General features: G+C 64.3%; 49 protein-coding genes (2 of these 49 only partly in view). 30 read left to right on the forward strand and 19 right to left on the reverse strand.

All coding sequences use genetic code 11. From position 1 onward, the window contains the following. The 10 genes from ACP2YO_RS04665 to phoB form a co-directional block, all read left to right on the forward strand. Window positions 1-146 carry the final stretch of an OmpA family protein gene (locus ACP2YO_RS04665; protein WP_426439493.1) on the forward strand. It extends 1,249 nt beyond the left edge of the window, so the window shows 146 of its 1,395 coding nt (coding positions 1,250-1,395); its start codon lies off the left edge, out of view; the stop codon is at window positions 144-146. A gap of 2 nt (window positions 147-148) precedes the next feature. Further along, window positions 149-448: a hypothetical protein gene (locus ACP2YO_RS04670; protein WP_426439495.1), complete on the forward strand. Its 300-nt coding sequence runs from the start codon at window positions 149-151 to the stop codon at window positions 446-448. Window positions 449-747: 299 nt separating this feature from the next. Continuing rightward, entirely contained in the window at window positions 748-1,803 is a 1,056-nt protein-coding gene (locus ACP2YO_RS04675; RefSeq protein ID WP_426439497.1) for a UPF0104 family protein, read from the forward strand. Between the two features lie 82 nt (window positions 1,804-1,885). Beyond that, window positions 1,886-3,190 carry an ATP-binding protein gene (locus tag ACP2YO_RS04680; RefSeq protein WP_426439499.1) on the forward strand — a complete coding sequence of 435 codons (1,305 nt, stop codon included), beginning with the start codon at window positions 1,886-1,888 and terminating at the stop codon, window positions 3,188-3,190. Window positions 3,191-3,324: 134 nt separating this feature from the next. After that, window positions 3,325-4,335 carry a phosphate ABC transporter substrate-binding protein PstS gene (pstS, locus tag ACP2YO_RS04685; RefSeq protein ID WP_426439501.1) on the forward strand — a complete coding sequence of 337 codons (1,011 nt, stop codon included), beginning with the start codon at window positions 3,325-3,327 and terminating at the stop codon, window positions 4,333-4,335. Between the two features lie 216 nt (window positions 4,336-4,551). Continuing rightward, window positions 4,552-5,541, forward strand: a complete 990-nt coding sequence (gene pstC / locus ACP2YO_RS04690) for a phosphate ABC transporter permease subunit PstC (protein WP_426439503.1) — start codon at window positions 4,552-4,554, stop codon at window positions 5,539-5,541. 4 nt (window positions 5,542-5,545) lie between these two features. Continuing rightward, window positions 5,546-6,391 (forward strand): phosphate ABC transporter permease PstA, encoded by an 846-nt coding sequence (pstA, locus tag ACP2YO_RS04695; protein ID WP_426439505.1) that lies wholly within the window; start codon window positions 5,546-5,548, stop codon window positions 6,389-6,391. Then, a complete protein-coding gene (pstB, locus tag ACP2YO_RS04700; RefSeq protein ID WP_426439507.1) occupies window positions 6,388-7,209 on the forward strand; it encodes a phosphate ABC transporter ATP-binding protein PstB in 822 nt (273 codons plus the stop codon). Before pstA ends, pstB begins: the two co-directional genes overlap by 4 nt. 11 nt (window positions 7,210-7,220) lie before the next feature. After that, window positions 7,221-7,937: a phosphate signaling complex protein PhoU gene (gene phoU / locus ACP2YO_RS04705; RefSeq protein WP_426439509.1), complete on the forward strand. Its 717-nt coding sequence runs from the start codon at window positions 7,221-7,223 to the stop codon at window positions 7,935-7,937. A 112-nt stretch (window positions 7,938-8,049) separates the two neighbouring features. Then, window positions 8,050-8,760 (forward strand): phosphate regulon transcriptional regulator PhoB, encoded by a 711-nt coding sequence (phoB, locus tag ACP2YO_RS04710; protein WP_029079895.1) that lies wholly within the window; start codon window positions 8,050-8,052, stop codon window positions 8,758-8,760. Window positions 8,761-9,090: 330 nt separating this feature from the next. Here phoB and ACP2YO_RS04715 read toward each other — a convergent pair whose 3' ends face one another. Beyond that, window positions 9,091-9,600, reverse strand: coding sequence for a GcrA family cell cycle regulator (locus tag ACP2YO_RS04715; RefSeq protein WP_426439512.1), 510 nt, complete (start codon window positions 9,598-9,600; stop codon window positions 9,091-9,093). A gap of 482 nt (window positions 9,601-10,082) precedes the next feature. On the opposite strand from ACP2YO_RS04715, the gene ACP2YO_RS04720 reads away from it, so the two are divergent. The 3 genes from ACP2YO_RS04720 (at window position 10,083) to ACP2YO_RS04730 (ending at window position 13,451) form a co-directional block, all read left to right on the forward strand. After that, window positions 10,083-11,291: an aspartate aminotransferase family protein gene (locus ACP2YO_RS04720; RefSeq protein WP_426439514.1), complete on the forward strand. Its 1,209-nt coding sequence runs from the start codon at window positions 10,083-10,085 to the stop codon at window positions 11,289-11,291. Then, window positions 11,291-12,217, forward strand: a complete 927-nt coding sequence (gene argF, locus ACP2YO_RS04725; RefSeq protein WP_426439516.1) for an ornithine carbamoyltransferase — start codon at window positions 11,291-11,293, stop codon at window positions 12,215-12,217. Before ACP2YO_RS04720 ends, argF begins: the two co-directional genes overlap by 1 nt. A 232-nt stretch (window positions 12,218-12,449) precedes the next feature. After that, window positions 12,450-13,451 carry an Hsp33 family molecular chaperone gene (locus tag ACP2YO_RS04730; protein WP_426439518.1) on the forward strand — a complete coding sequence of 334 codons (1,002 nt, stop codon included), beginning with the start codon at window positions 12,450-12,452 and terminating at the stop codon, window positions 13,449-13,451. Window positions 13,452-13,507: 56 nt separating this feature from the next. Here ACP2YO_RS04730 and apaG read toward each other — a convergent pair whose 3' ends face one another. Continuing rightward, a complete protein-coding gene (gene apaG, locus ACP2YO_RS04735) occupies window positions 13,508-13,906 on the reverse strand; it encodes a Co2+/Mg2+ efflux protein ApaG (RefSeq protein WP_426443064.1) in 399 nt (132 codons plus the stop codon). Between the two features lie 228 nt (window positions 13,907-14,134). Between apaG and ACP2YO_RS04740 the strand changes: the two genes are divergently transcribed. From ACP2YO_RS04740 to ACP2YO_RS04760, 5 genes are all read left to right on the forward strand, one after another. Beyond that, window positions 14,135-15,394 (forward strand): OpgC domain-containing protein, encoded by a 1,260-nt coding sequence (locus tag ACP2YO_RS04740; protein WP_426439520.1) that lies wholly within the window; start codon window positions 14,135-14,137, stop codon window positions 15,392-15,394. Window positions 15,395-15,408: 14 nt separating this feature from the next. Further along, entirely contained in the window at window positions 15,409-16,179 is a 771-nt protein-coding gene (locus ACP2YO_RS04745) for an SGNH/GDSL hydrolase family protein (RefSeq protein WP_426443065.1), read from the forward strand. A 14-nt stretch (window positions 16,180-16,193) separates the two neighbouring features. Beyond that, on the forward strand, window positions 16,194-17,225 hold the full coding sequence (locus ACP2YO_RS04750) for an SGNH/GDSL hydrolase family protein (protein WP_426439522.1): 1,032 nt from the start codon (window positions 16,194-16,196) through the stop codon (window positions 17,223-17,225). A gap of 247 nt (window positions 17,226-17,472) precedes the next feature. Continuing rightward, entirely contained in the window at window positions 17,473-18,975 is a 1,503-nt protein-coding gene (glpK, locus tag ACP2YO_RS04755) for a glycerol kinase GlpK (protein ID WP_426439524.1), read from the forward strand. A gap of 225 nt (window positions 18,976-19,200) precedes the next feature. Then, window positions 19,201-21,648, forward strand: coding sequence for a penicillin acylase family protein (locus ACP2YO_RS04760; protein ID WP_426439526.1), 2,448 nt, complete (start codon window positions 19,201-19,203; stop codon window positions 21,646-21,648). A gap of 182 nt (window positions 21,649-21,830) precedes the next feature. Here the strand turns inward: ACP2YO_RS04760 and ACP2YO_RS04765 are convergent, their stop codons facing one another. Beyond that, complete coding sequence (locus ACP2YO_RS04765) at window positions 21,831-22,268, reverse strand: hypothetical protein (protein ID WP_426439528.1); 438 nt, start codon at window positions 22,266-22,268, stop codon at window positions 21,831-21,833. A gap of 44 nt (window positions 22,269-22,312) precedes the next feature. Here ACP2YO_RS04765 and ACP2YO_RS04770 point away from each other — a divergent pair, with 44 nt between their 5' ends. Next, window positions 22,313-22,939: a glutathione S-transferase family protein gene (locus ACP2YO_RS04770; RefSeq protein ID WP_426439531.1), complete on the forward strand. Its 627-nt coding sequence runs from the start codon at window positions 22,313-22,315 to the stop codon at window positions 22,937-22,939. Window positions 22,940-23,650: 711 nt separating this feature from the next. On the opposite strand, the gene maiA is transcribed toward ACP2YO_RS04770, so the two are convergent. The 3 genes from maiA to metF form a co-directional block, all read right to left on the reverse strand. Further along, on the reverse strand, window positions 23,651-24,310 hold the full coding sequence (gene maiA / locus ACP2YO_RS04775) for a maleylacetoacetate isomerase (RefSeq protein ID WP_426439533.1): 660 nt from the start codon (window positions 24,308-24,310) through the stop codon (window positions 23,651-23,653). 213 nt (window positions 24,311-24,523) lie between these two features. Further along, complete coding sequence (gene metH, locus ACP2YO_RS04780) at window positions 24,524-28,390, reverse strand: methionine synthase (protein WP_426439537.1); 3,867 nt, start codon at window positions 28,388-28,390, stop codon at window positions 24,524-24,526. Window positions 28,391-28,393: 3 nt separating this feature from the next. Next, entirely contained in the window at window positions 28,394-29,308 is a 915-nt protein-coding gene (gene metF / locus ACP2YO_RS04785; RefSeq protein WP_426439539.1) for a methylenetetrahydrofolate reductase [NAD(P)H], read from the reverse strand. Window positions 29,309-29,708: 400 nt separating this feature from the next. Between metF and ACP2YO_RS04790 the strand changes: the two genes are divergently transcribed. Next, on the forward strand, window positions 29,709-30,728 hold the full coding sequence (locus ACP2YO_RS04790) for an LLM class flavin-dependent oxidoreductase (protein WP_426439541.1): 1,020 nt from the start codon (window positions 29,709-29,711) through the stop codon (window positions 30,726-30,728). A 6-nt stretch (window positions 30,729-30,734) separates the two neighbouring features. On the opposite strand, the gene ACP2YO_RS04795 is transcribed toward ACP2YO_RS04790, so the two are convergent. Both ACP2YO_RS04795 and ACP2YO_RS04800 read right to left on the reverse strand, forming a co-directional pair. After that, the gene (locus tag ACP2YO_RS04795) at window positions 30,735-31,595 is read right to left on the reverse strand and encodes a prephenate dehydratase (protein WP_426439543.1); all 861 of its coding nucleotides are present in this window, start codon (window positions 31,593-31,595) and stop codon (window positions 30,735-30,737) included. A gap of 81 nt (window positions 31,596-31,676) precedes the next feature. Then, window positions 31,677-32,417 carry a 3-deoxy-manno-octulosonate cytidylyltransferase gene (locus ACP2YO_RS04800; protein WP_426439545.1) on the reverse strand — a complete coding sequence of 247 codons (741 nt, stop codon included), beginning with the start codon at window positions 32,415-32,417 and terminating at the stop codon, window positions 31,677-31,679. A gap of 197 nt (window positions 32,418-32,614) precedes the next feature. Here ACP2YO_RS04800 and ACP2YO_RS04805 point away from each other — a divergent pair, with 197 nt between their 5' ends. From ACP2YO_RS04805 to ACP2YO_RS04830, 6 genes are all read left to right on the forward strand, one after another. Then, window positions 32,615-33,163 carry a c-type cytochrome gene (locus ACP2YO_RS04805; protein ID WP_426439547.1) on the forward strand — a complete coding sequence of 183 codons (549 nt, stop codon included), beginning with the start codon at window positions 32,615-32,617 and terminating at the stop codon, window positions 33,161-33,163. A gap of 209 nt (window positions 33,164-33,372) precedes the next feature. Beyond that, complete coding sequence (locus ACP2YO_RS04810; RefSeq protein ID WP_426439549.1) at window positions 33,373-35,271, forward strand: extracellular solute-binding protein; 1,899 nt, start codon at window positions 33,373-33,375, stop codon at window positions 35,269-35,271. A gap of 15 nt (window positions 35,272-35,286) precedes the next feature. Then, window positions 35,287-37,164, forward strand: coding sequence for an extracellular solute-binding protein (locus tag ACP2YO_RS04815; RefSeq protein ID WP_426439551.1), 1,878 nt, complete (start codon window positions 35,287-35,289; stop codon window positions 37,162-37,164). Continuing rightward, window positions 37,161-38,270 carry a microcin C ABC transporter permease YejB gene (locus tag ACP2YO_RS04820; RefSeq protein ID WP_426439553.1) on the forward strand — a complete coding sequence of 370 codons (1,110 nt, stop codon included), beginning with the start codon at window positions 37,161-37,163 and terminating at the stop codon, window positions 38,268-38,270. Before ACP2YO_RS04815 ends, ACP2YO_RS04820 begins: the two co-directional genes overlap by 4 nt. Further along, window positions 38,270-39,448, forward strand: a complete 1,179-nt coding sequence (locus ACP2YO_RS04825) for an ABC transporter permease (RefSeq protein WP_426439555.1) — start codon at window positions 38,270-38,272, stop codon at window positions 39,446-39,448. Before ACP2YO_RS04820 ends, ACP2YO_RS04825 begins: the two co-directional genes overlap by 1 nt. 9 nt (window positions 39,449-39,457) lie before the next feature. Next, window positions 39,458-41,077, forward strand: coding sequence for an ABC transporter ATP-binding protein (locus ACP2YO_RS04830; protein WP_426439557.1), 1,620 nt, complete (start codon window positions 39,458-39,460; stop codon window positions 41,075-41,077). A 295-nt stretch (window positions 41,078-41,372) separates the two neighbouring features. On the opposite strand, the gene ACP2YO_RS04835 is transcribed toward ACP2YO_RS04830, so the two are convergent. Both ACP2YO_RS04835 and ACP2YO_RS04840 read right to left on the reverse strand, forming a co-directional pair. Beyond that, window positions 41,373-42,215 (reverse strand): NlpC/P60 family protein, encoded by an 843-nt coding sequence (locus tag ACP2YO_RS04835; RefSeq protein ID WP_426439559.1) that lies wholly within the window; start codon window positions 42,213-42,215, stop codon window positions 41,373-41,375. Continuing rightward, window positions 42,208-43,581 carry a leucyl aminopeptidase family protein gene (locus tag ACP2YO_RS04840; RefSeq protein ID WP_426439561.1) on the reverse strand — a complete coding sequence of 458 codons (1,374 nt, stop codon included), beginning with the start codon at window positions 43,579-43,581 and terminating at the stop codon, window positions 42,208-42,210. Before ACP2YO_RS04840 ends, ACP2YO_RS04835 begins: the two co-directional genes overlap by 8 nt. A 204-nt stretch (window positions 43,582-43,785) precedes the next feature. On the opposite strand from ACP2YO_RS04840, the gene ACP2YO_RS04845 reads away from it, so the two are divergent. After that, window positions 43,786-44,595 (forward strand): tetratricopeptide repeat protein, encoded by an 810-nt coding sequence (locus ACP2YO_RS04845; RefSeq protein WP_426439563.1) that lies wholly within the window; start codon window positions 43,786-43,788, stop codon window positions 44,593-44,595. An 88-nt stretch (window positions 44,596-44,683) separates the two neighbouring features. Here ACP2YO_RS04845 and ACP2YO_RS04850 read toward each other — a convergent pair whose 3' ends face one another. The 9 genes from ACP2YO_RS04850 to ACP2YO_RS04890 all read right to left on the reverse strand — a co-directional run bounded on the left by ACP2YO_RS04850 (window position 44,684) and on the right by ACP2YO_RS04890 (window position 53,445). Beyond that, complete coding sequence (locus ACP2YO_RS04850) at window positions 44,684-45,658, reverse strand: type II secretion system F family protein (protein WP_426439565.1); 975 nt, start codon at window positions 45,656-45,658, stop codon at window positions 44,684-44,686. 9 nt (window positions 45,659-45,667) lie between these two features. After that, on the reverse strand, window positions 45,668-46,645 hold the full coding sequence (locus ACP2YO_RS04855; protein WP_426439567.1) for a type II secretion system F family protein: 978 nt from the start codon (window positions 46,643-46,645) through the stop codon (window positions 45,668-45,670). Window positions 46,646-46,657: 12 nt separating this feature from the next. Continuing rightward, the gene (locus ACP2YO_RS04860; RefSeq protein WP_426439569.1) at window positions 46,658-48,121 is read right to left on the reverse strand and encodes a CpaF family protein; all 1,464 of its coding nucleotides are present in this window, start codon (window positions 48,119-48,121) and stop codon (window positions 46,658-46,660) included. 24 nt (window positions 48,122-48,145) lie between these two features. Continuing rightward, entirely contained in the window at window positions 48,146-49,414 is a 1,269-nt protein-coding gene (locus ACP2YO_RS04865; RefSeq protein WP_426439572.1) for an AAA family ATPase, read from the reverse strand. Continuing rightward, window positions 49,411-50,166 carry a CpaD family pilus assembly protein gene (locus ACP2YO_RS04870; protein WP_426439574.1) on the reverse strand — a complete coding sequence of 252 codons (756 nt, stop codon included), beginning with the start codon at window positions 50,164-50,166 and terminating at the stop codon, window positions 49,411-49,413. The genes ACP2YO_RS04865 and ACP2YO_RS04870 overlap by 4 nt, the downstream gene beginning before the upstream one ends. Before the next feature lie 9 nt (window positions 50,167-50,175). After that, entirely contained in the window at window positions 50,176-51,645 is a 1,470-nt protein-coding gene (locus tag ACP2YO_RS04875; RefSeq protein ID WP_426443066.1) for a type II and III secretion system protein family protein, read from the reverse strand. Window positions 51,646-51,662: 17 nt separating this feature from the next. Beyond that, window positions 51,663-52,457: a Flp pilus assembly protein CpaB gene (cpaB, locus tag ACP2YO_RS04880; RefSeq protein WP_426439576.1), complete on the reverse strand. Its 795-nt coding sequence runs from the start codon at window positions 52,455-52,457 to the stop codon at window positions 51,663-51,665. Between the two features lie 127 nt (window positions 52,458-52,584). Beyond that, window positions 52,585-53,109: an A24 family peptidase gene (locus ACP2YO_RS04885; protein ID WP_426439578.1), complete on the reverse strand. Its 525-nt coding sequence runs from the start codon at window positions 53,107-53,109 to the stop codon at window positions 52,585-52,587. A gap of 171 nt (window positions 53,110-53,280) precedes the next feature. After that, window positions 53,281-53,445, reverse strand: coding sequence for a Flp family type IVb pilin (locus ACP2YO_RS04890; RefSeq protein ID WP_044587508.1), 165 nt, complete (start codon window positions 53,443-53,445; stop codon window positions 53,281-53,283). A 295-nt stretch (window positions 53,446-53,740) separates the two neighbouring features. Here ACP2YO_RS04890 and ACP2YO_RS04895 point away from each other — a divergent pair, with 295 nt between their 5' ends. The 3 genes in view from ACP2YO_RS04895 to ACP2YO_RS04905 are tightly spaced (at most 24 nt apart) and all read left to right on the forward strand, a layout consistent with a single transcriptional unit that may run on beyond the window. Then, window positions 53,741-54,568, forward strand: a complete 828-nt coding sequence (locus tag ACP2YO_RS04895; RefSeq protein ID WP_426439581.1) for a sterol desaturase family protein — start codon at window positions 53,741-53,743, stop codon at window positions 54,566-54,568. A gap of 24 nt (window positions 54,569-54,592) precedes the next feature. Then, the gene (locus tag ACP2YO_RS04900; RefSeq protein WP_426439583.1) at window positions 54,593-56,035 is read left to right on the forward strand and encodes a hypothetical protein; all 1,443 of its coding nucleotides are present in this window, start codon (window positions 54,593-54,595) and stop codon (window positions 56,033-56,035) included. 21 nt (window positions 56,036-56,056) lie between these two features. Further along, on the forward strand, window positions 56,057-56,909 hold the 5' portion of the coding sequence (locus tag ACP2YO_RS04905; protein WP_426439585.1) for an acyltransferase family protein. It continues 197 nt past the right edge of the window; 853 of the gene's 1,050 nt are visible here — the first part of the coding sequence; the start codon lies at window positions 56,057-56,059; the stop codon falls past the right edge of the window.

The raw sequence follows: 56,909 nt of genomic DNA on the forward strand, positions 1-56,909 counted from the left end.
AGGCGGTGATGGATTATCTGGCCCGCGCCGGCCTGCCGGCCGAGCGCTTCGTGCCGATAGGTTATGGCAGCACGCAGCCGGTTGCCGGCAACGACAGCGAAGACGGCAAGGCGCAGAACCGCCGCATCGAATTCGTGGTGAAATAGCGATGACCGTGCTCGCGACATTCTTCTGGGGCTGGCTCCTGGCGGCGGCGCTGCTCGGCTTCTGCATGGGCTGGATCGCCGTGGTGCACCGGGCGCAGGGCGTCTCGAAGCTCTGGATCCGGTTGCTGGCGCTGCTCGCTCTCGCGCTGGTCGCCGCGTCGTTCACGCGGATCGTCCCCGGCCGCTTCGGCTATTGGCTCGATCTCTTGCTGGTGATGTTCGCACTCTATCTCTGCGGCTGCGCGATAGGCTCCTGGCTGCGCGACTGGGTGGTCTCGCGCAGCAGCAGACCGACTGGGTGACGTTTCGTCGCCGCGATGCGGTCCGCGTCGCTATCCGTATTTTCCCGGTGTGACGTGTGAAGGGCTTGGCGGGCTATCTGCCGCACCAGCACCACAAAGCCTCGTCCGCGTGCCGCGAAATGCTCAAATTTGTGCATCCGCTGTCATGAATCGTCCCTAATATCTTGAACAAGCGTGTTTTATTCTCGCTTCACGAATTCCACTCCAGCCCAAAACGCGCTAATGGGGGCAGGGAACAGCGAAGCGTCGGCGGGGTTCGCCCGAGAGCCGTCGGCGCAGGATCGCAATTCGAGGTCTAGATGCAGGAAGCAATACGCAGGGCGATCGCGTTTCTGCGCCAGAAGCAAGTCCTGCACAGGCTTGGCGTTGTCGTCAGCATCGCCGTCATCGGCATCGCCTGCTACGTCCTCTATCACATGCTGCGCGGCATCGACACCAACGAGGTGATCGAGGCGATCAAGAGCACCGAGCCGCGCCAGATCGCGCTGGCCGCGCTGTTCGTCACGGCAGGCTACTTCACGCTGACCTTCTATGACCTGTTTGCCGTGCGCGCGATCGGTCACGCCCATGTGCCCTATCGCGTCAACGCGCTCGCTGCCTTCACGTCGTACTCGATCGGCCACAATGTCGGCGCCAGCGTTTTCACCGGTGGCGCGGTGCGCTATCGGATCTATTCGGCCTGGGGCCTGAACGCGATCGATGTCGCCAAGATCTGCTTCCTCGCCGGACTGACCTTCTGGCTCGGCAATGCCGCGGTGCTCGGCCTCGGCATCGCCTACCATCCGGAGGCGGCCGCGAACATCGACCAACTACCGCCCTGGCTCAATCGCGCCCTCGCGTTCGCGATCATCACCGCGCTCGTCGCCTATGTGGTCTGGGTCTGGACCCAGCCGCGGGTGGTCGGCCGCGGCCCCTGGACGGTGACCCTGCCGGGCGGCCCGCTGACGCTGTTGCAGATCGTGATCGGCATCGTCGACCTCGGCTTCTGTGCGCTGGCGATGTATGTGCTGGTGCCGGATGAACCTAACCTCGGCTTCGTCGTGGTCGCCGTGATCTTCGTGTCGGCCACCTTGCTCGGGTTCGCCAGCCATTCCCCCGGCGGCCTCGGCGTGTTCGACGCCGCCATGCTGGTCGGCCTCTGGCAGATGGACCGCGAGGACCTGCTGGGCGGCATGCTGCTGTTTCGGCTGCTCTACTATATTGCGCCGTTTGTCATATCTGTAATCTTGCTGACGTTTCGGGAGGTTATTCTCAGCGCCCGACTGAAGCGGCTGCCGCAGGCTGATTCGGGTCCCCATGCCGGGCCGCAGCACGAGGCGGTCTATGTCCGCAAGCGTGGTGATTCCGGCGTCTGACGCAGCGGCCGAATGCCTCCTTGCGAAGCAAGCCTGGTCTCGCCTGAGGACGACATGAACCGACGGGAAGAAAGCCGCCGCGATGGCCATTGACGATTCGCCCTCATCGATTTTCTCGCCGTGGCCGGACCGGTTGCGTCACGCGGCGATCATCCTTTTGGCCGCAGCACTTGCGCTCAGCGTGGTGGTTGCGCTCGGCGAATTGTCGCCGGTGCGCGCCTGCGCGGTGTTCGCCTGCATCGCGGCCGCGGCCCTGGTGCCCTGGCGGCTGCACGATCATGCGACGTCCCGCGAGGATGTCCGCGGCGTCAATCCGGTCGAGACCGCCGCCGTCAACGCCGTGGTCGCCGGCATGCCGGATCCGGCCGTGTTGCTGGATCGCGCCGGCCGCGTCATCCACCTCAACACCGCAGCCGCCGAGCTTGCGCCGGCGCTGCGCAAGAATGAACTGGCGCAATTTGCCCTGCGTTCGCCCGAGATCATCACCGCGCTGCGCGAGGCGATCGCGACCAGCGAGCCGCGCCGCGCCACCTATACCGACCACGTCCCGGTCGATCGCTGGATGGAGTTGGTCATCACGCCGGTCCCGGTGCCGACGCAGTTCGGCGGCACCGACAAGTGCATGCTGATGACCTTCCACGACCTGACGCCGCTGCGGCGGGTCGAGGAGATGCGCGCCGATTTCGTCGCCAATGCGAGCCACGAGCTGCGCACGCCGCTCGCCGCGCTGTCCGGCTTCATCGATACGCTGCAGGGGCCGGCGCGGGACGACGTCCGGGCGCGTGAACGCTTCCTCGGCATCATGCACGGCCAGGCGACCCGCATGGCGCGGCTGATCGACGACCTGTTGTCGCTGTCACGGGTCGAGCTCTCGGCCCATGTCCGCCCCGAAACCTCGATCGATATCGTGCCGATCGTCCGCCAGGTGGCCGACGGGCTCGAGGCGCTGGCCAGCGAACGCCAGGTCGAGATCGAGATCGATTTGCCCGAGAGGCCGGTCACCATCGCCGGCGACCGCGAGGAACTGCTGCGGCTGTTCGAGAACCTGATCGAGAATGCCCTGAAATACGGCGCCTCCGGTGGCCGCGTCATAGTGTCGCTGAGCCAGGCGGCGCAGACCGAGGCCAGCCCCGAAGTCCGTGTGATGGTTAGGGATTTCGGCCCCGGCATCGCGCCGGAGCACTTGCCGCGGCTGACCGAGCGGTTCTACCGGGTGGACGTCGGCGACAGCCGGAACCAGGGCGGTACGGGCCTCGGATTATCCTTGGTGAAACATATTCTTAACCGTCATCGCGGCCGTCTTTTAATCGAAAGCGTGCCGAAAAACGGCGCCACTTTTACCGCCTGTTTTCCCCGCCTGAAGACTCCGGTACCAGCACAAAGCTGAGTATTTCCAATACTTTAGTATAGTCATGCAACTGTCATCCAACCTTCGTAAAACCGGCACCGACCGCTCCTAGATGGGACCGGCGTGAGCGCGATCGGGCGCAATTGGCGCTTCGCTCACACGAGGAGATCATCATGAAATTCGTCAAGGCAATCTGCGCTGCCGGCTTGTTGGCGGTGTCGACGCCGGCTTTCGCGGCCGACATTACGGGCGCGGGATCGACCTTCATTTTCCCCGTGCTCTCGAAATGGGCTGACGCTTACAAGAAGGAATCGGGCAACGGCGTGAACTATCAGTCGATCGGTTCCGGCGCCGGGATCAAGCAGATCCAGGCCAAGACCGTCACATTCGGTGCGACCGACGCCCCGCTGAAGGCCGACCAGCTCCAGAAGGACGGTCTCGCCCAGTGGCCGATGATCATGGGCGCGATCGTTCCGGTCGTGAACATCGAGGGTGTCAAGCCGGGCGAAATCGTTCTCGACGGTCAGACCCTCGGCGAAATCTTCCTCGGCAAGATCACCAAGTGGGATGACGCTGCGATCAAGAAGCTCAACCCGAATGCCAAGCTGCCGTCGGACGCGATCGCCGTCGTGCACCGCGCTGACGGTTCCGGGACCACCTTCAACTTCACCGACTACCTGTCCAAGGTCAGCGCGGATTGGAAGAGCAAGATCGGTTCCGGCACGGCGGTCGAGTGGCCGGTCGGCGTCGGCGCCAAGGGCAATGAGGGCGTTGCCGCCAACATCGGTCAGACCAAGAACTCGATCGGCTATGTCGAGTATGCCTACGCCAAGCAGAACAAGCTGACCTACACCGGTCTGGTCAACAAGGCCGGCAAGACCATCCAGCCGACCAACGAAGCGTTCCAGGCCGCCGCCTCGAATGCCGACTGGGCCAACGCTCCGGGATACTACCTGATCCTCACCGACCAGCCCGGCGACAAGTCCTGGCCGATCGTCGCGTCGACCTTCGTGCTGATGCACAAGGAAGCGACCGACAAGGCCGCGTCGCAGGAAGCCCTCAAGTTCTTCAAGTACGCCTTCGAGAAGGGCGGCAAGATGGCTGAAGAGCTCGACTACATCCCGATGCCGGACTCGGTCATCAAGCTGATCGAGAAGACCTGGAACTCCGACATCAAGAGCTAAGCCTTACACTTCGAACCAAGCCTGTGCCGCCTTAAGGGGCGGCACAGGTCGCGACCAGCCCGGCTCCGACATCACCACAATAACAGCGGATCCCGGGTCCCGCGCCTGACAAGGCGCAACCGGAATGGCGCCGGCGAAAACGCCAGTGAAGATCGCTTCGGGGCGTAGCGGTTTGCGTAGCTTTCAAATAGTAAAGAGGGAATTGGCGTGGCAGACATGGCTGTTCAGGGCGATGTGATGGAAGCCGCCGGACCTTACGATCGCGCCAAGGCCCTCAGCGCCTTCAAGTTCGGTGATGCCACCTTCTATTGGATCACCCGCATCTCCGCGATTTCCGTTCTGCTGATCCTCGGCGGCATCATCGTGTCGCTGATCATCGGCGCATGGCCGGCGATGAAGGAATACGGCTTCGCCTTCCTGTGGACGCAGCGCTGGGCGCCCTCGGCCGATCCGCCGGTGCTCGGCGCGCTCGGCCCGATCTACGGTACCATGCTGACCTCGATCATCGCGATGATGATCGCGATCCCGGTCGGGCTCGGCATCGCCATCTTCCTGACCGAACTCTGCCCGCAAATGCTGCGCCGTCCGATCGGCATCGCGATCGAACTGCTCGCCGGCATCCCCTCGATCATTTACGGCATGTGGGGCTTCTTCGTGCTGGGCCCGTTCCTGGCCAACACGTTCCAGCCGTTCATCATCAGGATCTTCGAAGGCGTGCCGGTGCTCGGCGCGGTATTCGGCGGCCCGCCGTCCTATCTCAGCCTGTTCAACGCCGCGCTGATCCTCGCCATCATGGTGTTGCCGTTCATCACCGCGATCTCGGTCGACGTGTTCAAGACCGTGCCGCCGGTGCTGAAGGAGGCCGCCTATGGTATGGGCTGCACCACCTGGGAAGTGGTCCGCAGCGTCGTGATCCCCTACACGCGGGTCGGCGTGATCGGCGGCGTCATGCTGGCGCTTGGCCGCGCGCTCGGCGAGACCATGGCGGTGACCTTCATTATCGGCAACTCGTTCCGCATCTCGTCCTCGATCTTCGCGCCGGGCACTACTATCTCGGCGGCGATCGCCTCCGAATTCGCCGAGAGCGACGGGCTGCACCAGTCCGCCCTGATCCTGCTCGGCCTGCTGCTGTTCGTGCTGACCTTCTTCGTGCTCGCCGGAGCGCGGCTGATGCTGATGCGGCTTGAAAAGAAGGCGGGGAAGTGACGCCATGAACCCGATCTACAAATCCCGCCGCCGCACCGACGTCATCATCCGGCTGCTGTGTGTCGGTGCCGCGGCGTTCGGCGTCACCTGGCTGGCGCTGATCCTGGCGACGCTGCTCTACAACGGCCTTGCCGGGCTGAGCGTGCAGCTCTTCACCCAGAACACGCCGCCGCCCGGCTCGAACGAAGGCGGCCTTCTCAACGCGATCGTCGGCTCGGTCATCATGACCGTGATCGGGGTCGGCGTCGGCGCGCCGCTCGGCCTGTTCGCCGGCACCTATCTCGCCGAATACGGCAGGCATGACCGGCTCACCTCGGTGATCCGGTTCATCAACGACATCCTGCTCAGCGCGCCCTCGATCATCATCGGCCTGTTCATCTATGGTGCCGTCGTGGTGCCGATGCGCGGCTTCTCGGCGATCGCGGGCTGTCTGGCGCTCGCGGTCATCGTGATCCCGGTCGTGCTGCGCACCACCGAGGACATGCTGCTGCTGGTGCCCAATCCGCTGCGCGAAGCGGCCTCCGCGCTTGGCCTGCCACGCTCGCTGGTGATCAAGCGGATCGCTTATCGCGCCGCCCGGTCGGGTTTGATCACCGGCGTGCTGCTGGCGACCGCCCGCGTCGCCGGCGAGACCGCGCCGCTGTTGTTCACCGCGCTGTCGAACCAGTTCTTCAGCCTGGATCTGACCAAGACGATGGCCAACCTGCCGGTGACCATCAACAACTTCGTGCAGAGCCCCTATGCCTACTGGAAAGAGTTGGCCTGGAGCGGCGCTTTGCTCATCACCTTCACCGTGCTCGCCCTCAACATCGGCGCGCGCATCCTTGGTGCCGAAAGGGCCGCAAAATGACCGAGCTCTCCGTTTCGACGACTACCCCGAGCCACGTTGCTCCGCATGCGCCGCTGCCGGATGCGCCCCCGAAGGTTACGGTACGCAACCTCAACTTCTATTACGGCGAGCACCATGCGCTGAAGAACATCAACCTGACGCTCGGCACCAACCGCGTCACCGCGTTCATCGGCCCGTCCGGCTGCGGCAAGTCGACTTTGCTGCGCATCTTCAACCGGATGTATGATCTCTATCCGGGCCAGCGCGCCGTCGGCCAGCTGATGCTGGACCAGACCAACATCCTCGATCCCAAGCTCGACCTCAATCTGTTGCGCGCGCGGGTCGGCATGGTGTTCCAGAAGCCGACGCCGTTCCCGATGACGATCTACGAGAACATCGCCTTCGGCATCCGCCTCTACGAGAAGATCTCGAAGTCCGAAATGGACGACCGCGTCGAGAAGGCGCTGCGCGGTGGCGCGCTGTGGAACGAGGTCAAGGACAAGCTGAACGCGTCGGGGCTCTCGCTCTCCGGCGGCCAGCAGCAGCGGCTGTGCATCGCGCGGACGGTTGCGGTGCGGCCCGAGGTGATCCTGTTCGACGAGCCGTGCTCGGCGCTCGATCCGATTTCGACCGCCAAGGTCGAGGAGCTGATCCAGGAGCTGTCCGAGGACTACACCATCGCGATCGTCACCCACAACATGCAGCAGGCGGCCCGCGTCTCCGACAAGACCGCCTTCATGTATCTCGGCGAACTGATCGAGTTCGACGACACCAACAAGATTTTCACCTCGCCCAGCGATCGACGCACGCAGGACTACATCACCGGCCGGTTCGGCTGAGGAGATAGACGATGGCTTCTGAACATACCGCCAAGGCATTCGACAGCGACCTGCAGGAACTGACACGCCTGGTCGCCGAGATGGGTGGCTTGGTCGAGCGCATGATCACCGAGTCGGTCGATGCGCTGATCCGCCGCGACGTAGCGCTCGGCAAGCGCGTCGTCGCTGCCGACATCGAGATCGACAGCTTGCAGCGCGTCATCGAGGAGCGCGCGGTTCTGACCATCGCACGCCGCCAGCCGATGGCGATCGATCTGCGCGAGATCGTCGGCGCGATGCGGGTGGCCACCGACCTCGAGCGGATCGGCGACCTCGCCAAGAACATGGGCAAGCGCGTCGCGGCGCTGGAGAGCGATTTCCAGCCGCTCAAGCTGATCCGCGGCCTCGAGCACATGACCGACCTCGTGCTGTCGCAGGTCAAGTCGGTGCTCGACGCCTATGCCGCCCACGATCTGCCGGCGGCGATGAACGTCTGGAAGGGCGACGAGGAGGTCGACGCGATCTGCACCTCGCTGTTCCGCGAACTGCTCACCTACATGATGGAAGATCCGCGCAACATCTCGTTCTGCATCCATCTGATGTTCTGCGCCAAGAACATCGAGCGGATCGGCGACCACGCCACGAATATCGCCGAAACCGTGTTCTACATGATCGAGGGCCAGCAGATCATGGACAAGCGTCCAAAGGGTGACATGACCAATTTCGCTACCACGGTTCCGGGCACCTAATCACCATCTGGCGAAGTGGGCACCGGCTTTCCGGCAAGAACGTGCTCATCAAGGAGATGATCGTTTCGGTTCGCGTCAGGACAACGGATCAGGACAGAGAGAACACAAACCGATGAGCGCACGCATTCTGGTGGTCGAAGACGAAGAAGCGCTGACGACGTTGTTGCGCTACAACCTCGACGCGGAAGGCTACGATGTCGAGACGGTCGGACGCGGCGATGACGCCGATACCCGGCTGAAGGAGCGCATTCCCGATCTTGTGGTGCTTGACTGGATGCTGCCGGGCCTCTCCGGCATCGAGCTGTGCCGCCGCCTGCGCGCGCGTCCCGAGACCAAGCAGCTCCCTATCATCATGCTGACCGCGCGCGGAGAAGAAAGTGAACGGGTGCGCGGCCTCGCCACCGGCGCCGACGACTACATCGTCAAGCCGTTCTCGGTGCCGGAACTGCTGGCGCGGGTGAAAGGCCTGTTGCGCCGGGCGAGCCCGGAGCGGCTTGCGACCGTGCTGACCTATGGTGACATCGAGCTCGACCGCGAGAAGCGCCGCGTGGCGCGCTCGGGCCGTCCGATCGATCTCGGCCCGACCGAGTATCGGCTGCTCGAGTTCTTCCTCGAGCATCCCGGCCGCGTGTTCAGCCGCGAGCAATTGCTCGACAGCGTCTGGGGCCGCGACATCTATATCGACGAACGCACCGTCGACGTGCATATCGGCCGCCTGCGCAAGCTGCTCAATCCCGGCCGCGAGCAGGATCCGATCCGCACCGTGCGCGGTGCCGGCTACGCACTCGACGATCGTTTTGCAAAGGCCGAGCCGCAGCCGTAAGGCTGCGCGAACAGCAACACACCGTCGTCTGGGCCTAGTGAGGCAGCCACCGGCGGCAGGGTTCCCTCCCCCCTTGCGGGGGAGGGTTAGGGAGAGGGGTGCCGCTTGCTCCGCTGCCGATTGATCGCGAACCGTGACAGCGAGTGTCTCGCCGGTTCGATTGATCAAGCTTCGCTACATGTCTTGCATTGGAGTTCGGGGCCTACCCCTCTCCCCAACCCTGCCCCGCAAGGGGGCGAGGGAGCCTGACCCGCGTGCTCACCTCACATCGTCGAACGTGAGACCCCGCGAGATGGCGCTGACGAAAATCGCAGCACTTCGAATTCTGCCTTACCGCGTCGGCTTTGCTGCCGGCCGCCGGCGATCGTTGGCGGGCTGGTAGGCGATGCGCGAATGATGCGCGCAATAGGGCAGGCCGCCGAGCGCCTTGCCGCCGCAGAAGAAGAAATCCGGGCTTGAGGGATCGCCGACCGGCCAGTGACAGGTCGCCTCGTTCAGCTCGAGCAGCGACAGCCGCTGGCTCATCGGAACGACGTTGTCGTAGGCGATCGGATCCGGCTCCATCTCGACCTCGAAGGCGTGGGCCAGCGCAGTATTGCCGCGCGACACTGGCCGCGCCACCCGCATCATATGCTGCGCGGGGCGTGCCTTGCGCTGTCGCGGCGCGGCGGTGGAGGGGGCCTTGGCGCGGCCCGACAGGCCGAGCCGGTGCACTTTGCCGATCACGGCGTTCCGCGTCACATTGCCAAGTTCCGCCGCGATCTGGCTGGCCGACAGGCCGGATTCCCAGAGCTTCTTCAGCTGCTCGACGCGATCGTCGGACCAGGTCAATACAGTCATCGCATTTTTCCCTTCGCCTAGCACCGGCCAGTCCTTGGAGCGGTGCTGCGAGCCAAAGCTCGAAAAACTCCTGCGGTCAGAATCCCTTAGCCCTCGCCGAGCGCGCCTATGCGCCCGAACGTCTACGCAGAACCAAGTCTACTTAAGGGGTCCAGTACTGCCGCACGAGATGTCGTACCCGACAGCCCAAACGCTACAATATGGCGTGACTCCGGCGCAAGAGTCCGCGGTAGCGCGTCCACATGTTCCCACACTTATGCATTGCAATGAGTCTTTTCCACCGCACCGGAATGCCCCGGATTGCGTTCGTTTCGCATTGCCGGCAGGCCGCTTCGTGACGATTGACAGTTACTGCCTGCAGCATAGAATGCCTCCACGTGCCGCCCGAAAAGGCGGCACGTTTTGTTTTCCGAAGCCGGCTGTTGCTGCGCTGGCGTCAAGGCGCGCGGCAATCGTCGGCCTCAAACCCGTCAGTGATGGCCATGACAAACCCCGCCGCGTCGCATCTGCTTCCCGTCTTCGCCAGGGCCGATCTCGCCTTCGAGCGCGGTGAGGGCGCCTGGCTGATATCAACCAACGGCGAGCGCTATCTCGACTTCACCTCGGGTGTCGCGGTGAACGCGCTCGGGCACGCGCATCCGCATCTGGTCCAGGCGTTGCAGGAGCAGGCGACGAAGCTCTGGCACATGTCGAACCTGTTCAAGAGCCCGGATGGCGAGGTGCTCGCCGCGCGGCTCTGCGAGCAGAGCTTCGCCGACTTCGTGTTCTTCTGTAATTCGGGCGCGGAGGCGATGGAGGGCGTGATCAAGCTGGTCCGCCACTATCACTTCTCCAAGGGACATCCCGAGCGCTACCGCATCATCACCTTTGAAGGCGCCTTCCATGGCCGCACGCTGGCGACGCTCGCTGCCACCGGCACGGCCAAATATCTCGAAGGCTTTGGCCCGCCGATGGACGGCTTCGACCAGGTGCCGCATGGCGACATCGAAGCCGTGAAGAAGGCGATCGGACCGGACACGGCCGGCATCCTGATCGAGCCGGTGCAGGGCGAGGGCGGCGTGCGCTCCGCGCCGCATGCCTTCTTCAAGGCGTTGCGCCAGCTCTGCGACGAGCACGGCCTGCTGCTCGCATTCGACGAGGTGCAGACCGGCATGGGCCGCACCGGCGATCTGTTTGCCTACAAGCGCGTCGGCGTCACGCCCGACGTCATGTCGCTCGCCAAGGCGCTCGGCGGCGGCTTCCCGATCGGCGCGGTGCTGGCGAGCGCGAAGGCTGCGGCCGGCATGGCGCCCGGCTCCCACGGCTCGACCTTCGGCGGCAATCCGCTGGCGGTGGCGGCGGCCAATGCCGTGCTCGACGTCATGCTCAAACCCGGCTTCTTCGATCACGTGCAAAGGATGTCGCTGCTGCTCAAGCAGAAGCTCGCCTCCGTCGTCGACCGCTATCCCAGCGTGCTCTCGGACGTGCGCGGCGAGGGCCTCCTGATCGGCGTCAAGGCCGTGGTGCCCTCGGGCGAGCTCGTCGCCGCGCTGCGCGACCAGAAACTGCTGACCGTCGGCGCCGGCGACAATGTCGTGCGGTTCCTGGCGCCGCTGATCGTCACCGAGGCCGAGCTCGACCAGGCGGTCGGAAGCCTCGAGCGCGCCTGCGCTGCGCTACAGGCGGCCCAGCCGAGCAAGGCGGCCGGGTGATGAGCAAGTCGGTCCGCCACTTCCTCGATATCAACGAACTGCCGCTTGCCGAGCTGCGCAACATGCTCTCGGCCGGCGCCGCCATGAAGGCGGAGCGCAAGGCGCACGAAAAGGCCAAGCAGCCGCTCGAAGGCAAGACGCTGGCGATGATCTTCGAGCGCCCGTCGACCCGCACCCGGGTGTCGTTCGACGTCGGCATGCGCCAGCTCGGCGGTGAATCGATCATGCTGACCGGCACCGAGATGCAGCTCGGCCGCGGTGAAACCATCGCCGACACCGCGCGCGTGCTGTCGCGCTATGTCGACGCGATCATGATCCGCATCCTCAACCACGATGCACTGCTCGAACTCGCCGCGCACGCCACCGTTCCCGTCATCAACGGGCTGACGCGCCGTTCGCATCCCTGTCAGGTGATGGCCGATCTGATGACCTTCGAGGAAAATCGCGGCTCGATCGAGGGCAAGACGGTGGCCTGGACCGGCGACGACAACAACGTGCTGGCCTCCTGGGCCCACGCCGCCGAGCGCTTCAAGTTCAACCTCAATATTGCAACGCCCCCGGAGCTTGCGCCGAAGAAGCCGATGCGCGACTGGATCAGGGCGACCGGCGCGCCGATCGTGCTCGGCAGCGATCCGGAGGCCGCGGTGCGCGGCGCCGACTGCGTCGTCACCGACACCTGGGTGTCGATGGGCGACAAGGAAGGCGAACACCGCCACAACGTGCTCAAGCCCTATCAGGTCAATGCCAAGCTGATGTCGCTGGCCAAGCCCGACGCCCTGTTCATGCACTGCCTGCCGGCGCATCGCGGCGAGGAGGTCACCGACGAGGTGATCGACGGCCCGCAATCCGTCGTGTTCGACGAGGCGGAAAATCGCCTGCATGCGCAGAAAGGCATTCTGGCCTGGTGTTTTGACGCGGTGGCGTAGCACTAACTCAGTATTGTCGTCCCTGCCCAGGGCGCAATTGCGCACGGGAGCAGGGACCCATACGCCGCGACCTCGGAAAAAGGCACAAGGGGAGACGCCTTGTGTCACAACAAAATTCTGTGGTTATGGGTCCCTGCTCCGGAGCGCAATTGCGCCCTGGGCAGGGACGACAGACGTTTTCGCGTATGATGAACCCCTTCATTTCATGGTTCGAGACCCCAGATAGAGCGCCATGGTTTCACAATCCTCTGACATCAAAATCACGGCTGAGGCGCCGGTCCGCGCGCCGTCGGCGGTTCCCGTGGACGACGCGGTGCTGGCCTTCGAGGTCGGCGCGCTCGATTTGCGCGGACGGCTGACCCGGCTCGGCCCCGCGCTCGACGAGATCCTGCACAAGCACGATTATCCGCCGCCGGTCGGCAAGCTGCTCGGCGAAGCCATCGTGCTGACGACGCTGCTCGGCTCGTCCGTGAAGTTCGAGGGACGCTTCATCCTGCAGACCCGGACCGACGGTCCGGTCTCACTGCTGATCGTCGATTTCCAGGCCCCCGACCGGCTGCGCGCCTATGCGCGCTACGACGCGGCGCAGCTCAAGCCCGGCCAGACTTCGGGCGAGTTGCTCGGCAAGGGCCATCTTGCCATGACCATCGACCAGGGCGCGGAGATGAGCCGCTACCAGGGACTGGTCGCGCTCGACGGCGGCAGCCTGGAAGAAGCCGCGCATGAATATTTCCTGCGCTCCGAACAGATCCCGACACGGGTGCGCCTTGCGGTCGGTGAGGAGATGCGCAGCGGCGAGGGCGGCAAGCAGCACTGGCGCGCCGGCGGCATCCTGCTGCAATTTCTGCCCAAGGCGCCGGAGCGCGCCAAGCAGGCCGATCTGCATCCCGGCGACGCACCGGAAGGCACGGTCGCGCACAGCGTGCCGGAGGACGATGCCTGGGTCGAGGGACAGTCGCTGATCTCGACCGTCGAGGATGTCGAACTGATCGATCCCGATCTCTCCGGCGAGCGGCTGTTGTACCGCCTGTTTCACGAGCGCGGCGTCCGCGTCTTCACCCCGCAGCCACTGCGCGCGCAATGCTCCTGCTCGCGCGACGCAGTCTCCGCGATGCTGAAGAGCTTTGCGCCGCAGGACCGCGCCGACATGGTCAAGGACGGCAAGGTCGTCGTCACCTGCGAGTTCTGCTCGTCGGTCTACGAGTTCACGCCGGACGAAGCGGGCGTGGAGTAGCAACGCTGGCCATCGTAGCCCGGATTGCGCTGCGCTTCATCCGGGCTACGCAGCAGTCAGTTCAACACCCGCTTCCCGTCCGGGCTCGGGCTGTCCAGCGAAAACGTCGGTATGTCGATCTCGAAGCGTTCGCCGCTCGCGCTGACCATCTGGTAGCTGCCGGTCATGAAGCCGGAGGCGGTCGGCAGCGGCACGCCCGAGGTGTATTCGAAGCGCTCGCCGGGTGCGAGCACCGGCTGCTTGCCGATCACACCTTCGCCGCGGATGTCCCGCCTGTGGCCGGTGGCGTCGGTAATGATCCAGTGCCGGGTCCGCAACTGGACCGTTTCCGAGCCTGCATTGGTGATCACGATGGTGTAGGACCAGAAATATTCGCGCTTCTCGATCGACGATTGCTCCGGCATGAAGTTCGGCTCGACGGTAACTTCGATGTGGCGGGTCACGGCGCGGTACATGCGGCTCATCCGAGGGTCTTCGAGCGGCCATCATATCGAATTGATCTGTCGGAACCAATCGATTGGCGAGGCGGTGAAACCCATACGGGCCGATTTCATCGCGGTTTCAACATAGTTCCGTTCTAAAGCGCGACCGCGTGCCGCCGCTTTCAGCGCTTTGTCCCCAAGTCGCGGGCCGATATTATGTTTTCCGGGCCGTGCGAGACTGCCGCGGCCACACGGTGTTTGATGAGCTCGATTGCCGATCCCATAGCCGGTTCGCCGGCGGCCGATGCCAAGGCTGATACCAAGCCGGCGAAGGCCAAAGCGGCGGTGTCCGCGATTACGCTGCCGGCGGCCGGCGAGCGTGAGCTGCGGCTCGACCTGTTCCGGGGGCTCGCGCTGTGGCTGATCTTCATCGATCATTTGCCGGCAAACCTGCTGACCTGGCTCACGCTGCGCAACTACGGCTTCTCCGACGCCACCGAGATCTTCATCTTCATCTCCGGCTACACCGCGGCCTTCGTCTACGGCCGCGCCATGTTGGAATCGGGCTTCGTGATCGCGACTGCGCGCATCCTGCGCCGGGTCTGGCAGATCTATGTCGCGCATGTCTTCCTGTTCACGATCTTCCTCGCCGAGATCTCCTACGTCGCGACTTCGTTCGAGAACCCGCTCTACTCTGAAGAGATGGGGATCATGGATTTCCTCAAGCAGCCCGACGTGACCATCGTCCAGGCGCTGCTGCTGCGCTTCCGCCCCGTCAACATGGACGTGCTGCCGCTCTACATCGTGCTGATGCTGTTCCTGCCGCTGATCCTGTGGCTGATGAAATGGAAGCCCGATGTCACGCTGGGGCTGGCGGTCGTGCTCTACGCGCTGACCTGGCAGTTCGATCTTTACCTCTCGGCCTATCCGAACGGTTTTTGGGCGTTCAACCCGTTCGCCTGGCAGCTGCTGTTCGTGTTCGGCGCCTGGTGTGCGCTCGGCGGCGCACGGCGGATGTCGCGCATCCTGGCGTCGCCGATCACGATGTGGATCTGCATCGTCTATCTGGTGGCGGCGTTCTTCGTGACGCTGACCTGGTACGTGCCGCAGCTTGGCCACGTCATGCCCAAGCTGATCGAGCAGTGGATGTATCCGATCAACAAGACCGACCTTGACGTGCTGCGTTTCGCGCACTTCCTGGCGCTAGCAGCCCTCACCGTGCGCTTCCTGCCCCGGGATTGGCCGGGGTTGAAATCGCCCTGGCTGCGACCTTTGATCCTGTGCGGCCAGCATTCGCTTGAGATATTCTGCCTCGGCGTCTTCCTCGCCTTTGCCGGACATTTCGTGCTCGCCGAAGTATCTGGAGGTGCCGGACTGCACGCCTTGATCAGCATCTGCGGCATCCTGATCATGTGGGGCATGGCGTGGATCATTTCGTGGTACAAGCACTCCGCCGACAAAGGCGCCTCGCGAACAAGAAGCGCCACCGGCAACGCCGATCTGGCGGGAGGGGGAGCATGAAGTCCGCGTGGACGATGCTTGGCCTGAAGAAGGTTGGCCTGCAGATATTTGGCCTGCTGCTTGCCGCCATGCTGGCGGCCGCCCCGGTGCGCGCCGAAGACGCCGCCGAGCCACAGCCCTGCGACGTGCCCGCCTATCTGGTATCCAGCGAGAGCGCGCTGCCGAAGGTCGCTGCGGCCGTCAAGGGCGGGCAGCCGTTGGACGTGCTGGTGGTGGGCAGTCGCTCCTCCACCATCCCCTCGAACGAGGCGAGCGCCTACCCGGCCAAGTTGCAGGCCGCGCTGAAGGAGGCGCTGCCATCCGCGACGATCAATCTAACCGTAGAATTACAGGCAAAGAGCACGGCCGAAGAGACCGGCGGTACCCTGGTTAAGCTTGTTGAAGCAAAAAGGCCTACTTTGGTTATCTGGCAGACCGGCACGGTCGATGCTATGCGAGCAGTCGATCCTGACGATTTCCGTACCGCTATCGACGACGGAGTTGTTGCGTTGCGGAACGCTGGGGTCGACGTGGTTTTGGTTAATCTGCAGTACAGCCCACGTACCGAGACGATGATCTCCGCGCCACCCTATCTCGACAATATCCGGGTGGTGGCGCAACAGCACGATGTCCCGCTGTTCGACCGGTTCGCGATCATGAAGCAGTGGAGCGATGCGGGAGATTTCGATCTGTTCAGCACCTCGCATGGCGTCGATCTGGCCAAGCGAGTTCATGCCTGTCTCGGCCGCGCGCTGTCGAAATTTGTGATCGATGCGGCCCATCTGGGCCCCGCGCAGCAGAACTAAAGGAAACAAGATTGATGAGTTTTGCCGTCCCTTTTCGCCGAACCTCCTGGCGAAGCGTGTCCGTCGTTGCCGCGTTCGTGTTGCTGACGTCGGCGTCGGTCGCGCCGCTCTGTGCGCAGACCGCGCAAGGAGACCAGCATGCGGCGCTGTCGCCCGGCGCAAGGGCCGAGGCCGTCAAGCCTGCTCCTGCTCCGCCTGCGACGACGCCAGCCACATCGACGGCCGCCACCGATCCGGCGATGCCCGTCGACCAGCGCAGCGCGACCGCAAAGGCGATCGACAAGGTAAAGCAGGTCGCGAAATCCGCCGGCGACATTTTCCACCGCGTGCCGTGTCTGCAGCCCAAGGACGTAGCTAACACCACCGGCTCGCTGCCGCATGTCGCGGCCAAGCTCGCCGCAGGCAAGCCCGTCGTGATCGTCGCGTTCGGATCGTCATCGACGCAAGGTTACGGTTCGACGTCGCCGGAATTCACCTATCCGAACCGGCTCGCCACCCAGCTGCGCCGCCAGTATCCGTCCGCCGACATCACGGTGCTCAATCACGGCAAGGGCGGCGACGATGCGCCTGAAATGATGAAGCGGCTGCAGGCCGAGGTGCTCGACGTGCATCCCGACATGGTGATCTGGCAGGTCGGCACCAACGCGGTACTGCGTAACCTCGACCAAGGCGAGACCGAGAAACAGGTCGGGGACGGCGTCGCGCGCATCCAGGCCGCGGGTGCCGATATCGTGCTGGTCGATCCGCAATATTCGCCGCGCGTCACCGAACGTCCCGAGAGCGCGCGGGGCATGGTGAAGCTGCTCAGCCGCATCGCCGCGCTGCGCCATGTCGGCATCTTCCCGCGCTTCGAGGTGATGCGCGAATGGCACGAGCAGCAGGCGATCCCGATCAACGATTTCGTCATCGCCGACGGCCTGCACATGAACGACTGGGGCTATGCCTGCTTCGCGCAATTGCTCGGCGACGACATCATCCGCTCGGTCGGCCAGCTCAAGCTCGGCGTCAACGTGCCCTCCGACGTGCGGACCTATCGGCCGATGTGAGCTGTTTGCCGTCCCGCTCTCACACCGTCACCCTGAGGTGGCCGCTTCTTCAGCGGCCCTCGAAGGGCGACGGCCCGACTGTGGCCGTGCATCCTTCGAGGGCCGCTACGCGAGCACCTCAGGATGACGGGTCTGACACCGTTACGACCATGGCGCTATCGCATCCCCCCAGCTTGACGTTGCCGCGGTAATCCGCTCCTTTGGCCCCGAAATAACCACCTTCGGGACGAAGCCTCAGGGAACGCTCATGTCTTTCGTGCTGGCCATCGATCAGGGCACCACATCGTCGCGCGCCATGGTGTTCCGCAGCGACATCTCCATCGCCGCGGTCGCGCAGCAGGAATTTCCGCAGCATTTCCCGGCCTCCGGCTGGGTCGAGCACGAGCCGGAGGACATCTGGACCTCGACCATCATGGTGTGCCGCGAGGCGCTGGAGAAGGCCGGCCTGAAGGCCAGGGACATCGCCGCGATCGGCATCACCAACCAGCGCGAGACCACCGTGGTGTGGGACCGCGCCACCGGCCAGGCCGTGCACCGCGCCATCGTCTGGCAGGACCGCCGTACCGCCGACGTCTGCGCCAGACTCAAGGCCGAGGGCCATGAGCCCGCGATCTCGGCCAAAACAGGCCTGATCATCGATCCCTATTTCTCCGGTACCAAAATCGCCTGGATCCTCGATCACGTGCCGGGCGCGCGCGAGCGCGCCGAGCGCGGCGAGCTGTTGTTCGGCACCGTCGATTGTTACCTGTTGTGGCGGCTGACCGGCGGCAAGGTGCACGCCACCGATGCCACCAACGCCTCGCGCACGCTGCTGTTCAACATCCACAGCGGCGAATGGGACGATGATCTCATCAAGCTGTTGCATGTGCCGCGCTCGATGCTGCCGGAGGTGAAGGATTCCTCCGCGCGGTTCGGCGAGACCACCGCCGACCTGTTCGGCGGTCCCATTGCCATCTGCGGCATCGCCGGCGACCAGCAGGCCGCGACGATCGGGCAGGCCTGCTTCGAGCCCGGCATGATGAAGTCGACCTACGGCACCGGCTGCTTTGCCCTGCTCAACACCGGCACGACGCCGGTCGCCTCGAACAACAAGCTGCTCACCACCATCGCCTATCAACTCGGCGGCACGCGCACCTACGCGCTCGAAGGCTCGATCTTCGTCGCAGGCAGCGCGGTGCAATGGCTGCGCGACGGGCTCGGCACGATCAAGCAGGCCGCCGAGACCGGCCCGCTCGCCGACAAATCCGATTCCATGCAGAGCGTCTATCTGGTGCCGGCCTTTGTCGGCATGGGCGCGCCCTACTGGAATCCGCGGGTGCGCGGCGCGCTGTTCGGGCTGACCCGCAACACCGGTCCCGCCGAGCTCGCGCATGCGACGCTGGAAAGCGTCTGCTACCAGACCTTCGATCTCTGGGCCGCGATGCGCACCGACTGGCCGGAGGCCAACGCCGCCAACACCGTGCTGCGCGTCGACGGCGGCATGACGGCGTCGGACTGGACCATGCAGCGCCTCGCAGATTTGCTCAACGCCCCGGTCGACCGCCCGATGATCCAGGAGACCACGGCGTTGGGCGCCGCCTATCTCGCCGGCCTGGAGGCGGGCGTCTATCCGGAGCCGATCAAATTCGCCGACAACTGGCGGCTCGAACACCGCTTCAAGCCGGCGATGAGCGAGGCCACCCGCGAGCGTAAGCTCGCCGGCTGGGCGCGCGCCGTGAAGGGCGTGCTGGCGAGCGACGAAGGGGAATAGCGTCGTGGTCGTGCGGCAAACTCGCTGCACCTCTCCCGCTTGCGGGGGAGGTCGCATTGCATCGTAGATGCAATGCGGGTGGGGGCTCTATCCGTCGAGAGGTTCTCGCTTGTGGAGACGCCCCCACCCCAGCCCTCCCCCGCAAGCGGGAGAGGGAGTGCACCCCCGCCGCTGCGACCGCTGACGTCTCACAACCAACAAGAACAACCATCGGAGAAAACAAACGTGAACACGGATTTCAACCGGGTCATCCCAAAACTGTTCGGCGTAGCGATCTGCGCCGCGCTGCTAACCACCGGCGCGGCCGCGCGCGACAAGGGCAACAGGCTCTCCGCCGCGCGCCAGGTCAAGACCGATGTCGCCGGCCTCAAGGCGCCCGGCCAGATCCTGGTCGATGTCTGGGGCATCCCGCACATCTATGCCGGCAACGAGCACGACCTGTTCTTCCTGCAAGGCTTCAACGCCGCGCGTGACCGGCTCTGGCAGATCGATCTCTGGCGCAAACGGGGACTCGGCCTGCTCGCGAAGGATTTTGGCCCCGCCTATGCCGAGCAGGACAAGGCGCTGCGGCTGTTTCTTTATCGCGGCGACATGAACGCGGAATGGACCGCCTATGGCCCAAAGGCGAAGACCTATGCGGAGGCCTTCGCCGCCGGCGTCAACGCCTATGTTGCCGACGTCAGGGCCGGCAAGCGCCCGCTGCCGATCGAGTTCAGGATCGCGGGCACGATGCCGGATCTGTGGTCGGCGGACGATGTCGTGCGTATCCGCAGCCACGGCCTGACCCGCAACGTTGCATCGGAAGTGAAGCGCGCGCTGGTGGCCTGCGCCGCGGGCCTCGATGCCGATCGTTTCCGCGTCAAGCTGGAGCCGACGTGGACCACGAAAATCCCGGATGGGCTCGATCCCTGTAGCGTGCCGAAGGCAGTGCTCGCGGCCTACGATCTCGCCACCCGCCCGGTCAAGTTTGCCGCACCGAAGGACCAGAAGGCCGAGCTGGCGCATGATCCCGACAAATTCCTGGCCGAGGCCGATCAGCAGCGCGACACCATCGGCTCCAACAACTGGGTGATCGCGGCGTCACGCACCGCCACGGGCCGTCCGATTCTCGCCAACGATCCGCATCGCGAGCACTCGGTGCCGTCACTGCGCTACATCGTCGGCCTCAACGCACCCGGCATCTCCGTGATCGGCGCCGGCGAACCGGCGCTGCCGGGCATCTCGATCGGCCACAACGACATCATCGCGTTCGGGCTCACCATCTTCAACGTCGACCAGGAAGACCTCTACGTCTACGAGCTCAATCCCGCCAATCCGAACCAGTACCGCTACGGCTCGGGCTGGGAGGACATGGGCATCGTCCACGAAAAGGAAGAGGTGAAGGGCGAGGCCGATCGCGACCTTGAGCTGAAATTCACCCGCCACGGTCCCGTGATCTATGTCGACGAGGCCAACAAGCGCGCCTTCGCCGTGCGCTCGATCTGGTTCGAGCCAGGTACCTCGGCCTATTTCGGCTCGTCCGACTACATGACCGCGAAGAACTGGAATGGATTCCTCGGCGCGATGCGCCGCTGGGGCGCGCCGTCGGAGAACCAGGTCTATGCCGACACCAGCGGCAACATCGGCTGGATCGCCGCCGGCAAGACGCCGCGCCGGGTCAATTACGACGGCCTGATGCCGGTGCCCGGCGACGGCCGCTACGAATGGCAAGGCTTTCTGTCGCTCGACGAACTGCCCAAGGCCTATCAGCCGAAGCAGGGCTTCATCGCCACCGCCAACCAGATGAACCTGCCATCAGACTATCCCGTCAACGAACGGCGAGTCGGCTTCGAATGGTCCGATAGCGCGCGCTGGCAGCGCATCACCGATGTGTTGCAGACGAACAGCAAGGTGACGCTGGCGGACGCGATGGATTTGCAGAACGACGACACCGGCCTGATCGGACGCCGGCTGGTCGCGCTGCTCAAGCCGCTGTCGTCGGACGATGCCAACGTCAAGAAAGGCCTCGATCTGCTGCAGACGTGGGACGCACGCGACACCGCCGATAGCGCTGCCGCCGCGGTCTACGAGGTCTGGATATCAAATCACCTCGGGCCGGTGCTCTTGAAGGCCACGGCGCCGAAGGCGGCCGAGCTGATCGCGCCGGAAGCCTCCAGCATCTCCGCCATTGTCGGATACCTCGAAAAGCCCGATGCCGCGCTCGGCAGCGATCCGGCGGCAGAGCGTGACCGCGTGCTGCGCGACAGCCTCGGTGAGGCCGTCACTGAGGTCGCCTCGAGGCTCGGGCCCGATGTCGCCACCTGGCGCTGGGGCCGGCTGCATGTCGCACAATTCGATCACGCGCTGAAGCCGCTCGCCGACAAGGCGACCGCGGCGCAGATGTCGGTTGGTCCGCTCGCCATCGGCGGCGCCGCCAACGTGCCGCACGCGGCCAACTACCGCCACGCCGACTATCATCTCATCGGGGGCGCCTCGTTCCGCATGGTGCTCGATGTCGGCCAGTGGGATGCGAGCCGCACCATCAACACGCCGGGTCAATCCGGCGATCCCTTCAGCGGCCACTACCGCGACCTCGCGCCGCTGTGGGCGACCGGCCAATATGTCCCGCTGCTCTACAGCCGCGGCGCTGTCGAGGCTGCAACCGCAGAGGCGATCACACTGACGCCGCGGTGAGGGGAAGATTCGCAAGCCGCGCCACAAACTCGATGTCGTCCCGGGCTTGACCCGGGATCCATAACCACGAATGGCAGTTGTTGTGCGACGCTGGGGCCACAGCGTCGTGCCCCAGCAAACGACGGTGGTTATGGGTCCCTGCTTTCGCAGGGACGACACTGAATGTGGGTTGGCGCTCGCGGCTACTTCGCCTGCTGTTCCTGCAAATCCAGCATCGCCCGCAGCGTGTCGTCGCTGAGTTTGCCGTTCGGCGAGGGCGTGCGCCGCTCGGTGGCCTCGACGGGACGCGAATGTCGCGGAAGCACCGGCGCGCCATGCACCGCAGCGCCGTCCGAGATCTCCTCCGCGTCGTCGGTCTCGCGTGCGGCCGAGGCGTAGCCGACACTGCGCCGGCGCCGCGTTTTCTTCGGCTCCGGTGGCGGCGGCGCATAGATGATCGGCGGCAGTGTGTGATGGCGCGACACGGTGGTTGCTCCGGTGAGCCGTGCGCGCATGAAGCTGCTGATTCGCTGAAATCCGCCACTGAAAAATCGGTAATATTGCTGCACCGGGCCGCATTGCTTCGTCAGCGCTGTTAGCTGATATTTCTCGCTGGCAACGTGGAAACAGAGATCGCGCAAAGATGCCGCCCCGCGTTCTCGCCCGACAATGACGAGTTTGAAACATGTTCCTGATCGGCCAATACGACTCCCCCTTCGTCCGCCGCACCGCGATCGCGCTGCGGCTTTATGGTCTGCCGTTCGAGCACAGGCCATGGTCGACCTTCGGCGATGCGGAGAAGGTCGCCGCCTACAATCCGCTGCGGCGGGTGCCGACATTGGTGCTCGACGATGGCGAGGCGTTGATCGAGAGCGGGGCGATTCTGGATCATCTCGACGAGCTGGCCGGGCCGGACAAGGCGATGATCGCGCGTTCGGGGGCGGAGCGGCGGAAGCATTTGCGCATCGCGGCGCTCGCGACCGGGCTCGGCGACAAGGCGGTCAGCCTGATCTATGAGCGCGTGCTGCGCAAGGAGCCGCTCACGCTCTGGGTCGAGCGCTGCCAGGCGCAGATATCGGGGGTGCTCGAGGCACTGGAGCAGGAACGCGCCGCGGTCACGACGCCGTACTGGTTCGGCCGACGTCTCGGCCATGCCGACATCGCGGTTGCGTGCGTGCTGCGCTTTACCGGCGAGGCGCATCCGGCGCTGTTCGACGATCGCTATCCCGCGCTGAAAGCCCACGCCGCGCGATGCGAGGCGCTGCCGCCGTTCCAGGAGATCGTGCAGCCGCTGGCGCCGCCGAGCGGCTAGGCCGTTAGCGCTGATTTGCCCGACGGCGCAAGCCCTCGCGGCAAAAACATTTCGCTTTATCAGAAGTGAAACTCAGTGTATGAATCCGTCCGTCCCACCCGAATGAGGGGCGAGCGCACGTCACGAACGCGCGGTGGGATGCGGTGGACGCGGATTGTGCAACTGACGAGTGCGCATGAAGCGGACAGCGAAGTCGTGCAGGCCTGACGCCCCAGTGGCAGGTGTCCTGTCGGCAAGAGACCAACGTCTCTCGCCGACGGCGGTGACAAGCAAGCCTGGTCTCGCCGGGGAGAGCACGTATAAGCCGTAACCCATCGCGCAGGGAAAGCCGGAGTGCCTCCGCTGAACCTGTATGCTCGTGTGCGTATTCATTCTGCCTTTGCACACGAGACCGCGGGTGCAGCGTGCACCCGGCTTTCCCTGCGCCCTCTACGAAGAAAGAGGGCAAACGAAATGCAAAGCTCGGGCAAATCATGTCGCGAGAAGGCGAAGGCGCGTCCTATCCACAGTCGTCATCGCCCGGCCTTGTGCGCGATTGCGCACTGGGACCGGGCGACCCAGTACGCCGCGGCCCATCGGCTCAATCACAACCGTCTCTGGAATACTGGATCAACCGCATGCGCGGGTGGTGACACTGAACAAGCTGTTTGACAGTTGAATCCGAAACTCTCCCCAGCTTTCGCCAGGACGACGACTGGAGATGTTCGCGCGCTACTTCGCTCGCATCGCCTCGGGCGTGTCCGGCTGCACCAGCGGATGGGCCTTGGCAAAGGCCGGCAACGCCATCGCGGTCTTGTGGATGCGCTCGACCGTCGGCCAGGGCGACAGGCTGATCTTCTGGTTGATCGCCGCCGTGACGTGGCCGACCAGGCAGATATCGGCGAGGCCAGGCGCATCGCCGTGGCAGAACGTCCCGGTGTCCTTGTGGCCGGCGAGGTGGCCTTCGAGCGCGGCCAGCGTCTCGACCGTCCAGTGCCGGAACCAGGCGCTCTGTTGGGTGTCGCGCAGATCGAGCTCGCGGGTGAGATAGCGCCGCACCCGCGGTGTCAGCAGCGGATGGCCTTCGCAGGCGACGATCAGCGAAAGCCCGCGCACCCGGGCGCGGCCGAGCGCGTCGGCCGGCAGCAGCGGCTGATGCGGATAGGTCTCGTCGAGATAGTCGATGATCGCGAGCGACTGGAACAGCACGGTGCCGTCGTCGGTCACCAGCGCCGGCAGCGCCATCTGCGGATTGATCTTGCGATAGCCGTCGGCGCGATGCGCGTCCGCGTCGATGTCGACGAAGATCACCTCAGCCGGCACCTGTTTCAGGTTCAGCGCGATCCGCACCCGAAAGCTCGCCAGCGACCGCCAGAAGGAGAAGAATTTCATGGGGCTTCCGTTCTTCTTCACCTCGCCCCGCATTTGCGGGGAGAGGTCGGCGCGCAGCGCCGGGTGAGGGGCATGGCACGAAGGTGCCAAGAGTATAGCCCTCTCAGATTCGAAAATCCCGCAACAAGGGAGATCGTGATTGTGGACGCACCCCTCACCCGAAGCCTTCGGCTTCGACCTCTCTCCCGCAAGGGCGGGGCGAGGAAGGAAGAGCTACCCCGCGCCGACAGCCTTCTTCCGCCAGGCGAGGTGCACGGCGCAGGCGCAGCCCGGCGGGTGCGCGGCCAATTCCGTGGAGGCCTCGTCGTTGGCCGGCGTCGCGGCGGGCGCGATGATCGGTTCCTTGGCCCCGTCCTGTGCGGGAATGTAGTTCAGCACCGGTGCGAGCCAGCGCTCGACCTCGGCGACCGTCATGGCCTTGCGCGCGGCATAGTCCTCGACCTGGTCGCGCTCGATCTTGCCGACACCGAAATAGAAGCTCTCGGGATGCGAGAGATAGAGCCCCGAGACCGAGGAGCCCGGCCACATCGCAAAGCTCTCGGTGAGCGTCACGCCGGAGTTGGCTTCCGCATCGAGCAGGGCGAACAGCGTCCGCTTCTCGGTGTGATCGGGCTGCGCCGGATAGCCTGGTGCCGGGCGGATGCCGTCGTATTTCTCCAGCACCAACTCCTCCGCCGACCAGGGCTCGTCGGGCGCATAGCCCCAGAATTCCTTGCGCACGCGCTGGTGCATGCGCTCGGCAAAGGCCTCGGCGAGGCGATCGGCGAGCGCCTTGCACAGGATCGAGGAGTAGTCGTCATTGGCATTCTTGAAACGGTCGGCGACCACATCTTCGCCGATCCCGGCGGTGACGACGAAACCGCCGACATAATCAGGTACGCCCGAGGCGACGGGCGCGACGAAATCGGACAGCGCGGCGTTGAAGCGGCCCTCGCGCTTCTCGAGCTGCTGGCGCAGCGTATGGAAGGTAGCGATCTTCTCTTTCCGGGTCTCGTCGGCATAGACCTCGATGTCGTCGCCGACGGCGTTGGCCGGCCAGAAGCCGATGGTGGCGCGGGCGGTGAACCATTTCTCCGCGACGATGCGGTCGAGCATCTTGCGCGCATCGTCATAGAGCGAGCGGGCGACCTCGCCGACCTTGGGATCGTCGAGGATCGCCGGGAAGCGGCCGGTCAGTTCCCAGGTCTGGAAGAACGGCGTCCAGTCGATGTAGTCGGCGAGCTCGGCAAGATCGTAGGCGTCAAAACTCTTCAGGCCAAAGAAAGCCGGCTTCTTCGGCGGCGCTGCCGCGAAATCGATCGCGACCTTGTTGGCGCGGGCGACAGCAAGCTTCAGCCGCTTCTTGTCGGCCTGGGCGCGGAAATGCGCCGCGGAAATCTTGGCGTATTCGGCGCGGACCTCGGCGGCATAGGCCTGCTTCTTCTCAGCCGACAGCAGCGAGGAGGCAACGCCCACAGCGCGGCTGGCATCATTGACGTGCACGACGGGGCCGCCCGGATAGTTCGGGTCGATCTTCACGGCGGTATGCACGCGGCTCGTGGTCGCGCCGCCGATCAACAGCGGCAAATTCATGCCCTGCCGCTCCAGTTCGCCGGCGAGGAAGCTCATCTCGTCGAGCGAAGGCGTGATCAGGCCGGACAGGCCGATGATGTCGGCGCCTGCGGTCTTCGCGGTCTCGATGATCTTGCTGGCAGGCACCATGACGCCGAGGTCGATTACCTCGAAATTGTTGCACTGGAGCACGATGCCGACGATGTTCTTGCCGATGTCGTGAACGTCGCCCTTCACGGTCGCGAGCACGATCTTGCCGGCGGTGTTGCGGCCGTCGCTGGCCACGCCATTGGCACGGTTGCGCGCCTTCTCTTCCTCCATGAACGGCATCAGATAGGCGACCGCCTGCTTCATCACGCGCGCCGACTTCACCACCTGCGGCAGGAACATCTTGCCGTCGCCGAAGAGGTCGCCGACCACGTTCATGCCGGCCATCAGCGGTCCTTCGATCACGTTGAGCGGCCGCTCCACGTTCTGCCGGGCAGCTTCGGTATCTTGCTCGATGAATTCGGTGATGCCGTGCACCAGCGCATGCGACAGCCGCTTCTCGACCGGCCATTCGCGCCAGGCGAGGTCCTGCTCCTTGGTCTGCTTCTCCTTGCCGCGGAATTTCTCGGCGAGCGCCAGCAGCCGCTCGGAGGCGCTCGCGTCGCGGTTGAGGATGACGTCTTCGCAAGTTTGGCGCAACTCGGGGTCGATGTCGTCATAGACGATCATCTGCCCGGCATTGACGATGCCCATGTCCATGCCGGCCTTGATGGCATAGTACAGGAACACCGAGTGCATCGCCTCGCGCACCGGCTCGTTGCCGCGGAACGAGAACGACAGATTGGAGACGCCGCCGGAAATATGGGCGTGCGGCAGGTTCTGCCGGATCCAGCGCGTCGCCTCGATGAAGTCGACGCCGTAATTGTTGTGCTCCTCGAGGCCGGTCGCGATCGCGAAGATATTCGGGTCGAAGATGATGTCTTCCGGCGGAAAGTCGAGCCGGTCGACCAGGAGATCGTAGGCGCGCTTGCAGATCTCGGTCTTGCGCTTGAAGGTGTCAGCCTGTCCAACCTCGTCGAACGCCATCACCACCACGGCGGCGCCGTGGCGTTTGGCGATCGTCGCCTCGTGCAGGAATTTCTCCTCGCCTTCCTTCATCGAGATCGAGTTCACGATCGGCTTGCCCTGGATGCACTTCAGGCCCGCCTCGATGACGTGGAATTTCGAGGAATCGACCATCACGGGCACGCGGGCGATATCCGGCTCGGCCGCGACGAGGTTGAGGAACTCGACCATCGCCTTCTCGGAGTCGAGCAGGCCTTCGTCCATGTTGACGTCGATGACCTGGGCGCCGTTCTCGACCTGGTCGCGCGCGACCTGCAGAGCCGCGGCGTAATCGCCGGCGGTGATCAGCTTGCGGAAGCGTGCGGAGCCGGTGACGTTGGTGCGCTCGCCGACGTTCACGAACGGTATTGCATCCGTCAGCGTGAACGGTTCGAGGCCGGAGAGCCGCAGGTGCGGCTCGATCTCGGGAACGATGCGCGGCTTGTGCGGCGCGACGGCCTTGGCAATTGCCGCGATATGGTCAGGCGTGGTGCCGCAGCAGCCGCCGACGATGTTGACAAGGCCGGCGCTGGCGAACTCGCCGATCAGCCCCGCCATGAATTCCGGGGACTCGTCATACTGGCCGAATTCGTTGGGCAGGCCGGCATTCGGATAGGCGCAGACCAGCGTATCGGCGACGCGGCCGATATCGGCGATATGCGCGCGCAGATCTTCGGCGCCGAGCGCGCAGTTGAAGCCGATCGTGATCGGCTTGGCATGCTGCACCGAATGCCAGAACGCTTCCGGCAACTGGCCGGAGAGCAGGCGGCCGGATTTGTCGGTGATGGTGCCCGAGATCATTACGGGCACGTCGATGCCGCGGGCTTCGGTGATCTCGGCGATGGCGTACAGCGCGGCCTTGGCGTTCAGCGTATCGAAGATGGTCTCGACCAGCAGCAGGTCGGCGCCGCCGTCCAGCAGGCCGTTGATCTGCTCGCCATAGGCCTTGCGCAGATCGTCGAAGGTCACGGCACGGTAGCCGGGGTTGGAAACGTCGGGCGAGATCGAGGCGGTGCGGTTGGTCGGGCCGAGCGCGCCGGCGACGAAGCGCTCCTTGCCGTCCTCGGCCGACACGCGCTCGGCGGCGGCGCGGGCCAGCCGGGCGCCCTGCAAGTTCAGTTCATAAGCGAGGTCCGACATGTCGTAGTCGGCCTGCGCGATCGAGGTCGAGGAGAAGGTGTTGGTCGCGACGATATCCGCGCCGGCCCGCAGATAGTCGGCATGGATGTCCGTGATCGCGTCGGGCTGGGTCAGGATCAGGAGATCGTTGTTGCCCTTGATGTCGCGGTGGAAATCCGCGAAGCGCTCGCCGCGGAACGCGGCCTCGTCGAATTGCAGCCCCTGGATCATCGTGCCCATGGCGCCGTCAAGCACCAGGATGCGCTCGCGGGCAGCCGCGAGCAAAGCAGTACGCTTGGGAGAAACGGTCACAGTCATGGCTCAGGCAGCTTTCTGGGCGCCGTTCGGCCGGATGCCCAGCAGATGGCTGATCGCGAACACGAGGTCCGCGCGATTCATGGTGTAGAAATGGAAAGTGTCGACGCCGCGCTTGAACAGCTTCTGAACCTGGCCGGCGGCAACGGTGGCCGCCACCAGCTTGCGGGTTTCGGCGTCGTGATCGAGGCCGTCGAATTTCTCGGCGAGCCAGTCCGGCACGCTGGTGCCGGCGCGGGTGACGAAATTGCGGGCCTGCTTGAAATTGTGCATCGGCATGATGCCCGGCACGATCGGAATCTCGATGCCGCGCGAACGTACCTTGTCGACGTAGCGCAAGTAGAGGTCGTTGTCGAAGAACACCTGGGTGATCGCCCGCGTGGCGCCGGCGTCAACCTTGGCCTGCAGCGTGTCGATGTCGATGTCGATGTCAGCGGCCTCCGGATGCTTTTCCGGATAGGCGGAGACCGACACCTCGATATCGGGATAACGGTTCTTGATTCCGGCGACGAGCGCGGCCGAAGTCTGGTAGCCATCAGGATGGGTGGAATAAGGCGTGCCGATGCCACCGGGCGGGTCGCCGCGCAGCGCCACGATGTGGCGGACGCCGACTTCGTGGTAGCGGTCGACGATCTCGTCGATCTCGCCGCGCGAGGAGCCGACACACGTCAGATGCGCGGCCGGCCGCAGATCGGTCTCGCGGAGGATGCGGGCGATGGTGGAATGGGTGCGCTCGCGGGTCGAGCCGCCGGCGCCATAGGTCACCGAGACGAAATTCGGCGTCAGCGGCGCCAGCCGGTTGATGGTTTCCCAGAGATTGCGCTCCATCTCCTCGGTCTTCGGCGGGAAGAACTCGAACGAGATCTTTGGCGCCCTTGGCGCGCGCTGCCCGGTCGGAGCAGGAGATACGGTCTCGGTCATGATACGCACGGGCTCCGCAAGAAATGGGCAGACGTTTGGGCACGCTGTGGAGCCACTAAAGTAGGTCAAATTGGCCCGCATCAACAGCCCATTAGATATGGGAAATTGCCCACTTGTAGGAGAAATATGAGAAATAATCAGCCATTTCGATCTGATGTGGGCAGGGCAGTGATTTATCGCGTTGATACCATAAGATACTGCAAATATAACATAATATATGAGTTTATGATGGTCGTCGCGGTAGCTGGAGACTGTGGGCCGGGTGCAAGTGTTAATGAACCGTCGTAGTTGATCCCAAAAGGACCGATGCCGGGGCGATCTACCCCAACGCTGCCGCGCGGGCCTGATCTGCGCGGCCAGGCCCTTTGTCGGCCCACGGAGCCACACTAGGTTGGGCGCCATGATCCCGTTGTCCGTCCTCGACCTCTCCGTCGTCACATCAGGCACCAGGCCTGCTGCCGCGTTGCGCAACAGCATCGACCTGGCGCGGCACGTCGATGGCCTCGGCTATGTCAGGTACTGGCTTGCCGAGCATCACAACCTCGCCTCCGTCGCGAGCCCGGCGCCCGATCTGATGATTGGGCAGATCGCGGCGGTGACGCAGAACATCCGCGTCGGCTCCGGCGGTGTGATGCTGCCCAACCACGCGCCATTGGTGGTCGCCGAGCGCTTCAAGATGCTGGAGGCGCTGTTCCCGGGCCGCATCGATCTCGGCCTCGGCCGCGCTCCCGGCACCGACGGTGCCACCGCCTACGCGCTGCGCAGCCGGCTCGACCGCCGCGAGGGTGACGATTTCCTGGAACGCTTGCATGAACTGACCCTGTGGGAGACGCGCGATTTCCCGGCCGGCCATCCCTACAACAAGGTGGTGGCGATGCCGGACGATTCGCCGCTGCCGCCGATCTGGCTGCTCGGCTCGAGCGACTACTCCGCCGAACTCGCAGCGCAAGTCGGGATGGGCTTTGCGTTCGCGCACCATTTTGCCACCCATGATGCGATCGCGGCGATGACGAATTATCGCGCCCGGTTCCAGCCGTCAGGCTGGCGCACCACGCCGCAGGCGATCCTTGGGGTCGCCGTCGTCGCGGCGGAAACCGATGCCGAGGCCGAGAAGCTCGCGCTCTCGATGGACCTCAACCGCCTGCGCCGCGACCGCGGCGAGTATCTGCCGCTGCCCAGCGTCGAGGAGGCGCAGGCCCATCCCTACACGGATGCCGAGCGTGCGGCGATCGCACGCAACCGCGCGCGGTTCTTCGTCGGCAGCCCGGCGACCGTGATGGCAAAGCTGCAGCCACTGATCGCGGCCACCCAGGCCGACGAACTGATGGTGATCACCGCGGTCTACGACCATGAGGCGCGGAAGAAGTCGTACGACCTGCTGGCTGACGCGTTCGGGCTCCAGAAGAAGGTGGCGGCGTAGGTGCCGTCAATCCCGCGTTTCGCTGAACGTGGCGCGGAAGGGGTGGCCAGGATAGACGCCGAGGATGCGGAATTCGCGCGAGAAAAATTTCAATTCCTCCAGCGCAAAGGCGAGCCCGCGGTCGTCAGGATGGCCGTCGACATCGGCATAGAATTGCGTGGCGAAGAAATTGCCGTCGACCATGTAGCTCTCGAGCTTGGTCATGTTGACGCCGTTGGTGGCAAAACCGCCCAGCGCCTTGTAGAGCGCGGCGGGCAAATTGCGCACCCGGAAGACAAAAGAGGTGACCAGCGGCCCCGAACCCTGCTCGGCCCATTTGGCCTCGCGCGCCAGCACCACGAAACGCGTGGTGTTATGAGCCTCGTCCTCGATGTCCTCGGCCAGGATCTCAAGGCCGTAGATGTCGGCGGCGAGACGAGACGCGATCGCCGCGACGCTTGTGTCGCCGCGCTCGGAGATGTCGCGCGCGCTGCCGGCAGTGTCGGCGGCGACGATTGGCTTGACGCCGAGCTTGCGGATGGTGCGCCGGCACTGGCCGAGCGCCTGGACATGGCTCTCGACGCTCTTGATGTCGGCAAGCCTGACGCCCTTGATCGCCATCAATTGGTGGCGGATCGGCAGGAACCATTCGCCGACGATGAACAGGCCGGAGGCCGGCAGCAGATGATGGATGTCGGCGACGCGGCCGGCGACCGAGTTCTCGATCGGGATCATGCCGAGGTCGGCCTCGCCCGAGGAGATCACCGCCAGCGCGTCCTCGAAGGTCGGGCAGGGCATCGGCTCGGCGTCGGGATAGGCCTCGGCGATGGCGATATGGGAATTGGCGCCAGGCTCGCCCTGGAACGCGATTTTCAGCTTCTTGGTCATGCGGGGGGCTTTTAGAGCATGATCCGGAAAAGTGGAAACCGGTTTTCCGACAAGATCATGCTCAAACAAAGAGATACCGGATCAGGCTTTGGAAAGTATCCGCCGGGCGGTTTCGAGGTCGGCCGGGGTGTCGACGCCGCGCGGCACGGTGTCGACGATGGTGACGTCGATCCGCATCCCGGCCTCCAGCGCGCGGAGCTGTTCGAGCTTCTCTTGCTGCTCCAGCGGCGAGGGCGGCAACGCCACGAACCGCTCCAGCGCGGCGCGGCGGTAGGCGTAGAGGCCGATGTGGTGGTAGCGCGGTCCGTCGCCATGGGGCGCGGTGGCGCGGGTGAAATAGAGCGCGCGCAGCCGGTTCGGGCCGATGGGCGAGCCGACCGCTTTCACAACGCTCGGGGCCTGGTCTTCCTCATCGCTATGGATTTGCGAGGCCAGCGTCGAAATGTCGACGGCGGGGTCGCTAAGGGCCGGCATCACGCTGCGGATGGTTTCGGGCGTGATCGTCGGGAAATCGCCCTGCAGATTGACCACGATTTCAGCCTTGCCGTCCGGATCCAGGATCGTCATCGCTTCATGGATCCGGTCCGAGCCCGACGGATGGTCGGCGCGGGTCATCACCACCTCGCCGCCATGGGCTTTCACCGCAGCCGCGATCTCCGCCGTGTCGGTTGCCACCGCGACGCGGCCGATCCCCGCCACTTCCGCCCGCCGCAGCACATGGACGATCATCGGCAGGCCCGCGATATCAAGCAGCGGCTTGCCGGGCAGCCGCGTGGCTGCCATGCGGGCGGGAATCAGCACCAAGGTGCGGGGTTCTGTCATTCTTGTCGGGGGCCGTCCGGCCGGCGGAAATTGATGGGGAGGGGGTGGATTTCGGCGCGTTTATACGGGTTGCCAGAGCGCGGGCAAACCGATATCTCAAACCAGCTTGGGGGCGGTGCGAAAGGCCGATTCCTGAGTCTTTCCCACGGCCGTCTCCCGGCCTGAAGTCGACATTCAAGGCCCGGAGCCGATCCAAAATGGACTCCTTCGAACTCAATAAGATTATCGGCGCGATCCTGGCCACCTGCATTGTCGTGCTGGTGACGAGTTTTACCGCGGGCGCGGTGTTCTCTGCGAAGATGCCGGAGAAGCCGGGTTTCGAGATCGCGGTGAAGGAAGTGGCCCCCGCCGGTAGCGGCGAGGCCGCCGCTCCGCCGGCCGAGCCGATCGAGAAGCTCCTGCAGACTGCCTCGGTCGAGAAGGGCGCCGGCGCCGCCAAGAAGTGCCAGGCCTGCCACACCTTCGAGAAGGGCGGCCCCAACCGCGTCGGTCCGAACCTCTATGGCATCGTCGGCGAGGCCAGGGGCGAAGGCCGCGGCTTCAATTTCTCGGCCGCGATGAAGGCCAAGGGCGGCACCTGGACCTTCGACGACCTCAACAAGTTCCTGACCAATCCGAAAGGCTTTGTCCCGGGCACCGCGATGGGCTTCGCCGGCGTTCCGAAGGACAGCGAGCGCGCCGATATCATCGCCTATCTGAACTCGAATTCGGAGCATCCGGAGCCGATCCCGACCGCTTCGAAGTAACGACTTGTTCTGCACACGCGGACGAGACGGCCAGGCAATGCCTGGCCGTTTTCACATGAGGACGGATATCGCGGGGTTGTTATCGGGACGTTTCGCCGCACCGGGATCGGTTCGGGGCGACTATCATGAGGAAAAAGCAACGTAATTTGTCGAACCGTTGCCTTATATTGGGTCCCATGTAACCGGGGCTACCGAGCAGGAAAACCGATTTGGCGATCACCCGACGACATCTTCTTCGAGGCACCGCGCTGGCCGCCATGGCACCAGTGCTTGGACTTAACTCCGGAACGCCCGCGATCACGCCGGCATTCGCGGATGACGCCCCGAACGGGCTGAAATGGCGGCACGCCCTATCGAATTTCGGCGACATCAAATATCCTGCCGACTTCAAGCGCTACGATTACGTCAACCCGGACGCGCCCACGGGCGGTGTCGTGCGGATGTTTGACCTGGGTACGTTCGACAACTTCAATCCGGTCATCCAAGGCGTGAAGGGTTCCCTCGCCGGTGGCGTGATGCAGACTATCGAAACGCTGACCACGCGATCGCTGGACGAGCCTCTCACCACCTACGGATTGCTCGCAGAGGCCGCCGCATATCCGGATGATTTTTCCTACGTCATCTACCGATTGCGCGCGGCTGCGCGCTGGCACGACGGCAAGCCGGTCACGCCCGAGGACGTGATCTACTCGTTCAATGCATTCAAGACCAACAGCCCGATGTACAGCGCGTACTATCGGCATATCGTCAAGTGCGAACAAACCGGCGAACGCGAGGTCAAGTTCGTGTTCAATGCTCCCGGCAATCGGGAACTTCCGAGCATTGCCGGCGAAGTTCCGGTGCTGCCCAAGCACTGGTGGGAAGGAAACGATGCGCAGGGACGCAAGCGTGACATAACAGCGACCACGCTGGAGATACCGCTGGGATCGGGACCCTATCGCATCAAGGAGTTCGTCGCGAGCCGGTCGGTTGTGCTGGAACGCGTCGCCGACTATTGGGGCAAGGACATTCCGGTCAATGTCGGGCAGAACAACTTCGATCAAATCCGATCGGAATTCTTTCGTGACGACACGGTTGCGCGCGAGGCCTTCAAGGCGGATCAGCTGGACTGGTTTGGCGAGCGAAGCGGCAAGCAATGGTCGACGGCCTATGATTTTCCGGCAGTGACCGAAAAGCGCGTCATCAAGGAAAAATTCACGAATGCAAGCTCGGGGCGGATGCAGGGTTTCGCATTCAACCTGCGCCGGCCCTTGTTTACCGACGTCAGGGTCCGTCGGGCCTTCAACTACGCCTATGATTGGGAGACATCGGACCGGCTACTCTCGAACGGAGAGTACCATCGCGACAGCAGCTATTTTGATGGCATCCCCGAGTTCATGGCCACCGGCATCCCGGAAGGTGCCGAACTGCAGATTCTCGAACCGCTGCGCGACAAGCTGCCTGCGGAGCTGTTCACAGCGCCATACAAGAATCCGGTCGGCGGCAATGAAGAAGCGAGCCGCAACAATCTTCGTGAAGCCGCGCGCCTCCTCAAGGAAGCAGGGTTTGAAAATCGCGACCGCAAGCTGGTCGATCCCGCGGGCAAGCCGGTCAGTCTCGAATTCCTGTGCGGAGACCCCGGCGACGAGCGTGGCGTCCTGTTCTACAAGCCTTCCCTCGAACGGCTCGGCATGACCGTGTCGATCCGCACCGTCGACAGCGTGCAATATCAGAACCGCTTGCGCAGCTTCGACTTCGATATCACCACCGCCGTATGGGGACAGTCGCTGTCACCGGGCAATGAGCAGCGCGACTTTTTCGGATCGGATTCTGCCGACCGGCCCGGTTCGCGCAACCTTTCCGGCATCAAGAACCCGGCGGTGGATGCGCTGATCGACCGCATCATCTTTGCAAAGGATCGCGCCGACCTGGTCGCCAGCTGCAAAGCGCTGGATCGCGTGCTGCTGTGGAACTGCTACGCGGTTCCGCAGTTCGCCGCAGGGTTCGAGCGTGCAGCGCGTTGGGACCGTTTCAGTCATCCCGAGCCGCTGCCCAAATATGGCGTCACCGGCTTCCCGAATTTGTGGTGGTGGGACGCCGAGAAAGCCGCCAAGATTTCGCGCTCTTAACCCGAGGAATTGCGCATGGCGCTATTCACCCGTCGGCACGCACTCGGTCTCGGGATCGGTGCGTTGGGTGCTGCAGGATGTCGTGTCGCACTGGCCGCGACCCAAGACGGAACCGAGATGCACGGCATGTCGGTGTTCGGCGATCTGAAATATCCGGCGGATTTTCAGCAGTTCGACTACGTCAACACGAAAGCGCCAAAGGGTGGGCTGTTCTCGCTGATCCCCTCGGTGCGCGCCTACAACCAGTCGTTCTTCACGTTCAACTCGCTCAACGCCTATGTCCTGAAGGGCGAGGGCGCCGAGGGCATGGACATGACCTTCGCGACGTTGATGTCGCGCGCCAATGACGAGCCCGACGCGATGTACGGCTTTGCCGCGAAATCGGTGCAGATATCGCAGGACAAGCTCATCTATCGCTTCACCATGCGCCCCGGGGCACGGTTTCACGACGGCTCGAAATTGACCGCGCAGGATGTCGCCTTCTCGCTCAATACGCTGAAGGACAAAGGTCACCCGCTGATCGTGGTCCAGCTTCGCGACATGGTGAAGGCGGACGCGCCGGACGATGCGACCGTCGTTGTGAGCTTCGCGCCGAATCGTGCCCGCGACGTGCCGCTCTACGTCGTCAGCATGCCGATCTTCTCCAAGGCTTACTATGCGACGCGGCCGTTTGAGGAATCCACCCTCGATACGCCGCTCGGCTCGGGGCCCTACAAGGTCGGCAGGTACGAGGTCAACCGCTATATCGAATATGACCGCGTCAAGGATTGGTGGGCGGCCGAGCTGCCGGTCAATCGCGGCAGCTACAATTTCGACACCGTGCGCTACGAATTTTACCGCGACCGCGACGTTGCGTTCGAAGGCTTCACCGGCAAGAACTATCTGTTCCGCGAAGAGTTCACCGCGCGCATTTGGGCTACGCGCTACGACTTCCCCGCCATCAAGGAGGGGCGGGTCAAGCAGGAGGTCCTGCCCGACGAGACGCCCTCAGGTGGACAGGCGTGGATGATCAATACGCGTCTCGACAAATTCAAGGATCCGCGGGTGCGCGAAGCGATCTGCTACGCGTTCGACTTCGAATGGACCAACAAGACGGTGATGTACGGCGCCTATGCGCGGACCTGTTCGCCGTTCCAGAATTCCGACATGGTCGCGACGGGCCTGCCGTCGCCGGAAGAGCTGAAGCTGCTGGAGCCGTTCCGCGGCCAGGTGCCGGACGACGTGTTCGGTGAACCCTTCGTGCCACCGGTTTCGGATGGATCGGGGCAGGACCGCACGCTGTTGCGCAAGGCAACTCAGCTGCTCAACGATGCCGGATGCGTCGTCAAGGACCGCAAGCGGCTGTTGCCGAACGGCGAGGTCTTCACGATCGAGTTTCTGCTCGAAGAACCGACATTCCAGCCGCACCACGCTTCGTTCGTGAAGAATCTCAGCCAGCTCGGAATCGAATCCGGCATCCGGCTGATCGACGCCGTGCAATACCGCGCCCGGGTGGAGGCCTTCGATTTCGAGATCACGAGCCAACGCATGAATTTTTCGCCGACGCCCGGCGACAGCTTGCGGCCGTATTTCTCGTCGCAGGCCGCCGCGACCAAAGGGTCTTACAATCTGGCGGGCGTAGCCAACCCCGCAATCGACGCGTTGATCGAAAAGGCGATCAACGCCAACACGCGAACCGACTTGACCATCGCATGCCGCGCGCTCGATCGGGTCTTTCGAGCGGGCCGTTACTGGGTGCCGCAATGGTACCGGTCGACGCACCCGATCGCTTATTGGGATATATTCAGTCACCCGGAGAAGCCGGCGAAGTATGCGCAGGGCGTCGGTGCGCCGGAGAACTGGTGGTATGACGCGGCCAAGGCCGCGAAGCTCGAGCAGGCGAATAGCCGATGAGCGCTTATATCGCCCGCCGTATTCTCCTGATGGTGCCGACGCTGCTCGGCATCCTGTTCGTCTCCTTCGTGGTCGTGCAGTTCGCGCCGGGCGGTCCGGTCGAACGCGTGATTGCCCAGCTCAACGGCGCCGACACCAGTGGGCTGTCGCGGGTGTCGGGCGGCGGCGGCGACCTTGCCGCGCAGCGCGGCCCGGGCGGCGGCTCGGGCGGCGAGATCAACTCGAAATACCGTGGCGCGCAGGGCCTCGACCCCGACTTCATCAAGAAGCTCGAGGTGCAGTTCGGCTTCGACAAGCCGGCCCCCGAGCGGTTCGCGCTGATGGTGTGGAATTTTTCCCGCTTCGATTTCGGCAAGAGCTATTTCCGCGACATCAGCGTGATGCAGCTCATCAAGGAAAAGCTGCCGGTCTCGATCTCGCTTGGCATCTGGATGACGCTCCTGACCTATCTGATCTCGATCCCGCTCGGCATCCGCAAGGCGGTTCAGGACGGTTCGCGGTTCGATACCTGGACCTCGGCCGTGATCATCGTAGGCTTCGCGATTCCAGGTTTCCTGTTCGCGATCCTGTTGATCATCCTGTTCGCCGGCGGTTCGTTCTTCAACATCTTCCCGCTGCGCGGCCTGACGTCGGACGGCTGGGCGCAATTCCCCTGGTACTGGAAGATCATCGATTATTTCTGGCATCTCACGCTGCCGCTGATCTCGATGGCGCTGGGCGCCTTCGCCACCATGACGCTGTTGACCAAGAACTCGTTTCTCGACGAGATCCGCAAGCAATATGTGATGACGGCGCGCGCCAAGGGCTGCAGCGAAGGCCAGGTGCTGTACGGCCACATCTTCCGCAATGCCATGCTGATCGTGATCGCGGGCTTCCCGGGTGCATTCATCCACGCCTTCTTCTCTGGATCGCTGTTGATCGAGACTATCTTCTCGCTCGACGGGCTCGGCCTGCTCGGCTTCGAGAGCGTGTTGAACCGCGATTATCCGGTGGTGTTCGGAACGCTGTTCATCTTTTCGCTGGTCGGACTGGTGGTCAATCTGATCTCCGATCTCGCCTATATGTGGATCGATCCGCGGATCGATTTCGAGGCGCGGGAGGTCTGATGACGATGCTCGCGCCCCAGCCGGTCGAGACCTCGACGCAATCGCCGCTCGGCGAGGCGGTGCCCGCCACGCGTCACGCTTTCGCACCGTCGCCACTGAACAAGCGCCGCTGGCAGAACTTCAAGGCGAACCGCCGCGGCTACTGGTCGTTCTGGATCTTCCTCGTGCTGTTCGTGCTGTCGCTGTTTGCCAATGTGATCGCCAACGACAAGCCGCTGGTCGTCAAATATGAGGGCCATCTCTATTGGCCGGTGCTGTTCAGCTATGCCGAGACCACCTTCGGCGGCGACTTCGAGACCGCGGCCGACTATCGTGATCCTTATCTGCAGAAGCAGATCGCGGCCAAGGGTGGGACCGTGATCTGGCCGCCGATCCGCTACTCCTACGACACTCACAATCTCGATCTGCCGACGCCGGCGCCATCGAAGCCGACCTGGCTGTTGACCGAGGACCAGTGCAAGGAGGTGGTGCAGAAGAAGGACCTGAGGGGCTGCCGCGACCTCGAATACAACTGGCTCGGCACCGACGACCAGGGCCGCGACGTCGTCGCGCGGCTGATCTACGGCTTCCGCGTCTCGGTGCTGTTCGGCCTGACGCTGACCATCCTGTCCTCGATCATCGGCATCGCCGCCGGCGGTGTGCAGGGCTATTTCGGCGGCTGGATTGATCTCGGCTTCCAGCGTTTCATCGAGGTCTGGACCGCGATCCCTTCGCTCTATCTGCTTCTGATCATCTCGGCGGTGCTGCCGCCCGGCTTCTTCATCCTGCTTGGCATCCTGCTCTTGTTCTCATGGGTGTCGCTGGTCGGTCTGGTGCGCGCCGAGTTCCTGCGCGGGCGCAATTTCGAATACATCCAGGCGGCGCGTGCGCTCGGCGTCTCCAACCTCGTGATCATGTTCCGCCATCTGCTGCCGAACGCCATGGTCGCGACCATGACGTTCCTTCCCTTCATCGTGTCGTCCTCGGTGATGACGCTCACAGCCCTCGATTTCCTCGGCTTCGGCCTGCCGCCCGGCTCGCCGTCGCTCGGCGAATTGCTGTCGCAGGGCAAGGCCAACGTGCAGGCGCCGTGGCTCGGTCTGACCGGCTTCTTCTCGGTCGCGATCATGCTGTCGCTGCTGATCTTCATTGGCGAAGCCGCGCGCGACGCCTTCGATCCGCGCAAGACGTTCAGGTAGAGCGCCGACATGGATGCGATCAACCAGCCCCTGCTCGATGTCAGCGACCTCTCGGTTGCGTTCGGCCGCTCGATCGCGGTCGACCATATCTCGTTTTCCGTCAAGCGCGGCGAGTGCACGGCGCTGGTCGGCGAATCCGGCTCGGGAAAATCGGTCAGCGCGCTGTCGGTCTTGAGGCTTTTGCCCTATCCGACGGCGTCACATCCCTCCGGGGCGATCCGTTTCAAGGGCCGCGACCTGCTGGGGTCGTCGGAGCGCGAGATGCGCGGGATTCGCGGCAACGACATCTCGATCATCTTCCAGGAGCCGATGACCTCGCTTAATCCGCTCCACACCATCGAGTCGCAGATCACCGAGATCCTCAATCTCCATACCAGCATCAGCGGATCGATGGCGCGGGCGCGCACGCTGGAATTGTTGACCCAGGTCGGCATCCCCGAACCGGAAACCCGCCTGCAGAGCTATCCGCACCAATTGTCGGGCGGCCAGCGCCAGCGCGTGATGATCGCGATGGCGCTTGCCAACGAGCCGGACCTTTTGATTGCTGACGAGCCGACCACCGCGCTCGACGTCACGGTGCAGGCGCAGATTCTGACGCTGCTCGCCGAGATCCGCACCCGGCTCGGCATGAGCATGCTGTTCATCACCCATGACCTCGGCATCGTCCGCCGCATCGCCGACACCGTCTGTGTGATGAACAGCGGCAAGATCGTCGAGCAGGGGCCGGTCGAGCAGGTTTTCACCGCGCCGAAGCACGCCTATACGAAGGCGCTGCTCGCGGCCGAGCCGAAGCCCGATCCGGCGCCGCCGCAGCCGGATGCACCGGTCGTGATGTCGGCCGATCATCTCAAGGTCTGGTTTCCGATCAAACGCGGCCTGCTGCGCTCGACCGTCGGCCATATCAAGGCGGTCGACGGTGTCAGCCTCGCGGTACGCAAGGGCGAGACACTCGGCGTGGTCGGCGAGTCCGGCTCCGGCAAGACCACGCTCGGGCTGGCGCTGCTGCGGCTGATTTCATCGGATGGTCCGATCGTGTTCCTCGGCAAGGACATCCAGGGCCTGCGCTTCAAGGAGATGCGGCCGATCCGCCGCGACATGCAGATCGTGTTTCAGGACCCGTTCGGCTCGCTCAGTCCCCGCATGTCGGTGGACGACATCATTGCCGAGGGGCTGCTGGTGCATCAGCCGCAATTGTCGCGCGAGGAGCGCGAGGCGCGGGTGATCAAGGCGCTGAACGACGTCGGTCTCGAACCCGACTGGCGATTCCGCTATCCGCATGAGTTCTCCGGCGGCCAGCGCCAGCGCATCTCGATCGCGCGCGCGGTCGTGCTCGAGCCGAACTTCGTCGTGCTGGACGAGCCGACTAGCGCGCTCGACATGCTGCTCCAGGCCCAGATGGTCGACCTCTTGCGCAATTTGCAGCGCAAGCGCGATCTGACCTACATGTTCATCTCGCATGATCTGCGCGTGGTGGCCTCGCTTGCCAGCCATCTGATCGTGATGAAGTCCGGCAAGGTCGAGGAAGAGGGGCCGGCCTCGGAACTGTTCAAGAATCCGAAGAGCGACTACACCCGCGCCCTGTTCGCCGCGGCGTTCCGGCTGGAGACGAACGGCGAGGCGATGCTATAGCTTCGTTCGATGCACGATAGCGTGGGCGCTGTCGTAAGGTGAGCACGACGGCCAGGCTCCCTCCCCCGTTGCGGGGGAGGGCTGGGGAGAGGGGTAAGCCCCAAGCGAGATGATCGCTGACAGCATCGCCCTTACAGCTTCGATTGGTCATCGTCGATGCGTATTCTGAGAGAGCACGCCGCGCGGCGCCCCTCTCCCTAACCCTCCCCCGTAAGGGGGGAGGGAACCCTGGCGCCGGTGCTTCCCTCGCACGAACCGCGGCAATGGTCCCGCAGCACGGGGTTCGTTGCGCTGATCAAAGCCGCTTGATCGCAGCGATCGCGCTGCCGGCCGCCTTGATCCGCGCGATCGCGGCTTGGGTGTTCTCGACCGCGGTTGCCATGTGATGCGCGTTGGCGTGCACGATGGTGGTGGCATCGCGCGCGATCGCGACGTGGCCCTTCCAGAAGATCAGGTCGCCGCGCTGCAGGTGCTTTGCCTCCGCGACGGTCAATTCCCGGCCGAGCCCGTCCTGCTGCATGTCGCTGTCGCGCGGGCAACCTGTACCGGCTGAGGTCAGCGCGATCTGCACGAGGCCCGAGCAATCGATCCCGAACGCGCTCTTGCCGCCCCACAGATAGGGCGTGCCGACAAACTTCTCGGCGACGGCGACGAAGTCGGGCGCGATCATGTCGAGGGCGCCGAGATGCTGGCGCGGCAGATAGCGGCCGTCGCTCGTGACCGCGAACGATCCCTCTTCGCGCGCCACCGTCACCGTCGCGGACATCGGCATGGCCTCGCTCGGCGGCAGCTTGATCGAGGGACCAGGAAAGGCAAATGTCCAGAGCGCGGTCACCTTGTGCGTCGGTGCTGCCGCGGGCCCCAGCAGCGCGCTGTCCGGCAGCCAGCCGACGTAGCCGTCGCTGACGAGTTGACCCCAGGCCCAGCCTTCATTGTTGCGGTCATAGACCGTCACGCGCTCGCCCTTCAGTGCCTGCGTCATCTGCTCGGCATCGGCGGCCGGCGCGCTGCGAAGCGGAGCGATCGCGTCATGGACCTCGAATACCTCGCCGTCGACGAAGCGCGCCGCCTTGACCTTGCCCTCGAGATATTTCGCGGCGAGGTCGTCGCGGGCCGGTGTCAGGCGGGGGTCATGCATAGCGCTGGCTCAACAGTTTGTAGATCGCGCGCGCGGCCTGACATTCGCCGCCTTCGGGGCGGCCGGGTTTTGAGGACGACGTCCAGCCGTAGATGTCGACATGCAGCCAGCTCCTGGCGTGCTCGACAAATCGCTGCAGGAACAGCGCGCAGGTGATCGAGCCGGCAAAGCCTCCGGATGGTGCGTTGTTGATGTCGGCGATCTTGGAATCGAGCCAGGCGTCGTAGGCCGGCCACAGCGGCATGCGCCACAACGGATCGTTCTCGCCTTTGGCGTGGGCGGCCACCTCGCCGGCGAGCGTCTCATCATTGGTGTAGAAGGGCGGCAGATCCGGTCCGAGTGCCACCCGCGCCGCACCGGTCAGCGTGCCCAGATCGACCAGCAGATCGGGTTTCTCCTCGTCGGCCAGCGCCAGCGCGTCGGCGAGCACCAGCCGTCCCTCGGCGTCTGTATTACCGATCTCGACGGTGATGCCCTTGCGCGACCTGAAGACGTCGAGCGGACGGAAGGCGTTGCCCGCAACCGCATTCTCGACCGCCGGGATCAGCACGCGCAGCCGCACCTTCAGCCCGGCGTCCATCACCATCTGCGCCAGCGCCAGCACATTGGCGGCGCCGCCCATGTCCTTCTTCATGATCAGCATGCCGCTCGACGGCTTGAGGTCGAGCCCGCCGGTGTCGAAGCAGACGCCCTTGCCGACCAGCGTCACCTTCGGATGCGCCGGATCGCCCCAACGCATATCGATCAGCCGCGGCGTCCGGGTCGAGGCGATGCCGACAGCGTGGATCAACGGAAAATTCTGTTCGAGCGCATCGCCGGTGATGCACTCGAAGCCGGCGCCAAACCGCGTTGCCAGTTCGCGTGCGGCGTCTGTCAGCTCCGCCGGGCCCATGTCATTGGACGGCGTGTTGATGAGGTCGCGTGCGAGCGCCACCGCGTCCGCCATGCGCGCGATGTCGGTTGCGTCGATGGCGTCCGATGGCACCAGGCGAACGTCGGGCACCTCGTTCTTGCGATAGCGGCCGAAGCGGTAGCAGCCGAGCGCAAAGGCGAGCGTGGCGAGCCTGATGTCATGCGGTGCATTGGCAAAGCGGTAGACGCCCGGCGGCAGCAGGCCGGGTAGCGCACCCGGCCGGAACGGATCGGGCGCCTTGTGCTTCTCGTCCTCGAGGCCGAACAGCACCTGCGCGATGCTGCCGTCCGCGGCGGGCAAGATCATGCATTTGCCGGGCTTGGCCGCAAAGCCGTTGGCATCGGCGAACTGACGCGCAGGCGCCGGCAGCGCGTCCCGGATCGCATGCCATGTCGCCTTGGTGGCGAAGGTGATCGGGATGGCGTTGGGTGCGCTCTCGAAAACGGACGGCATCGGAATCTCGGCTGTTCTGGCGTCGTGGGTCGCTACTACACGCCTTTCGCTATAGATGGTAGCGCATCGGTGGCTCCAGGGAACTAACGAGCCGATTGGGCCAAGCGACCGCCAAGCCCGCCGATTAACCAGACGTTAGGGTTAACAGTCTATTGCTGGCACGTTCGGCTCGGTCCATTCGCCCGATTTCGTGAGTCAAGTGCCATGCGTCGACAGTCCAACCTCGCCCGGCATGTTGCCAGGCATCTCTCATCCGCGGCTCTTGTGGCGGTCCTGGCTGCAGGCCTCGGCGGTTGCCAGACCATGTCCGACGTGACCGGATCGGTGGCGTCCCGCAACGACCCCGCGCCCGACGATCCGCGCCGCTCCGCCGAGCTATATGGCGAGCGCTATCGCAAGAATCCCAAGGACGTCGACGCTGCGATCGCCTATGGCCAAGCGTTGCGGACCACCGGCCAGCGAGCGCAGGCCTGCGCGGTGCTGGAGCAGGCCACCATTGCCAATCCCGGCAACAAGCTGCTGCTCGCCGCCTACGGCCGCGCGCTTGCCGACAACGGCAATTCGCAGGCGGCATTCGATGTGTTGAGCCGCGCGCATACCCCGGAAAATCCGGACTGGCGTATCCTGTCGGTGCAGGGAACCACCCTCGACAAGATGGGCAAGCACGAGGAGGCGCGCCGCTATTACGCCAGCGCGCTGCGCATCGTCCCGGACGAACCGTCGGTGCTGTCCAATCTTGGCATCTCCTACATGCTGACCAAGGAACTGCCCAAGGCTGAGGAGACGCTGCGCCGCGCCTATGCCACCGCGCCGGCTGACGGGCGTATCAGGCAGAACCTCGCGCTCGTCGTCGGCCTGCAGGGCCGCTTCGCGGAAGCTGAAAGCATCGTCAAGGCCGACCTGCCGGCGGAAGAGGCGGCCGCCAATGTCGCCTATTTGCGCGACATGCTGAGCCGCAGGAACGGTCCCCCGATGGCGTCGAGGGGCGCGCCGGTGGTTGCGCAGGACGACTAAAGCCAGTTTTCGGGAAAGCCTCTGGCGGCTCTCGCTTGCGACAACGAAAACGCCCGGAAAAGCCGGGCGTTTCCGTGTTCGAAGCGCCTTAATGCATCGCGGCGAATTTGATGTAGGACGGCCCGAGGATCACGATGAACAGGCAGGGCAGGAAGAACAGGATCATCGGCACGGTCAGCTTGGGCGGCAGCGCGGCGGCCTTCTTCTCGGCCTCGTTCATGCGCATGTCGCGGTTTTCCTGCGCCATCACGCGCAAGCTCTGACCGAGCGGGGTGCCGTAGCGTTCGGACTGCTGCAGGGCCATGCACACCGACTTCACGCCTTCGAGCCCGGTGCGGCGCGCCAGGTTCTCATAGGCCGTCTTGCGGTCCTGCAGGTAGGACAGTTCCGCCGTCGTCAGCGCGAACTCCTCCGACAGCGCGACCGACTGCCCGGCGATCTCGTTGGCTACCTTGCGGAAGGCGACCTCGACCGACATGCCGGATTCGATACAGATCAGCAGCAGGTCGAGCGAGTCGGGGAAGGCGCGCCGGATCGAGAGCTGGCGCTTGCCGATAGCGTTCCTCAGGAACAGCATAGGCGCCTGGAGGCCGGCATAGGTGGCTACGACGCAGATGCCGATCTTCAGCATGATCGACCAGTCCTGCCCCGCAATGAAGAAGGTATAGACGATGGCGCCGATCAGCATCACGATCGGCGCAACGCCGCGCGCGAACAGGAAGGTGACGTAAGGGGCGTGGCCGCGATAGCCCGCCATCACGAGCTTCTCGAGCGCCGACTCCTGGGCCAGCCATTTGGTGAGGTTCAGGTCGTCCACCACCTTGGAGACGACCTGCTTCGGCGTCTGGCGCAGCGAGACCTTCTCGGTCTTGGCGAGACGGTCGCGTTCGCGCTGCCGAATGCGCTCGCGTTCGCTGGCGACGGCCTTCATGCGCTTGTTGAGATCGCCGCCGGCCAACAGCGGCATCACCAGCGTATAGACCGTTGCGCTTGCTGCAAAAAAAGCAAGCAGCATCGTCATGAACCTGACGTCATGGATCTTGGCAACGAGAAAATCTAGCATGCTGCACCGTCAGAAATCGAAGTTGATCATTTTCTTCATCACGAGAACGCCCATCGTCATCCAGACGACGCACGCGACCAGCATCAGCTGGCCGGTCGGATTCGTCCACAGCACCGCGATGTAGTCCGGCGTGGTGATGAACACGAGGATCATGACGACGGGCGGCAGCGAGCCGATGATGCCCGCGGAAGCCTTCGCTTCCATCGACATGGCCTGGATCTTATCGGCCATTTTCTTGCGGTCGCGCAGCACCTTGGACAGATTGCCGAGCGCTTCCGACAGGTTGCCGCCGGACTTCTGCTGGATCGCGATCACGATGCCGAAGAAGTTCGCTTCCGGCAGCGGCATGCGTTCGTAAAGCCGCGCGCAGGCCTCGCCGAGCGGCATGCCGATGGTCTGGGTTTCGATGATCTGGAGGAACTCGCTGCGCAGCGGCTCCGGCGCGTCGGCGGCAACCACCTTGATGGATTCGAACAGCGGCAGACCGGCCTTGATGCCGCGCACGATGACGTCGACGGCGTCCGGCAGCGCCTTCAGGAAGGCCTTTTCTCGCCGCTTCTTCAGGAATCCGAGAATCCAGCGCGGCAGGCCAAGGCCCATCGCAAAGCCGATACCGGCCGCGCCGAGCGGGCCGCCGCCGGCGATGAACGCGCCGCCTGCCCCGACCAGGCCGAGCACACCGGAGATGATCCAGAATTTCTGTTCGGACCATCGCAGTCCGGCCTGCGCGATGCGCATGCCGAGCGGGACTTTTTTGTCCTTCTTGGCCCGTGCCTCGAGCTCCTTCAGCGATCCCTCGACCTGTTCGCGGCGGGAGCGTTGTGTGCGCTCGGAGCTTCGCGCGACCGTGGGTTCGGTGCGGGCCACCGACGCGCGGCGGGACTCGGCCTTCTTCTCCCCGGAAAGGTAGGGATACAGGAAGACCCAGGTGAGACCGCCGACGGTGGTGGCGGCGAGGAAGGCCAGGGCAAGGGTTTGCATTTGCATGATGAGTTCCCTTTAGCCTGGCGGCGCGGATTCAGCGGCATCGAGTGCCGCCGCAAGCCGGTTCTCTTCATTGTAATAGCGTGCACGGTCCCAGAATTTCGGCCGTCCGATGCCGGTAGAACGGTGCTTGCCGATGATCTTGCCGTTCGCGTCTTCCCCGATCAGGTCGTACAGGAAGATGTCCTGGGTGATGATGGTATCGCCTTCCATACCCACCACCTCGGTGATGTGGGTAATGCGGCGCGAACCGTCGCGCAGGCGGGCCGCCTGGACGATCACGTCGATCGAGGCGCAGATCATCTCGCGGATCGTTCGCGACGGAAGGGAAAATCCGCCCATGGTGATCATGGATTCGCAGCGCGACAGCGCCTCGCGCGGGTTGTTGGCATGCAGCGTGCCCATCGAGCCGTCGTGGCCGGTGTTCATCGCCTGCAACAGGTCGAAAGCTTCGGGTCCGCGGACTTCGCCGACGATGATGCGCTCGGGGCGCATACGCAGGCAGTTGCGGACCAGTTCGCGCATCGTCACCTGGCCTTCGCCTTCGATGTTCGGCGGCCGGGTTTCCAGCCGCACCACATGTGGCTGCTGCAGTTGCAGTTCGGCAGCGTCTTCACAGGTGATGACGCGCTCGTCGTGCTCGATATAGTTGGTAAGGCAGTTCAGCAGCGTGGTTTTTCCCGAGCCGGTACCGCCCGAGATCAGCACATTGCAACGGACGCGGCCGATGATCTGCAGGATGGTCGCGCCTTCCGGGCTGATCGCCCCGAACTTGACGAGCTGATCCAGCGTCAGCTTGTCCTTCTTGAACTTGCGGATGGTGAGTGCGGGGCCATCGATCGCCAGCGGCGGGACGATGGCGTTGACGCGCGAGCCGTCGGCGAGGCGGGCGTCGCAGATCGGCGAGGATTCGTCGACGCGCCGGCCGACCTGGCTGACGATGCGCTGGCAGATGTTCAGGAGCTGCTGGTTGTCGCGGAAGCGGATGCCGGTGCGCTGGATCTTGCCCGCGACTTCGATGAACACCGTGCCGGCGCCGTTGACCATGATGTCGGCGATGTCGTCGCGCGACAGCAGCGGTTCCAGCGGACCGTAGCCGAGCACGTCGTTGCAGATATCGTCGAGCAGTTCCTCCTGCTCGGCGATCGACATCACGATGTTCTTGATCGCGATGATCTCGTTGACGATGTCGCGGATTTCCTCGCGCGCCGACTCGCTGTCGAGTTTGGCGAGCTGGGCGAGGTCGATCGCCTCGATCAGCGCGCCGAAGATCGTCGCCTTGACCTGATAGTAACTGTCGGAGCGCCGGGCTTCGATGGTGGGAGCAGGCGGCGGCTTCGCCGGTGCAAGCGGCGGCGACGATATCGTCGGCGCGGCCGGCTCGCGCGAAATTCCCGGCGAACCGGCAGGTTCCGGCGCCTGAAATGCGGGCTTGGAGGCCCGCACGTCCACATCGTTTCCGCTACGCTTACCAAACACGACGTCTTGACTCCACGCGGACCGTTACTTGGACCGCAGCTTTTCGAGCAGGGGTGACAGGAACGACCCCCTCGGCTTCTTGGTTTCGCCGCGGCCTGTCAGCCGCTGCGCCATTTGCAGGAACATCTCAACCGCCCGGTGATTGGCGGAGATTTCAGCGATCATCTGACCGTTATTGGCGGCCGAACCGAAGATCTGCGGGTCGAACGGGATGGCGGCGATCGGCGGGCTCTCGATCGCCTTGGCGAATTCGCTGGCTGCGATCTCCGGGCGCTTCGGCACCCCGACCTGGTTCAGGCAGTACAGCGGCGCGCGGTCGTTTGGCCGGGCCGCCTTCAGGAGGTCGAACATGTTCTTGGCGTTGCGCAGATTGGCGAGGTCGGGCGCGGCCACGATCAGGATGTCGTCGGCCGCAATCAGCGCACGCTTGGTCCAGCCGGACCATTGGTGGGGAATATCGAGCACGATGCAGGGCATCGTGGTGCGCAGTGTATCGAAGATCGAGTCGAACGCCTCGGCCCCGAAATCATAAACCTTGTCCAGCGTCGCCGGCGCTGCCAGCAGACTGAGATGGTCGGTGCATTTCGACAGCAGGCGGTCGACGAAGGCGGTATCGACGCGGTCGGGCGAGAACACCGCGTCCGCGATGCCTTGCGCCGGGTCCTGGTTGTAGTTGAGGCCTGCGGTGCCGAAGGCGAGATCGAGATCGGCGACCACCGAATCCAGCGCCAGGTCGCGGGCGATCGCCCAGGCGACGTTGTGCGCGATCGTCGAGGCGCCGACCCCGCCCTTGGCGCCGACGACGGCGATGATGCGCCCGACGGCCTTAGCCTCCGGTGCCGAGAACAGGTTGCAGACCGCCCGCACCACGTCGATCGCGTGGGCCGGTGCAATGACGTAGTCGCTGACGCCACGGCGCACCAGCTCGCGATACAGCGTCACGTCGTTGACGCGGCCGATCACGATCACGCGGGTGCCGGCGTCGCAGACCGTGGCGAGCTGATCGAGGCCGGTCAGCACGTCGTTGCGGCCTTCGGTTTCGAGGATGATGACGTTGGGGGTCGGCGCCGAGCGATAGGCCTCGACGGCGGCAGCCATGCCGCCCATCTGGATCTTGAGATGAGCCTTGGCCAGCCGGCGGTCTTCGCCGGCCGACTGTACGGCGGCAGCGGTCTCGACCGTCTCGCAGAACGCCTGGACCGAAACCCGCGGGGCCGGCGCAATATGATCGTCTGCGGCCGGCGGCGTGGTGTCCGTCTGCTGGTCGGAGTTTTGCTGCGCGTACGTGATCATTTGCCTGTGTCGCTGAGTTTGGCCTTGTCGGAATCGGGATAGGCCGTCGAGGTGGCGGTACCCTTCCGATATTTATCAAAGGCGATGCCACGACGCGGCGTGTAGGCCGGGGTCTCCGCGCGCGGCTGGACGAGGTCCGCCGGATCCTCGACCATGGACGCGAGGTTGCGCTGGTTGGCGCAGCCGAAATTGTAGTACTGCTGGTTGTCGGTGTAGGACTTGTTGTGGACCGAGGGACCGAGGTCTTCCGGCCAAATGCCGCACGGTCCGGCGACGGCCGTCATCTTCGGATAGTTCACCCGGATCGCGGGCATCTGGCGCGGATCGTCGGGATGATATTTGCGAACCAGAATCCCGCGCGGCGGCACACCGACGGCGGCGAAGACGGCCTGGATCTCGCGCAGCGAATCCTGGGCGGCGCGCGCGTTCGGCGTGTCGAATGGAACGTCGATGCTGACGGCACCGGTGCCCTCGCGCATCCAGTCCTGCGCCATTCCCGTCACTTCGGCGCGCTGCGAGGCGGTCAAGCCGCCGCGGCCGCGGCCGACGAAGACCACGATCGAGCGATCGGCCTCGGTGACTGAGATCGGATGCCGCTGGCGATAGTCGCTCGGCGCATTCAACATGGCGAGGCTGTTGTCATCGGAGGTGTGCTGGCAAGCGCCCAGCGTCACGGCGAGGCCGACGAGTGCGCCGGCGAGACCAAGGGCGCGCTTGCATTCGGCGGGTGTTGTGGATGTCGTCTGTGTCATCGTCCCGCCTCAGTCGGTAATAAAGCCGTAGGTGCCGTGGTAATTTCGCGCCGGCTCGGTGCGACCAGGTACGCCGTAGATGCGATTGAGGCTGCCCAACAGGTCGGCCTGCGGATCGGAGGCGTTGGCGAAACCATCATCCGGACGCGAGAGATCCTTCTGGGCTACGGCGCGGACGATGTAAGGCGTCACCAGCACCATCATCTCGGTCTGGTTGTTGACGAAGTCTCGGCTGCGAAACAGCGTTCCGAGCACGGGCAGCTCCGCCAGTCCCGGCAGACCGTTGATGGCCTGCTTGGTCTGGTCCTGGATCAGGCCGGCCATCGCCATCGAGCCGCCCGACGGGATTTCCAGCGTGGTCTCGGCGCGACGGGTCTTGATCGAGGGAATCGTCGATCCGTTCTGGCCGCCGGTCAGCGCGTTCTCGCTCGACACTTCAGACACTTCCGTCATCACCCGCAGGCTGATCCGTCCCTCGGTCAGCACCACCGGCGTGAAGTTGAGCGAGATACCGAACTTCTTGAAGCTGACCGTTTGAACGCACTGTCCGATCGCACCCGATGTCGTGGTCTGGCAGGTTACACCGGTCGGAATTGGAAACTCGCCGCCCGAGATGAAGGTGGCAGATTCGCCGGAAATCGCGGTCAGGTTGGGCTCGGCGAGCGTCCGTATGACACCAGCGCTTTCCATGGCACGCAGCGTTGCCGACACCGATGGCGTGGCGCCGAACGAGGTGGTGAGAGCATTGGTCGGCACCAGCGGAGCATTGTTGGCCGTAAACGGGTTGGCGTTGGCGAACTTCACCACGGCCGTGCCGTAGTTGAGGTTGGCGGTGAGGTCGATGCCGAGCTGCTTGATCAGGCTGCGCGAGACTTCGGCGACCGTGACCTTCAGCATCACCTGGTCGCGGCCGCGAACCGCGATGGAGTTCACGACCTTGTCGGCGGTGCTGGCGAGCCGCGCAACGATGTCGGCGGCCTGCTGCGCCTCGATCGGGGTTGCCGCGCTTCCGGTCAGCACGACGCCGTCGCCGACGCCCTCGACCTGGATGTCTGCGTTGGGCAGCGCCTGCTTCAGCGCGGCGCGGACGCCGTTGAGGTCGCGCTTGACCGCGATGTCATAGGCGGCGATCTGCTGGCCCGCGGCGTCGAAGAAAACGATATTGGTCTGGCCGACGGTGGCGCCGATGATGTAGGCGCGCTGCGCCGAGCGGACCACGGCATTGGCGATCTTGGGATCGGCGACCAGCACGTCCTTGATGTCCCGCGGCAGGTCGATCACCACGGACTTGCCGATGCCAAGCGACAGGAATCGCGCGTTCATCTGGCCGCTGTCGGACGCCGCAGGCGCGGCGGCGCGGTAGTCGCTCGCTATCACCGGGGTCAAGGCCGGGTTGAGCGTGAGCGCCGCGACCGCCGCAAATGACAGGGTGCGGACCGTGAATGCCCGCATCGTCCATTGCGTTACCCTGCACTTCATCTCGTGTGCCCTCATCGTCACTTCTGCATCGTCGACTGGCTGGCGACGCCGTAGCGGATGACGTTGACCGTATCACCGCGCCTATTGTGGTTGTCGTCGGTCTTGACTTCGACCTGGTTGACGTCGGCAATGCTGCGCAGCGCGAGCGACAGCGTGCCGCTCTGGCGCGCGCGCGCCAATGTCTCGGTCTGTTCGGGCTTCAGCTCCAGCGTCACGGTCTTGCCGACCAGCGCGTTGGTGCCGTCCTTCTCTTTCGGGGCCTGATCGATCGCGAGCACGCGGACATTGGTCAGGATGACCTCGGAATTGACGATATCGGCGCCGCTGCGGTCGGGATTCTTGTCCCGCTTGGACAACAGGACGTCGACCCGGTCGTTCGGCAGGATAAAGCCGCCGGCACCGGTCTCGGGCGAAATTTCGGTCGATACCGCGCGCATGCCGGTCGGCAGGATTGCAGCCATGAAGCCGCTTCCGTCGGCCTTGACGAGCTTCTGCTCGCGGATCGGCTCGCCCTGGATGAACGGAGCGCGCGCGATCGAGCCGGTGATGTCCTTGATGGCGTCGGCGTTGGCGTCCTTGCGCATGAAGCTGCTGCTGGCCGTCGCGGCGGGCCAGGTCTGCCACTGCAGATCGTCGGGTTTCACGGTCTGGCCGAGACCGATGTCGGACCGTGCGACCAGGATGTCGACCGTCGGCAGTTGCGCGACCGGCGCGGCGGGCGCGGGCGTGTTGTCGCTTCCGCTCGCCAGATAGAGGGCCGCGAGGCCGGCGCAGCCTGCGATAGCCAGGACCAGAATGCGGGCCGTATTCATTACGCTTCACTTTCCACATGACGCCGCGACGCTGCCGCCGCCGTGATGGGAGTTGACCAGCTATTCGTCAAAGCATGGTTAATGAGGCGTATCTAAATCGCCTTAACGGGGGGTTACCCGCGGGCGCTCAGCGCATCGCGAAGTGCGCGAGATCGATCGTCTTGATCCAGTCGGTGTCCGGATAGATCATCAACGCGCCGAGGGCGAGCGCGATGCCGTAGGGGATTCCGGTCTGCTTGTCGTGCAGACGAGTGAGCCAGGGCTGGGACGCGAGGGCGTAGGGCAGGGGCCACTCCCTGAGCTGCAGCAGCAGCACGGTCAGTCCGCCGCCGAACAGCGATGCAAGGACCAGGTAGTCGAGCAGATGGTCGAATCCGAACCAGAGGCCGATGGAGGCTGCGACCTTGGCGTCTCCGCCCCCGACCCACCCCATGGCGAACATGCTGAACGCCACGACCAGCACCAGGGCGCCGGCGCCGGCGTGGTTGAGGAGGTCGTGGAGACCCATGCCGGTCAGCGGCGCCATCACGACGAAGCCCGCCAGCAGCGCCAGCGAGACCCGGTTCGGAATCGTCATGGTGAGGAGATCGCTCGCCGCGGCGAATGCCATCAGGGCCGGAAACAGCATCAAGCGCGCGATGTCGAGGATCATGGATGAAACGCCGTCAAGCTGGAGCTGAGGTCGAAATCCGACGCTAGCGGCCAATGGTGAACAATCGGGAAAGGATCCCACGCAATTTCAAGGGCGGCGGCCGACCGCTCCTGACAAATAGCAAAGGTCCCGGGGACACCGGGACCTTTGAGGCGAGTTGCAGAAACCCGCTTACTTGAGCGAGGTCGAGATCGAGGTGAAGGTGGTGGAGAGCGCCTTGCCGACGCCGTTAACGGCAGCAATGATCGCAATCGCGATGCCGGTCGCAATCAGACCGTACTCGATGGCGGTCGCGCCGGATTCGTCCTTCACGAAACGCGAAACGAGATTCTTCATAAATGACTCCTGTGTACACGTGGCTGGTCGAACTACATCTGGTCTGGACGGCGTTCTCAGCACCGTGACCATGCGGCACCGTAAGGTTCGACGATTGCGGCGCAGTTAATTTGATCACGCAAAGTCGGGGGGAACCCGCAGTTGTTGCGCACAGTAAATTTGGCATTAAGCCGGGTGCGAAAATTGCCGATTATTGCCTTGAGCGGATTTCCGATCGGTCAGGATTCACAGCTCCTTAAGCGGGAGCCGATAGGCATGAAGCCTGCAATCTAGCTTACGATTGAATGAGGCGATCATGTCCACGCTGCCCCTCGAAGTCATCGAGATGGTTGGTCAAACGATGATAAAAGTGGTGCCGGTCACGATCGGGCTCGCGCTCGTCTTCACGGTGCTGGCCCACTTCTGGGCCTGCAACCCCGGCAAGGCCTGGTGGCAGAAGCGCGAACTCCTCACCGACATCTGCTACTGGTTCTTCGTGCCGGTGTTCGCCCGCGTGCTCCGGATCGGACTGCTGGTGGTCGGCGCGGCTGCGATCTTCAACGTTCATAGCGCCGACGAGCTGATCGCGTTCTACGACAATGGACATGGCCCGCTGTCGCAGCTTCCGCTCGCGCTGCAGGCGATCATCTTCCTGGTCGTCTCCGACTTCATGCTGTATTGGCTGCACCGGATGTTTCACGGCGGCGCGTGGTGGAAGTACCACGCCATCCATCATTCCTCGGAAGATCTCGAATGGATTTCCGCGGCGCGCTTCCACCCCGTCAACCTGCTGATCGGCACCATCTCGGTGGACGTGATCCTGCTGATGGCCGGCATCTCGCCGAACATCATGCTGTGGGTCGGCCCCTTCACCACATTCCACTCGGCCTTCGTCCACGCCAATCTGAAATGGACGCTCGGCCCCCTCAAATACGTGATCGCGACGCCGGTGTTCCATCGCTGGCATCACACCAGCCTCGAGGAGGGCGGCGACACCAACTTTGCGGGCACGTTCCCGATCTGGGATATCCTGTTCGGAACGTTCCGGATGCCCGACAACGTGCTGCCGGAAAACTACGGTGCCGACGACAAGGCGATCCCGACCGAGATCGCCGGACAACTGGCCTATCCGTTCCGTCAATGATGTGACCGACCGGACTGTGCCGCCATGAGCTCGGAGACCGCAACCATCCCACGGGAGAGAGCCTCCGTCTTCGAGGTGCCGGCCTGGCTGTGGATGGGGTGCGGCGTCTATGCGCTGCTGCTGGTCACCGGCAGCCAGCTGCTCGCCGATTCCGATACCTATTGGCAGATCGCCGTGGGCCGCTGGATCCTCGATCACGGCGCTGTGCCGTCGGTCGACATCTACTCGTTCACCAAAGCGGGCGAGCCATGGATGTCGTCGTCCTGGCTTGCGCAGGTCGTTTACGCGAAAGCCTACGATCTGGCCGGTTGGACCGGGCCTGCGGCGCTGGCCGCGATCTGCATCGCCATGGCGTGCGGGCAGCTCACCGCCATTCTCGGCCGCAAGATGCCGGCGTCCTATGCGAGCGTCGTCGCGCTGGCGTCGCTGGTGCTGTCGACCGGCCATCTGCTGGCCCGTCCGCATGTGCTGGTGCTGCCGGTGATGATCGCCTGGACCAACGGCCTGATGGCCGCCAGCGAGCGCCGCGAGCCGCCGTCATTCTGGCTGCTGCCGCTGATGGCGCTCTGGGCCAATCTGCACGGCGGATTTCTGTTCGGCCTCGTGCTGGTCGGCGCGTTCGTACTCGACGCGATGTGGAATGCCGAGCCCGCAAAAAGACCGTCACTGGCGCTGCGCTGGATGGCCTTCGGGATCGGCGCGCTCGCGGCCTGCTGCGTGACGCCGTATGGCTGGGGCTCGATCCTTGCCTCGCTGAAGATCCTTGGTCTCGGTGAGCTGCTGCGCCTGATCGGGGAATGGATGCCGGTGGATTTCGGCCGCCTCCGCGCGGTCCAGCTCGCCGTACTCGCCTTGATCGGTGCCGCGCTCTTCAGCGGCGTGCGGCTGCCGCCGCCACGGATTGCCCTGGTGCTCGGCCTGTTGCACATGGCGCTGTCCCACGTCCGGAACGTCGAGATTTTCGCCCTGCTGCTGCCGCTGGTCGTGCTCACGCCGGTGGCGGCCCAGTTCGGCCTGCAGGCGGCAGGCATTGTTCGGCTGAGGGTCGTGCCGGCGGCGGCGCTGCTCGCGGCGCTATGCGCCTCGACCTGGGCCGTTGCCATGAGCGCGCGAATCACGCCTCCGGCCGTCCAGTCGCCCACGGCTGCAGTCGACGTGCTGAAGGCCCACAACGTCAAGCGGGTGCTCAACGACCTTCCGTTCGGCGGCTATCTGATCTGGCGCCAGGTGCCGGTATTCGTCGACGGGCGCGCCGAACTCTACGGCGAGACATTCGACGTCGCCTATTATCGCGCGCTCCAGCTCAGGGATGTCGACGGCCTCATCGGTCTGCTCCAGAGCTACGACATCGACGCGGTGATGCTGCAGCCGTCGACACCTGCGGTCCAGCTGCTCGACCGCACAGCCGGCTGGCAGCGTGTCTATGCGGATGAAAACGCGGTGGTGCATGTGCGCGTCGCCGATTGAACCGTTGGGAGTCATGCGGCCATGACGGGGCGCAATCAATCGCTGGATCTGTTGCGCGGAATTGCCATCCTGCTGGTCGTTCTGTCGCATAGCGCAGGTTCTGCGACGAGCATCATTCCGGGGTTAGTCAAGGTCGCGCTCGACTATGGCCAATTCGGCGTGCAGCTCTTCTTCATCGTCAGCGGCTATACGATGATGCTGACGTATGGCAACAGGACCGACCTCTCTGCCGCGGGTTCATTCTATCTGCGCCGCGTGTTTCGGATCGTTCCACTGTTCTGGATCGCGATCGTGTTCTATCTCGCGATCTCGAACGGTGAAGGGAGCAGATCCTGGGCGCCCGACGGCGTCAGCGTCAGCGATGTGGTCCTGACCATCTCCTTCCTCCATCTCTCCAGTCTCACGGCGTTCAATTCGGTGGTTCCCGGAGGCTGGAGCATCGGGGTCGAGATGCAGTTCTACCTGCTGTTTCCGTTCATCATCCGGCTGTTCAGGCAGCCGAGCGGTCCGGTCATCTGCTACGCCCTGATTGCGCTGACAAGCGTGGCGGCCAGCGCGCTGGCGGACCTGTATCTGGTCCCGCGACTTGCCGCATCGTTGCCGCCGGACCAGGCCTATCTCGCGTCCGGTTTCTACTATTGCTGGCTACTGCGCCAGGGGATCTGCTTCGGCCTCGGCCTCCTGATGTACGACGTGATCGAGCGCGGCAATTGGCCCCGGATCGGCGCGCTTTTCCTGGTTGGAGCGTGCCTGACGTCGTCATGGGGCGCGCAGGTCGCATTGTTGTTTGCGATGTCCTATGTCGTGCTCGCGGGCAACGTCAAGAATTCCATGATCGGCCTGTTCGGACGTTGCTCCTACGCGATCTATCTGG

Origin of the sequence: Bradyrhizobium genosp. P (assembly GCF_049949265.1) — a bacterium.
GTDB lineage: Bacteria > Pseudomonadota > Alphaproteobacteria > Rhizobiales > Xanthobacteraceae > Bradyrhizobium.

Excerpts from the sequence above, each read along its gene's own strand:
- ACP2YO_RS04815 (WP_426439551.1), top strand. The coding sequence starts at position 35,287 with ATGGCGCTATTCACCCGTCGGCACGCACTCGGTCTCGGGATCGGTGCG.
- apaG (WP_426443064.1), bottom strand. The coding sequence starts at position 13,906 with ATGTACCGCGCCGTGACCCGCCACATCGAAGTTACCGTCGAGCCGAAC.
- ACP2YO_RS04715 (WP_426439512.1), bottom strand. The coding sequence starts at position 9,600 with ATGACTGTATTGACCTGGTCCGACGATCGCGTCGAGCAGCTGAAGAAG.
- ACP2YO_RS04845 (WP_426439563.1), top strand. The coding sequence starts at position 43,786 with ATGCGTCGACAGTCCAACCTCGCCCGGCATGTTGCCAGGCATCTCTCA.
- ACP2YO_RS04855 (WP_426439567.1), bottom strand. The coding sequence starts at position 46,645 with ATGCAAATGCAAACCCTTGCCCTGGCCTTCCTCGCCGCCACCACCGTC.
- pstA (WP_426439505.1), top strand. The coding sequence starts at position 5,546 with ATGAACCCGATCTACAAATCCCGCCGCCGCACCGACGTCATCATCCGG.
- ACP2YO_RS04890 (WP_044587508.1), bottom strand. The coding sequence starts at position 53,445 with ATGAAGAATCTCGTTTCGCGTTTCGTGAAGGACGAATCCGGCGCGACC.
- ACP2YO_RS04835 (WP_426439559.1), bottom strand. The coding sequence starts at position 42,215 with ATGCATGACCCCCGCCTGACACCGGCCCGCGACGACCTCGCCGCGAAA.
- ACP2YO_RS04870 (WP_426439574.1), bottom strand. The coding sequence starts at position 50,166 with ATGACACAGACGACATCCACAACACCCGCCGAATGCAAGCGCGCCCTT.
- glpK (WP_426439524.1), top strand. The coding sequence starts at position 17,473 with ATGTCTTTCGTGCTGGCCATCGATCAGGGCACCACATCGTCGCGCGCC.
- ACP2YO_RS04720 (WP_426439514.1), top strand. The coding sequence starts at position 10,083 with ATGACAAACCCCGCCGCGTCGCATCTGCTTCCCGTCTTCGCCAGGGCC.
- ACP2YO_RS04900 (WP_426439583.1), top strand. The coding sequence starts at position 54,593 with ATGAGCTCGGAGACCGCAACCATCCCACGGGAGAGAGCCTCCGTCTTC.
- ACP2YO_RS04670 (WP_426439495.1), top strand. The coding sequence starts at position 149 with ATGACCGTGCTCGCGACATTCTTCTGGGGCTGGCTCCTGGCGGCGGCG.
- metF (WP_426439539.1), bottom strand. The coding sequence starts at position 29,308 with ATGACCGAGACCGTATCTCCTGCTCCGACCGGGCAGCGCGCGCCAAGG.
- pstS (WP_426439501.1), top strand. The coding sequence starts at position 3,325 with ATGAAATTCGTCAAGGCAATCTGCGCTGCCGGCTTGTTGGCGGTGTCG.
- ACP2YO_RS04895 (WP_426439581.1), top strand. The coding sequence starts at position 53,741 with ATGTCCACGCTGCCCCTCGAAGTCATCGAGATGGTTGGTCAAACGATG.
- ACP2YO_RS04740 (WP_426439520.1), top strand. The coding sequence starts at position 14,135 with ATGAGCTCGATTGCCGATCCCATAGCCGGTTCGCCGGCGGCCGATGCC.
- ACP2YO_RS04830 (WP_426439557.1), top strand. The coding sequence starts at position 39,458 with ATGGATGCGATCAACCAGCCCCTGCTCGATGTCAGCGACCTCTCGGTT.
- ACP2YO_RS04885 (WP_426439578.1), bottom strand. The coding sequence starts at position 53,109 with ATGATCCTCGACATCGCGCGCTTGATGCTGTTTCCGGCCCTGATGGCA.
- ACP2YO_RS04805 (WP_426439547.1), top strand. The coding sequence starts at position 32,615 with ATGGACTCCTTCGAACTCAATAAGATTATCGGCGCGATCCTGGCCACC.
- ACP2YO_RS04750 (WP_426439522.1), top strand. The coding sequence starts at position 16,194 with ATGAGTTTTGCCGTCCCTTTTCGCCGAACCTCCTGGCGAAGCGTGTCC.
- ACP2YO_RS04790 (WP_426439541.1), top strand. The coding sequence starts at position 29,709 with ATGATCCCGTTGTCCGTCCTCGACCTCTCCGTCGTCACATCAGGCACC.
- phoU (WP_426439509.1), top strand. The coding sequence starts at position 7,221 with ATGGCTTCTGAACATACCGCCAAGGCATTCGACAGCGACCTGCAGGAA.
- ACP2YO_RS04850 (WP_426439565.1), bottom strand. The coding sequence starts at position 45,658 with ATGCTAGATTTTCTCGTTGCCAAGATCCATGACGTCAGGTTCATGACG.
- argF (WP_426439516.1), top strand. The coding sequence starts at position 11,291 with ATGAGCAAGTCGGTCCGCCACTTCCTCGATATCAACGAACTGCCGCTT.
- ACP2YO_RS04770 (WP_426439531.1), top strand. The coding sequence starts at position 22,313 with ATGTTCCTGATCGGCCAATACGACTCCCCCTTCGTCCGCCGCACCGCG.
- ACP2YO_RS04730 (WP_426439518.1), top strand. The coding sequence starts at position 12,450 with ATGGTTTCACAATCCTCTGACATCAAAATCACGGCTGAGGCGCCGGTC.
- ACP2YO_RS04745 (WP_426443065.1), top strand. The coding sequence starts at position 15,409 with ATGCTTGGCCTGAAGAAGGTTGGCCTGCAGATATTTGGCCTGCTGCTT.
- metH (WP_426439537.1), bottom strand. The coding sequence starts at position 28,390 with ATGACTGTGACCGTTTCTCCCAAGCGTACTGCTTTGCTCGCGGCTGCC.
- ACP2YO_RS04680 (WP_426439499.1), top strand. The coding sequence starts at position 1,886 with ATGGCCATTGACGATTCGCCCTCATCGATTTTCTCGCCGTGGCCGGAC.
- ACP2YO_RS04820 (WP_426439553.1), top strand. The coding sequence starts at position 37,161 with ATGAGCGCTTATATCGCCCGCCGTATTCTCCTGATGGTGCCGACGCTG.
- ACP2YO_RS04675 (WP_426439497.1), top strand. The coding sequence starts at position 748 with ATGCAGGAAGCAATACGCAGGGCGATCGCGTTTCTGCGCCAGAAGCAA.
- ACP2YO_RS04840 (WP_426439561.1), bottom strand. The coding sequence starts at position 43,581 with ATGCCGTCCGTTTTCGAGAGCGCACCCAACGCCATCCCGATCACCTTC.
- cpaB (WP_426439576.1), bottom strand. The coding sequence starts at position 52,457 with ATGAATACGGCCCGCATTCTGGTCCTGGCTATCGCAGGCTGCGCCGGC.
- maiA (WP_426439533.1), bottom strand. The coding sequence starts at position 24,310 with ATGAAATTCTTCTCCTTCTGGCGGTCGCTGGCGAGCTTTCGGGTGCGG.
- ACP2YO_RS04875 (WP_426443066.1), bottom strand. The coding sequence starts at position 51,645 with ATGAAGTGCAGGGTAACGCAATGGACGATGCGGGCATTCACGGTCCGC.
- ACP2YO_RS04825 (WP_426439555.1), top strand. The coding sequence starts at position 38,270 with ATGACGATGCTCGCGCCCCAGCCGGTCGAGACCTCGACGCAATCGCCG.
- ACP2YO_RS04865 (WP_426439572.1), bottom strand. The coding sequence starts at position 49,414 with ATGATCACGTACGCGCAGCAAAACTCCGACCAGCAGACGGACACCACG.
- pstB (WP_426439507.1), top strand. The coding sequence starts at position 6,388 with ATGACCGAGCTCTCCGTTTCGACGACTACCCCGAGCCACGTTGCTCCG.
- phoB (WP_029079895.1), top strand. The coding sequence starts at position 8,050 with ATGAGCGCACGCATTCTGGTGGTCGAAGACGAAGAAGCGCTGACGACG.
- ACP2YO_RS04800 (WP_426439545.1), bottom strand. The coding sequence starts at position 32,417 with ATGACAGAACCCCGCACCTTGGTGCTGATTCCCGCCCGCATGGCAGCC.
- pstC (WP_426439503.1), top strand. The coding sequence starts at position 4,552 with ATGGCTGTTCAGGGCGATGTGATGGAAGCCGCCGGACCTTACGATCGC.
- ACP2YO_RS04795 (WP_426439543.1), bottom strand. The coding sequence starts at position 31,595 with ATGACCAAGAAGCTGAAAATCGCGTTCCAGGGCGAGCCTGGCGCCAAT.